Below are 57,671 nucleotides of genomic sequence, written 5' to 3' on the forward strand. Positions count from 1 at the left end.
GAGACACAGTATCTTAAAATCCATCCAACAACTATGGAATATCCAATTGCAATAGCAAGAGAACCCACAACTGGAATCATACCAATAGCAGTTCCCCCTTTTAATCCTCTCTGTTTAAAGGCTTTTTCAAAAGCCCCAAGAGGACCTGTTCCCATAGAACGCCCAAGCGTCATTTCACCGATAACTCCAGTAAATCCTATAACTAGGATAAAGAAAAAATATGGGATAAGAAAGGCTGCCCCTCCAAACTGTCCAACTCGATATGGAAACATCCAAATATTTCCCATGCCCACAGCTGAACCTATACAAGCTAGTATGAAACCAAATTTTGATTTAAATCCATCCCGACTATTCTCATTGATTAGGTCATTTTTTATTTCTATACTATTTTCAATATTCTCCATAAAACCTCCGTTATTGGTTATTTTTCAATAGGTTCAAGGGAAGCTTGGAAGTGACGTAATATAGGTGGTTCCCATGTGATTTGGTAGCCTCGTTGAATCTCGTGAGCTCTCTCTTTAATAGCTATTAGTGCATCGGCCATAATATCCACATGTGCTTGAGTATAAACTCTACGAGGGATAGCAAGCCGTGTAAACTCAAAATCAGCTTTCAATTGTTCATTTGTATCGGGGTCATTTCCTAGCATATATGATCCGATATCACATGTTCTGATACCCGCCTCTTTATAGAGTTCAACAGCTAAAACTTGTCCCGGAAACTCATTGTAAGGAATATTTGGGAATATTTTAGAGGCGTCAACAAACACTCCATGCCCTCCAACAGGAGATTGATAAACTATTCCAGCATCATCTAAACGAGCTGCTAAATACTCCATCTGTCCAATTCTATATCTCAAAAAGTTTTCATCAATTCCTTCTAAAAGTCCAATAGCAAGAGCTTCTAAATCTCTACCTGAAAGACCTCCATAGGTTGTAAACCCTTCAAAACTTATACAGTTAGCTTTTATTTTTAAGATTATTTCAGCATTTTTAGTGGCATCTTTGACACCTATTAAACCACCCATGTTAACGATAGTATCTTTTTTAGCTGACATTGTAAAGAAATCTCCATATGAGAAAATCTCTCTTACAATCTCTTTGATAGACATATTTTCACATCCGGGCTCATCTCTTTTTATGAAGAAAGCATTTTCGGCAAAACGAGCAGCATCGATATCAAGTGGAATATTATATTTTTTACAAAGAGCAGCCACCTCTCTAGTATTTTGTAAAGATACAGGTTGTCCACCCGCAGAGTTATTGGTGATTGTTAAAACAACAAGTCCAATTTTTTCAGGACCATGCTCAAGAATCAATCTCTCCATTTTAGCAACATCCATATTCCCTTTAAATTTAGATCTCTTTGCTGGATCTTTGGCTTCGGGAACAACACAGTCCAGTGGACGAGCACCAGCTAAGATAACATGAGCTCTAGTTGTATCAAAGAACATATTTGAAATAGCAAATTGTCCCGGTTTTAAAAAAGTTGGGAAAAGAACTTTTTCAGCAGCTCTTCCTTGGTGAACTGGTTGAATAAACTCATAACCAAAAACATCTTTGGCAGTATTTATAAGATTGAAGTAACTCGAAGCTCCTGCATAAGCCTCGTCCCCTCTCATAACACCTGCCCACTGATCTTGACTCATAGCATTTGTACCAGAGTCTGTAAGCAGGTCAATATATACATCCTCCCCTTTTAAATTGAAAAGATTGTAGTTTGCTTCTTTGATTCGTTCAACTCTTTCCTCAGGTGTAGTCATTTTGATTGTCTCAACCATTTTAATTCTAAATGGTTCTGGAACATACTTGATAGCCATAACGTTAATACCTCCGTTTTTAGTCTACCCCGGTCATCTGTGTTTCAGATAGGCGGACGGTATTTCCTTTTTTAAATTCTTATTAGAATCTTATTATAGCTATATACTTTATTTTAGATCGATTTGTCAAATTTTTTATTATTAAAAAAGGACCAAGAGTGTAACTTCTCAGTCCTTTTTTAACTTATATTGGAAACGGGAGGTTTATAAGCTCAACATTTTTAATAAAAACTCTCATTTTTTCAAGTGTTATTATCTTATCTTTTTTAGATTCAAAAGAATGATATTTAAGATTGGAGAGAGTTATAGATTTTTTTATCTTAAATGGATATTTTTTTTCTAATTTATTTATAATATTTTCAATCAAGTGATTTGGGATATTGTTATAGACTAAAAAATAGTCAAATTCATTTGGAATAGACTCTTTTTTAGAGAAGTTACACCAAAATATAACACTTTCATAAAAAGAAAATTTAGGTAAAATTTTAGATATCTCTTTTGTCATCTCAATAAAGTTTAAAGTTTTAAACTCATTTAAATCGAAGCTGAATTTTAAAAAATTGAAATCGTCTATCGAAAAGAGTTCTCTATACATACAAAGTTGAACCCAAGGAGCAATAAGTTTAAAATAGTTAGGGTTGTTATAGATATTTTTATCCAAAAATTTGTAGATAATTGGTCTGATTTGAGTACATATAGAGATCACTTCTTTGGGATATCTGTCGGATAGATTCAGCATATTGCTGATTCCGGAGAGTAAAAAAACAATGTTTTCTTTGGGAAGGTTTCCTAGTTCTGATTTTTTTAAATAGAGAAAAATTTTTTTAAAAGTAGATTCGTCGAAGGTAGAGTTGCTGTTATATTTACTGAGTTCTTTCAAAGGAATATCTTTTATCTTAGATTTCGCTGAACTTTGAGATGAAGTTGCCACCAAAGCTAGAAAGAAATATAGACTGTAGATGGAGAGTTTATGATTGAATGTTTCACAGAGTTTACCACAATCTTTTTTGAATTGGTATAAGCTCTCTACTCGAATATGCTTAATTAAAAGGGATCTAAACTTTGTCGGCAGAGTATCTTTTTCAATTAAAAGCTTAAAAAATATTGAGAAAGTCAAGGAATCAATAGTATTTTTAGAGGCGATTAGTTGAACTCCTTTAGTTGAAATTTTTAATTTAATGTTTTGACAATTTTGGCTAGAGTTGAGAAGAATTTTATTAACCTCAGCAAAATAGTAGTTTAATCCTCGTTTAGTAACCTCTAAATCTCGTGAAATACTTGATATAGTCACATGCTTTTTCAATAAAATATTGAAGGCTATGTAATAGATTTTTTCATCTTTGGTAAACTCCTGTTTTTTTCGCAGATGTTGTTTTAAATTTTTTGAGTTATGAATTTTTAAAATAATGGAGTTTAAATTTAAATTTTTTTCATTTGGAGAGATCTCCTGATAGATATCGAAAATATAGTTTTTAACCTGCTGAGAACTTAATTTGAAAAATGGCAGGATATGTTCAAACGTTGTATTGTTGCTATTTTTTATTATATTTAAAATTTTAATATGATTGCTATTTATATACAAGATGACTCCCCCCAAGAAATCTATATTTAAAAAATTATATTTATTTAAATTAAGATACGGAGATTATTATTGTTTCCTTTTTAAAAATATTATGAAAAAAATTTTGAACTAAAAAAAAACTTTTCATAAAGACAAAGATAAAAAGTCAGAATACAATAGAATTGTCGAAAAATACACATAAACTTTTTACTTAAAAATGGGGAATCAAAATAACTTAATTATTTTAGGAGGTATTGTATGAAGAATTTAAATGATACTTATTCTCTACTGAAAAGATTTTTGAAAAGAAAAACAAAAATAACAGAAGCTTTATTAGTTGTATTTTTAATAACTGGGGGAGTGGGGTTTGCATACTCACCGGACACATATTCTCCAGATGAGCATCTAGTATTGGAGGCATTCAATCCACACGGAATACATCTCGTGAATGGAAATGCGGAAACAGGGGAAACAATAGATTCTACTCATGGGAATTGGCTAGAAAATGTAGGTCTGATAAAAGGAACTACAAAAGCGGGAACACTTTCAACTCATGGCGGGAAAGTTATAAATACTGGAACAATAGACAGTTCTAATACTGGTGCGGGAATGGTAGCACTAGGAATAGGAAGAATGGATAATTCTCTAGCTTGGAATAGAGGGATAATAGAAAATACAGGAGACTATGGTATTTTAGCAGTGAATGGTGGAATAGGAATAAATACAGCCGGAGACTGGGAGACTACTCAAACAACGACTGGGAATCCTCCTACAAAAATTCAAACTACTTTTGGTAAGGGGCATGGAATAAAAAATGATGGAAACTATGGAATGGCGGCTTATGCTAACCATACTGCAATAGATTATGATAAATATGAGGATAATGATGAAAGAAGACCACAACCACCAAGTCAAAAGCCGTATTCAGCTCTGTATAACTCTGGATTAGTAGCGAATACTGGTGATTATGGAATGTATGTGGAAGCGGATGGAACAAATGTGGTTGGACCACCACCAACATATACTGGAAATAACAATAATAATGTTACACCGATGGCGTTTGGAGTTAATACAGGTGGGATTTTAAATGAAACTCATGTGTATGCAAAAGATGAGCACGATGGTGGACCAGGAGGAAGAGAAGGAAGACCAGATGAGGTAAAAAAATATAATACAGATACATATAAAACAGATGGTGGAGTAAAAAATGGTGGAGATAATGGAATGGTAGCCAATGCTCAAAACGGTGGAATTGCAGGGCAATTAAACTTTGGATTGGTAGCCAATGGTGGAAATAACGGAATGGTGGCAAACGCTGAGGTAGGAGACAATGGAAATCCAACTGTAGCTTTTGTAGGAAATTTTGGTGGAACTGGAGAGTTCACTTATAGTAAAACTGATTATGAGTTAGAATATGGAAATAATTCCAACAATACAAGACCAGCACCACCACAAGGAAATATAGTTGGAAATTTAAACGAAAGTTATGAGGTTTCAACAGAAAATGGAGTAAAAAATGGTGGAGACTACGGAATGGTAGCTTCAGCAAAAGGAGAGGGAGCAATAGCTTTAGCAGCCAACGCACCATATATACCTCTATTGGGAATGGTAGGTCAAGTTAATAATGGTGGGAATGGAGAAGATGAAGGATGTGACGCTCCAGATGTATTAGAGCCTTTAGGTCTACCAAGTATGGGATTAGTAGCCAATGGTGGAAATGTAGGAATGGGTGCATACGCTGTTGAAGGTGGAGTTGCAATAGCAGTAAACGCAGGATTTGATGCTGATTATAATATAGAATGGAGAGAGGAATATAATAATGGTCATAGAAATAGACCGCATGGACCTCTATACTCTGAATTTGCATCTTCAGGAAGTGCAATAGGTGGAGTTCAAAATAGTGGAAACTATGGAATGGTAGCTCAATCTGATGTGGATAGTGTAGCTGTTGTAGCCAATTTAGGATTGGTAGCCAATGGTGGAGATTATGGAATGGTAGCGGATGGGCAAGAAGCTTGGGCAATAAATGCTGCTGGAGATATGGATTTATCTCTAGCGTATGGAAATCCTGATGGGAATTTGATACACCGTCCAAGAAATGGAGGACCTGAATCGCCATTACCAGACTACGTGGATTTGACATTGTCAACTACAGGTGGAGTTCAAAATGGTGGAAATGTAGGAATGGCAGCATATAATGGTGGAGCAGCAGTGAACCTAGGATTAGTAGCTAATGGTGGAGATATAGGAATGATAGCTGATGGGACAGCTGTTGTAGGAGATGGAACAGAGAGAAGTTACGCTGTAAATACAGGTAGAGATTTAAGTGTAGAGGGATCTATTATAGGAGTACGAGAGGAAGATAGAAATTCACAAAATAACTATGTGCCAGAGGCAAATCTATCACTTTTGGCAGCTGGCGGAGTAAGAAATGATGGAAACATAGGAATGGCAGCAACCAATGGAGGTCTTGCTGTAAATACAGGACTGGTAGCAAATAATGGTGATGTAGGAATGATAGCTACTGGAACGGGATCAGATGTTGTAAACCATCAATCTATTTTGGGTGCAATTCTAGCAGCTCATGCTGATGAGGATGGAATTTTAAGGGTTGAAGGAGAAATACCAGCAGAGTTACTTGAAAATCTAATTCACTTCCCAGATAGAGGATATGATTATACTGGTTCTTTAGCAGTTGGATTAGGAGATTATGGAGTTAGAAATAACGGTAATTTTGGAATGGCAGCTGAAAATGGAGGAATGGCATTAAATGCTGGTTTAGTTAAAAATACAGGAGACGTAGGTATGGTTGCTTACGATAACTCTTTAGCTATAAACTGGGGTAGAGATTTAAGCACTGTGGATTTATTGAATACAATAAATGGTGGAGAGAATATGCCAGGAATTGTAGATGGAATACTAAAAGGAATTGTAAATTTACATGGAGGTTACTTAGCTGACTTTGTGGGATCTGGATCAACAGATTTCTTAGGTTGGATAGAAACTTATGGTGGATTAACTGATGCTGAAAAAGCGGATATCACAACTAAATATTCGAAAGATATATTGAAAGGTGGAATAGTTAACGACGGTAATATAGGTGCTTATGTGGCTGGAAATTCAGCTTTTGTAAATCACGGTATTATTGATCCTCAAGGAACAAATCCAATAACAGATGCTGGAAAAGCAATTCTATCAGCTAATGGGTTAGATCCTAATTCAACTGAAAAGATAGCTATTATAGCAGGAGCAGGAGATAATACAATCTACCTAGGATCAGGATCAGAAATAACAGGTAGAGTAAACGGAGGTGGAGGAGATAATACTCTTTACTTCATAGATTCAGTTGATCCTCACACTGGAAAAGTTCTTCAAGACAAGCAGTATGGAAAAATTGATGACTATAGTTTCAGTCATATCGTATTTGCCAAAAATGGCGTGAGAAATGAAGCTATTGATGGAAGTGGAGAAATCCTTAAAGATGTAGATGGAACCATATATGATAAAGGTGATGGTGTAAGTGAAGCTACATGGAAAGTGGATCAAGGAATAAAATTAAAACCACACTCTCAAAATATAATCAATGATTACAGTGTAAACGGTGATAATGTTATTACAACAGATAAATTTAACAGTATCTATGTAGATGGAGAGCATATAGGTAGAGATAAAGAGTCTTCTAATGATCTGTTCAAAGGAAATGTTGAGTTTACAAAAGATGGTAGTTTATTAAAACATGTAGGTAGAAATGTAACATCAACTCTAGCTGCAAACTCAATATCTTTAGATAAAGGAAGTAAAATCACTCAAAGAGCAATGGATAACACATTCACTACAAATGCTAAGAGAATTGAGATAACAAATATATTTACAAATGGAGCACCTAGTGAAGTGACAAAAGTTGTGGATCAAAGTGGTCTTGTAATAGATGGAACACAGATGGGATCTGGAACACTATCTGAGGAGTATTTTGCAGCTCAGGGTATAACAGGTGGTCAAATTGAGGGATGGACTTCTAGACATGAGTATGATGCTCAAACAGGAGACGTAACACTAATATTTGAAAGAGCTGGTGGAAATGGATTACAAGGTGGATATGCACAGAGTATAGACAGATATACTCAGTCCAATGTAGATATCATAAATGCAAATCATATGAGAAATCAAGGTTATAACTATGCAAGAAAAGCTGCATTCTTAGCACCAGAAAAAACTGTGGTTCAAGAGGAAATTATATTCCCAGTACCACTATTAGATAAGGCTACACCAATGAAAGCAACAAGTAGTAAAGAGATAGTTGCAGTGCCTGAACCAGTGGTTCAATATGCTGAGGTAATAAATGAAACTGTTTATAATAATCTTCAATTTGCTGAAGTATTTGGAGACTTTGGAAAATATGACGGTGGATCTAGTTCTGAATTTGATTATGATACTTGGGGAGTTACAGGGGCAACTTTCCATAGATTTGATTCAAACTGGCTAGCTGGAATTAGTTATGGATATGCTGGTTCAGATGTAGATTATAAAACAGGAGAGGGAGGAAAAGAGGACGTAGATTCTTTAGGAATTGATGGATTTGTAACATATCAAAAAGATAGTTGGTTATTGACAGGAAACTTAGGGTATTCATGGAGTAAACATGATTTAACAAGAAAGGTTTTTGATAGAGATCATGTTGTTTTAGGAACAGCACCTGTTCAATCGTTGACAAGTGATTTTGATTCACATTTAATCTCACTAGGGGCAGAGTTAGGATATCAATATAAATTTGATGATACCTCGTCTCTATATCCATATGTAGGATTAGACTATATGTGGTATACAAGAGATGCTTATAAAGAGGATGGAGACTCAGCTTACGCTTTAGATTTAGACAAAGCTGATTTAAATACTCTTGTAAGTAAATTAGGATTGATGTATGAGAAAACTTGGGATAAATTTGGAATGTTTGGAGATATCGGATGGCAACATTATTTTGATGATCCTAGTTCATTTAATGCAACTTTCTATAAAGGAAGTCCAGCATCATATGAAATTCCAGGTTTAGATATAGGTAAAGATGTAGGATATGTTAAAGTTGGAGCTACATATGACTTCAGTGAGCAATTGACTGGAGGAATAGATTATACAGGAGCATTTAGAGACAGTGAAACAAGCAATAGAGTTGGGGTAAATGTAGTATATAAATGGTAGTATAAAAAAGAACTGCTTGGTTTAAAATCAAGCAGTTTTTTTATTAATAATATATAAATAATGAAAAAAATCAAAAAATATAAAAGGAAAAATTATAAAAAACAGAATAGAGTTGAAGATAAAAAAGATAAATTAAATAAAAAAATTAAAACTATATGAGGGGGAAATATGGCAAATTTGAAAAGCTATTACAAAAAGCTTGTTTTATTGTTATTTTTTGTTTTTAACTCGGTACTAGTTTTTGCGGTTCCTACAGGACCAACAGTAACAGTTACTAAAACAGATCTTGTAGGAAATATCTTAGCAAAAAACTATGACAACGGCGATCAAGTTATCTATAAAATAAGGGTTGACAATCCAGATGTAAATCCATTGAATAGTGTGATGGTATCTGTTCCACTCAGCGGATTGACTTCAAGCTTAGATGCAGGAGGGACTGGAGCTGTATTTTCAAATTTAGCAGGACAATTTAAAGCTAAAAGTTCTGGAGCAAACGAAGGAACTTTTAATCTGAGTGGAGATTTCTTAGCAAGTAATGTTACAATCCCTGCTGGAGGATTTGTAGAGTACTATGTGTTGGGAGTTGTAAATCCTGGAGTGAAGGATAATATTGTGGTGACTGCCCAAGTGAAAGATACAACCGGAAGCACAATTTTAAGTTCAGGAAGCGAGACTCTGACAAGAGTGGCATACAGTTACACTCTAGTTAAGAGTGCAACTACTACAACATCAGGATTTTATGAAAAAGGCGGGGCGGTAACATATAAGGTAACTGTAACTAATACAGGTACAAGTAGTATAAAAGGGATGACAATAACAGATATCCAGCCAGCGGATATAACTGGAGTTACTACAACGGCAACGGCAACAGGAGGAAGCATAATAGGAAGTTTTTCAACCTCTGGAGACCTTATAGCGACAGGAATGACAATAACTGCTGGATCAAAAATAGAGTATTTAATGACTGGAACAGTCTTAGCAAATGCATCAGCGGATATAATAAATAAGGCGACCGCAACTGTGAGAAGTGCAACACTTGATTCCAATACAATCACTTTAAAATTGGCAAATTATCAATATACTTTAGATAAAACTTCAACAAATTCTAAATTTACTCCAAATCAAAATTTCACATACAAAATAATAATAACAAACACAAGTCCAACAACAGCAATAACAAAGTTAAAATTGGAAGATACATTGTCAACACTTACAGCACTAGCTGTTGATGGGACAACTAAAGTTGCTTTTGTACCAGGAACAATTTCGACAACCGCTTCGACAGCAACAGCTGGAAATTCGACTGGAACATTTAACACAACAGGAGATTTAACAGCAACTGATATAACTATTTTACCAAGCAGTTCAGTTGAGTTTCAGATAACTGGAAAAGTTAAACCAGATATAGTTGGAGATATAACAAATATAGCTAAAATAACAGATAGAAATGGAAATGTAGCTACGGATCCATATGTTATTACTTCAGAAACACCGACATTGAATGTGACTAAAACTCAAAATATATCCACATATAAACCAGGAGATCCAATAGTTTATACTATTGGAGTTTCAAATACAGGTCTTGGAATAGCTTCACAGTATGTTGTTGAAGATACTGTACTAAATATATTGGGGAATTTAGCGAATTCAGGAGCGACATCAGCTACAGATATAATCTCTGCATATCCATTTAACTCATTTACTATATCGGCAGCTCTAGATGTGGGATCCACAAATTCTAAATCCTCTTTAATAGATTTTGGTGGAACAGTATCCAATCAAAATTTATCGGATTTGATCTCGCTTTATCCAAATGAGAAAATAATATATACAATAACTGTAAATACCAAAAATACATCAATAAGTAATTTAACAAATAATGTAAATGTAAAAAAAGGTGCTTTAACACCGATAACCAAAACTGTAACAACAGCAGCACAAGCACTAGCTAATAATTCATTAGTTTCAATAACAAAAGTTCCAACAGGAACAGAGTATACACCAGGAGATGTAATCACTTACACTATTACAGTGAATAATCCAACAAATAACTATATGAACAATGTGGCGATAAAAGATTTGATAACTCAAATTCAAGCCACACAGTTATCAGGATCTGATGGTGTAGCTTTTGAAAGTTGGGATCTATCTGTATTGAGCCAAACAGGTCTTGGAACTGCTCCGGGGACGACTGGGCTTATAGGACAAACTGGAGATTTGCTATTAACAGCAGATATTGGACCAAACGGAACAATAGTATATGAATTAAGAGCTAAGACAAAATTGACGACAGTGGGGACAATTTTAGATAAAGTTGTTTCTGCCAATGATAATGTTCCTGAAAATGGAACAGGAGTTAAAATGTCTAACTCGATTTTAGAAATTGCCAAAAATGTGGATTCAACAGAGTATATACCGGGTGGAACTTTAAGCTATACTGTAGATGTGGATAACCCCGGAGACGGTTATGCAATTGATGTGAAAGTAGAGGATAAGCTATCACAAATTATGACAACTTTAATTGATGGAACAACAGGTCCAGCGTACACCTCTTGGGTAGTAACAGCAAAAGTGTATGATATAGCAAGTGGATCACCGGTTCTAGTTACTGATCCAAACGATACAACATACCCTGGGTTTACAGGGTCGTTCAATGGAAATCAAAGTTCTAATCCAACATTTTTAGTGACAAATGCAATACTGGGTCCTGATAGAAGAATCAGATATACAATTGATGTTGTTGTGAGCCCAAAAGCTAAAGGAAAGATTAAAAATGAAGTTAGAGTAGATAATAATCTGTTTTCAGATAAAGGATCGATAACGAGGGTATCCAAAATAAAAATTGAAAAATCAGGGACAAGTAGCTACGTTTCAAAAGATGGGACAATGATTGAGTATAATGTAGTTGTTTCAAATGATGCATCAGCAGGAGTTGCACTAGGTATAAAAGTGGAAGATTTAATCAGTACAATAAAGGCTGAACTTTTAGGAGATGGAAGTCTAATATCCCCATTTTCAAGCTGGACTGTCGACGTGCCAACTCTAGTTGGATCGGAGACGAAATCAACAATAACATCACAGCTTTCAAATTTGGATATAAAAGATACAGTGAACATATCTCCAGGTGGGTCGATTACCTATAAAATAAAAGCGATATTGAAAAATCCAACTCAGAATCAAGTTGTGTATGGAAATATAAAAAATACGGTGACAGCAGATACTTTGGCAGCATCTTGGACAGTGGTACCAAAATATCCAAATCTAAATATTATAAAACAAACTACAAGCACAAGTTTTGGAAATGGAAATGAGGTTGATTTTAAGATAACTGTTCAAAATATAGGGGATGGATATGCAAATAATGCAACGATATCAGATATTTTAAATGCTACATACTTTGAAAATATTAGAATTACAGGGATATCGACTGGGGTAGGAAGCACAACAGGAATTACAGGGACAATAAATACTAATTTAAATAGTACTGTGGATATAGCTCCAGGAGGAACTGTTGTCTATGATATTCTAGCCAATGTAAAAGCTGATTACAATGGAAGTTTTGTTTCTAATACAGCCTTTGTTACAGATATTCAAAACGGTTTGACAGAGAGCTCGTCAACAACGGTAGATAGAGATGGAAATGCGGCTGCCAATGGACTGGATATAATAAAAAGAAGTGATACTCTGACATTTACTCCAGGAGGAACGGTAACTTATTTTATAGATGTAAAAAATAGACAAGGAAAACATGAAGATATAAGAGTGGAGGATTTGATATCTTCAATAAAAGCGACATATGCTAATGATTTGACAGACAATACAATAGATCTTTTAAATCAATCGGCATTTACAAGCTGGACAATATATAAAGGTGTAAATAATCCAAACCCCGCAACAATATTTGCAGCATCGGGAACAACAAATTTAAATGATACTATTACTGTTGGTGCAAACTCAACTGTAACATATAAAATTGTGGGAACTGTGAGTGATAGGGTTGTGAGCAAAACATTGACAAATGTTGTCTCAGTTTATAACTCTACCAATAATATAATAGGGACTAGTTCAATTCAGCACAATATAATACCACCTGGTGGAGGAATTACAAGAGTTGTGGATAAGGGTAGATATATTCCGGGAGTTGACAGCTTGACATATACAATAACTGTTAATTCTACAGGGTCTGGGTATCAAAATAATATAAATATCAACGAGTTGATTAAATCATTGTCAGTTGATTTGATTGATGGAACAACAGGAAACCCATTCCAAGATCCAGTGACAGGAGCATACAATTTTACAGTTACTGCAGTTAATACAGGTTCAACTAATGGAACAGAAGAGGATTTTACAGCAGGACCAGCAAACAATACAAATTTAGTAGGCGTAGTAGATGTTAAGTCTGGAGAAAAACTACAGTATATTATAACAGGACCGGTTAGAAAGGATGCAATAGGAACTATAGACAACAATGGATTGATAACCGAGCCATATAGATATAATCTTCAGTCAACAAAATCTGTAAGCCCGTCAAGATATCAACCTGGGAAAGAGATGATATACACAATAACTATAAATAATAACAGTACTGGAAATGCTAAAGATATAGTTGTAGAGGATGATTTAAGCTCAATATCAGTATTGGATTCAACAGGAGCGACGATAACTCCAGCACTGACAAATATAACTATAGATCTAGTAAATTCAACTGCTACTGGATATAAAGCTAGTTTAGGAAATCCAGTTATAACATCGGGAAAACTATATGCGACACCGGATATACCAATAGGTGGGAAAATCGTATATAAGATTAAGGCTACAGTTAATGAGAAGGCTATCGGATATATGGTAAATACTTCATATATAGATACTGATGCTGTTTCAAATGAGGTAGGACCAGCAGCAGACAATCTGAATTTGACAAAAGAGATAACAAAATACTATGCACTCGATGGTACAACTGTCATAACAGGAGGATATCAACCAGGTGGGTACATTGAATATAAAATTATGGCTAAAAATCCAGGGTTTGGAATATTAAATGATGGAATTTTTAAAGATGATCTATTTAATATTACAACAAACTATTCTGATGGGACTATTGGAAAAGCTTTTGACAGTTGGGTAATTACAAAAACAAGTTCAATAGGTGTGGCAACAAACTCCGATATAAGTAATTCGATAGTGTTAAACACATCTACAACTACGGGGATAGATACAACTGTAGATATAGCACCATTAGGTGAGTTTAGCTATGTAATAAAAGCAAAAATAAATGAAAAAGCTGTAGGAAGCATAAAAAATATTGTGGATGTAAACAGAACTCAAAAAAATGTATCCACATCTATGAAGTCATCTACGATAACTCAAACAAAGCAAGCATACAATCCAGATGGAAGTGTAAAAAATACATTCTTGCCGGGGGAAACAGTAGTTTACAAAATAAAAGTACAAAATACAGGTTCAGGAACAAGCTATTTGCAAACATATCAAGATTTCGTTGCAAATATAACAGCGGAAGTTGCTGAAACTCCAGGATCTGTAGAAACTCCAATAGAAAGTGTATTTGAAAGTTATTCTACCACATACACAACTTCAGGCGGAAATGTGACGACAGTAGGAACATATAACGATACAATAAATTTAGATAAGGTAACGATAGCTTCTGGTGGATGGATAGAGTTTGTTATAACAGGAGTGCTAAAGAAAACTATTATAGGAGACTTTACAAATACTTCAAAATATGCAAGTGATACAAAAACTAAAAAGTTAACAAAGGTACCTACAACCCTTGCGGTATCTAAAAAAATAACTAAATTAGCTGGAAAAACATTTGTAGTTGGAGATACATATAAGCCGGGAGATACCATAGAATATAAAATAACAATAGAGAATACAGGGAATAGTTTCTATGATGATCTTTCAATTGTGGATAATTTAAACAGTATTGTAACAAGCTTGACAGGGGATACAACAGGAAAAGCTTTAGAAAATATAGCTATAACATCGAGTGTAGAAAATACACTGGGGAATCCTGTTCTAACAAATATAAAATCTAATTCAGGAGATGGAACAAGCAGTATTGTTCAAGAGGCTGATTTGGCACCTAAAGATAGAATAACTTATATAATAACTGGGAAAATTGTTTCCACTGCGATAGGAATAGTTCCTGCTAACGTTGCAACAATAGGGGGAACAAATTATCCTTCGGCTCCAGTTAACCCAAAACAACCAAATATTATATCTTCAAAAACATTGATTTCACCAGTAGATAAACTGTATGGTCCAAACGAGGAGATAACATATAAGTTAACTGTAGAAAATACAGGTGAAGGATATGGAGATGATATAAAAATTGTAGATCTATTGAGTCAGATAAAAACTGAGATAATCGGTGGAAATCAAGGTCAAGCTTTTACAAGCTGGACTTTAACATCAAATATTACTCACGGGGATTCTAACTACAATGGTGAAACAATACTTCAAAATACTTTAGTTGACAATCAAGATATAAATACAGAGATAGATATAGCTCCAACTGGGAAAATAGAGATTACAATAAAAGCTAAAACTTCATCTTTAGCAGTAGGGGATATAGTAAATATTGCTAAAGTGAACAATAAAGATGTACCAAGTGAAATTATAAGCTCGAGAAAGGCAAATGTTGAGCTATATAAGTTGCCGTTGATTGATGGGGAGACAACATATTCTCCAAATGGAAATATAGGGTTTAGAGTTGTTGTAAGAAATATAAGTCCAGATAAAATTGCGAATGATATTAAAATTAAAGATATCATAAGCTCTATAAAGGTCGACAGTATTTCAGGTGGGTTAGTGGATGCATTTCAACCAGGCTGGACGCTGTCTGTATTCAATCCGGGAAATACCAATCCAGATCTAATATCTGTATCAGGAGTTGGAGCGACTGGGGATTTAAATAGTGCAAATATAGACTTGGCTCCAAACCAAATTGTTGTTATAAGAATTCAAGGAAAGGCGAATGACCAAGCCATTGGAAATATAACTAATAGTGTAACTGGAACCTATAATGGAGATTTAGGAGAAAAAACAGTAACTTTGACACCGGTTATAGGAATAGCAACTATAGATAAAATAGTTGATACAACCAATTATATTCCCAAAGGAAAAATTCACTATAAACTTGTTGTTAAAAATACAGGAACAGGGTATTTAAATAATATTTCAATAGTTGATGACCTGCTGGCAATTCAAACGGATTTTGTAGGAAATCCTTCGACAGGAGCAGCTTTTACTGGGTTTGTAGTCACAGGAATCACTAAAAATAATACAAACACAGTTGTAGTACAAGACGGCGCTTATACAAGCGGATATAAAGGAACAGCAGACATATATCCTGGGGATACTTTAACAATAAATATAGAAGCAACAGTCAATGAAAATGCTGTTGGGGATATAGAGAACACAGCAAGTGTAAAAGATTCCACAGGGGGTCTTTTAGATGATGATAAAGCACTAGTAAAACCATCTGCTCCAACATTAAAGATTTTAAAAACTATAGACAAACCTGTATATATAACAAAGGATACAATAAAATATGTAATCACTGTTGGAAATGTAGGGCAAGGATGGGCAAATAATGTATTGGTAACAGATAAAATAAGTGGAATTTTGACAGAGTTTGTAGGAGTTGTAAATTTACAACCAGCTTTTGAAAGTTGGACAATTGAATCAAATACAGTGTTAGGAAGTGCATATCCTGTAGTGGTAGATATACCCTATCAAGATTCAAACAATGATTTGAATGCGACAGTGGATATAGGACCTATGTCAGCTGTTGAATTTGTTATCTTGGCAAAAATAAAAGCAAATGCAAAAGGAAAAGTGTTGAATAATGCAGCTTTTAAATACGGCAGTGATTCTTCGGTGGATAGTAATACCGTGAAAACTGTTCCAAAAGATGCATCTGTAACGATTGTTAAAGAGCAAGCGACCGTGAGAGAGAATCAAACACCGACTTCAAATCCAATAAAATATTGGTTACAAGATACAATCATTTATAAAATAACAGTAACTAATGGGGATGGGAATCCAGCAGAAGTTGTAATTGAAGATGCAATTAAAAATATTATGGTTGGTGGAACACAAGGAAGTAGCTTAAAGGCATTTTTGAACTGGACAATTGTAAGTGTCACTGCGAATGATGGGTCAAATGCAACTTTAATATCACCGGCAATAGGGGTAGTATCTACAACTGATAATCCAAGAGTGGAGATTGGATTAAAAAATTCTGAAAAAGTTGAAATTGTTATAAAAGCAAAAGTCAACGAAGGGGATATCGATGGGCTGCCTATTTCAGTAATAAAAAACAGTGCAAAACTAACCCAAAAGCTATTGGATGAATCTGATATAACCGAGGACTCAAATGAGGTTGTGGCAACACCTTATCCACCATTTTTAGAAACAACTAAAAGTATAGTTTCTATTGGTGGAGTTAACTATACTGGACAAGGTTATGAACCTGGGCAATCCATTGTCTACGAAGTCACTGTGCATAACACAGGGCGTGGAGTAGCAAAAGATACTGTGATAAAAGATGAGATAGATGATGTCAGCGTGGAGTTGGCAGGTGGAACAACTGGACCAGCATTTTCTGGATGGACAATATCCGTAGAAAAAGATCATCCTGTAAAACTGGATCCAGATACATTTGCACCAAATACAAATATATCCACCCTGGCAGATATTGGACCGGATCAGAAAGTAACCTTCACAATAACAGCAACAATTGTAGGGGATGCAGTGGGAATAATATCTTCTAACCATGTGTTGGTGGATGGAAATGAAACTCCTTCACCTGAGATTAAGCCAAAATCTCCAACTGCTCCAAATTTGAATAAAGAAATTTCAAAAGGCGAGGTATATATTCAAGACGGAACTATTGAATATAAAATCACTTTAAAAAATCCAAATGAAAAACAATGGTTAAATGATGTGAAAGTCATAGATTTAATAAATAGTATCACAGCGTTAAAAGCGGATGGAACAACTGCAGCAGCCTTTAAATCTGGATGGACAATCACAAAGACAGACCTATCTAAAGGAAGTATATATACATCAAGTTATCCAATTGTAGGAGTAAATTTAAACGATACAATAGATGTAGCTCCACAGGATGTGATAACATTTATAGTAACAGCTCAAGTGAACAGTGATATAGTTGGAGATATTGTAAACACTGTAAAAGGATCGTATTTGGACGGGACAACGACAAAGCCTCTTCCAGATAAAACAGTGACTTCAACATCTGAACCAGGAGATGTAAATATAAGTAAAACAGCTTATCTGCCAACCTATCTACCAGATGGACAGATAGGATATAACATAATAATAAAAAATACATCGGTGACGAGCATAGCAAATGATGTATTTATCACAGATATTATAAGTGGTGTACTGGCTAAGCAGATTGGAAGTAGCGTGCTGACACCAGCCTTTAAACCAGGGTGGACAATATCCACAACAGTGGTAGGGGATACCGTAAATACAGATGTAACAACAATACCGACATCAGGAGATATAAATAATGTAAAAGTGGATATAGGAAAGCAAACAGAGGTGATAATAGAGATTAGAGGGTTTGCAAAATCAACAGTCTATGGAGATATTTTAAATGAGGTTACATTCAATTATCCAGATGCAGATGAGAAAGGAAGAGATGAATCCACAATAAAAAATGTTCTTCCGACAGCAAAACTAGAAAAGCTAGTTGATAAAGTAGAGTATTCATCTGGAGATAAGTTGACATATACAATAACAATTGAAAATACAAGTCAATCAAATTTACCAGGATTTAATATCACAGATGAGATTGGTAAAATTCAAACTGAAATATCTGGAAGTGGTAATCTTCAAGGGCTGGCATTTGTATCTTGGAAAAGAGATAGTTTACAAGTACCAAGTACATCTGCATTGATATCAGAAGGAAATATAGATTCAATAGGTGGCGATACATATTCGGCAGTTGTGGATATAGCCCCAGGAGATAAAATTATTTTAACTCTGTCTGGAATCACTGGTTCAAATGTATTTGGAGATATTTTAAATGAGGTGATTGGAAAGTATAAAATAGTAGGAGAGGATGAGACGGAATTAAAATCTGACGTGACTTCTAAAGGAAGATTAGGAAAACTAGTGATAACTAAATCAGCGGATAAAGATATATATATACCGGGTGATAGTGTTGCCTATACAGTTGTTATACAAAATATTGGAGATGGTTGGGTAAGGGATGCGATTGTTTTGGATCTATTTTCTGAAATTCAAACAATACTTCTTGAAGGAATAACAGGACCAGCTTTTGATTTGACAAATATGACTGTTAGTTACCAGTCAAGTTCTACTGAAAATGAAGTAACTATGATTGAGAGCGCTCCAGATTTTAAAGCGGAGATAGATATAAAAAATGGTTCCACAATAGAGTTTAATATAACAGTTAAAGTGGCAGAAAATGCCGTGGAAAAAATTGATAACACAGCAAAAATTGTACTTCGTCAAGAAGAAAATGTTGAGGTAATAAACTCCAATACAGTTACAATAAATCCTAAAGCACCAGTAATATCACTGATTAAAACTGTTGACACAATAAACTTTGAATCGTTGAAAGATTTAACTTATACAATAACATTATCAAACGACGGGGATGTAAATGTAAATAATATTGCAATCCAAGATATTATTAAAGATATCAGAACTTCAGACAACACCGGAAGTCTAGTTTATCCATTTGAAGATGGAGTGGCAATAACGCAGGAGATAATACCGGCAGGATCGGCAGTAGTAATTCCTAAAACTGTTGGAGAGGGAATTATCGACGATATAGTTTACATGAAACCGGGAGCAAAAATTATTTATACAGTTGTGGCAAAGGTTAAAGATGGAATAGTAGGAAATATAGAAAATACAGCTGTGGCTAATGTTACACCACCTGTAGGACCACCAATAGAGATATCTTCAACGGTAGTTTCAAATCCTATAAATCCAGTTATAACCGTAGAGAAAAGTGCAGTAACAGAATTTGAAAATGATATAAATATCATACCGCAAGAGTTAGTTACGTACACAATTAAAGTGATTGCCGATAGAACGGTATTTAATGTTCATGTGGTGGATGATATTACTGGAATAAGTGTATCGACAGGGGAGGCATTGTTTGATCCAGCGACAATATCAGTACTCTCTGTTCAAGAGAATGGGGTCGATATTCCATATACAGGAACAATAAATTCGTCTTCAAGTACAATAATTATAGGCAGAGTTGACAAGGAGGCTATTATAACTTTAGTGGCTAAAGTGAGTGAAATGACACCTTTAATTTCAGGCGAAGAGATTAAAAATATAGTTACAACAAACTATGACCAAAATAATGATGGAACTCTAGATTTGGATACATCGCTAGAAGCTTTCGCAATAGTGATTCCAAAATCACCAAAACTAGAGATTAAAAAAACATCAAATATGGAGGAGATTTTACTAGGAGAGGATTTAGAATATACCATAGTTATAAAAAATGTAGGGCAATCAAAAGCGACTAATTTTGCAGTCGTGGACAACGTATCAAAAATAACAGGAAAATCAAATACTGGTATAGTTATACCGGCATTTACAGAGTGGGAGATAACAGGTGAAGCTGGACCTAATAGTTATATAGGAACACTTCCACCAGCAAATACAGATTTAAATATAACTGATGCTGAAATTGCGGTAGGAGAGAGTTTAACATATAAAATAAAAGGTAAACTATCCCTGGATTTAAATGTTAAAGAGATAGAGAATGTGGCTATAATAAAGTTGTTTGATGGAAATGAAATCGACTCAAGAGCGATAACTAAAATTAAAAAACCGATGATAACTATAGATAAAGAGGTTGGTCTCAAAGAAACATCTATAGGAAAATTTGTACCATATTCAATCTTGGCAACAAATAATGAAAATCAAACAGTAAAAAATATCTATATAAAAGATACTCCACCATCAGGATTTACTTTTGTGGAGAACTCTTTACAGGTGGTTCAAAATGGAGTGAATATAGGGACAATACCTACAAAATATGTCGGTGACTCGGTATATGTAGGACCATTTGATTTGAAACCTAGAGAGCAGATAGAGGTAGTTTATCTAACAAAGGTATCAATAGGTGTTGTTCATGGAAAATATAAAAACTTAGCGGTGGCAATCAACTCTTTTGGCACTCAAATATCAAATGAAGATTCTGCAGAAATAGATGTAGTTGAGGATCCTTTATTTGAAACTACAACAGTTATAGGTAAAGTTTTCCATGATAGAGATGGTGATGGAACTCAAGATGATTCTAGAGCAACAAAAATAAAAGTGATGCAATATATTCCAGAATCAGATTATATACCAAATAGTACATTCACTGTTATTGATGGAATTAGAGGACCAATTAAAGATCAAAGTGTACCTCTATCTAGAGGAATCGAATTTAAAGATATACTTCATGGAAGAGTAACTGAAAGTGATAGATTAGATAAATCTAAAATAGAGATATATACAGGAGTAAAAAATATTGAAAACCTTGGAGATATAAATGTTACGACAGCAGAGGGGACAAATATTACTCTAACCAAGGATAAAAAGATACTATTAAAACATACAGGATTAAAATCTAAGGGTATGGTTTCACAAAATATAGTTGTGAAAAGAGAGGTTTTAAAGAGAAGTACAAATAAAAATAAGGTCAATGAAGTGGAGTATTACCAAAAGATAACAATAATGAATACAGGGTTGCAGGAAGAGGGATTGGCTGGAGTTAGACTGGCAAATGTTGAGGGTCTAGTTATTATAACCGATCAATACGGTAGATATCATATTCCAGAGGTTTCATCTAAAAAAGGTAAGAATTATATTTTGAAAGTGGATGAAACAACTCTTCCAATAGGAACAATATTTACAACAGAAAATCCAAAAGTTCAAAGATTGGGATCGACAATGCTAAAGTATAACTTTGGAGTAATTCTTCCTAGGATAACTTATGAAACAACAGAAAATGGACTAAAACTGTTGAGAGTTAAGATACATCCAGAAGTTTTATTCGATGAAAATAGTGATTATTTAAAACCTGTAATTTATAAAAAAGTTTATCGTTCGATTAAGGGAAGGTTAAATAAAGGGGATAAATTACTGGTTGAATTAAATACAAGCGAAAATACAGATTTGGATAGGGCAAGAAAAGAGAAGTTATTAGAATCTTTAAAGCGATATTTGGATGAAAAAAATATCGAAGTACAACTTATTCAAACGCAAGGGGAGGGGAGAATATAATGAAGAGATTTATATCAAATAAGGGAATGCTAATATTAATTATGGGATCATTAGCTATAAATATAGCTGTGGGACAAACCTTGGAATCTGCAACAAAAATTCAGCCTCCAAATGCATTTGATGAGTATGATATTATAGATTCATATATAACAGAGGATTTAGGAGAGGGTTGGGAAAATTCTAAAAACAATATGAGAGGAGTTGAGTTCCAGAAATTGGAACTTGACTCAAATCTTCAAGAACTACCAACATTTCCTATGTCTGAAAAAAATATCTATAAAGGTAGAGTGTTTTTAGAAAATAGAAGTGGAGTAATATATAGTGTGGTTGATCCAATCGCTGTAGAACCAAAATTAAATGTAAAAACTTCAGATTATGCGACAATAAACTTTTCTGGAGAGATAGAGGAACCGATATTTTTTTATACATATACAAATTATGAAAAGAATATAAAAAGTTATGAACTCTATGTGTATAAAGAATTGGATAGAGCTAGAATTAATCCAATAGCAGTCGTTACTGGAGAGAATCTAGGAAAAGATAAACCTATAATATGGGATGGGAAGTTAGAAAAAGAGGACAGACTTGAGAGTGAAGAAAATCTTTTCTATATTTTAAGAGTCTATGATGAGAATGGAAGTTTTGATGAAACAAAAGAAAAAGTTATAGACTTGAAGAGATTTAAAACTCTATCTGAAAAAGACAAAGAAGATGTGACAGAAGATATAAAAAATAAAATTTATGGGACGAGTTCTTTACAACTCCAAAATATTCCAGTATCGGGGTCTAAAGTAAGATTTTTCGGAAGAGATTTAAAAGGAAATAGTTTGGTAAAAATAGACAATCAAAAGGTTGATGTAGACTCTAAGGGAGATTTTATCTTTGAAACGATATCCGATGAACCTAAAAAGATATATAAACTCAATGTGGAGTCCGGGGATACAAGTGTAGAATATCCAATTGAAGTTGAAACCCAACCAAATTATGAATATTTAGTGGGGTTAGCTGATTTTTATTATGGAAAAAATAAAATATCGGGGAGCAGTTCCATATTAGAAAATGATCCTAGTTTTGAACCTAGCTATTATAATACTGGAAGATTGGCAGCGTATTATAAAGCGATAAAAGGAAAATATAAGATTACTGCACAAGCGGATACTTGGGGTAAAGAGATAAAAAATATGTTTTCAGATTTTCATGAAAGAGATCCAAATACTATATTCAGAAGGATTGACAATCAATATTTTCCATTTAATTATGGAGATGAATCTGAACTGTATTATGATGTTGAAACACAGGGTAAGGCTTATTTGAGAGTTGATTGGGACAAATCACAAGTTCTGTGGGGAAATTATGAAACTGGATTGGATTCAGGAATTTATAACGAATATAACAGAAGCTTATACGGAGCTAGAGCTGAATATAATAGTTTAGATACAAACACATTTGGAGATAGTTTGTACCATATAGAGGGATTTGCATCCAATCCTGATACAAGCTATAAAAGGGATAAGTTCTTAGGAAGTGGCGGAAGTATATACTATCTTAGTGAAAGAGATATAGTTATAGGAAGTGCTAAATTAATTGTTGAAATCACAGATAAAAAAACTGGAAGAGTAACAAATAGAGTTCCTTTAACAGAGGGTAGTGACTATACAATAAATGAGCTATCAGGAAGAATTATTCTATCCAACCCGCTCTCTCAGACATACTTTAATAAAGGGTCGACAGATATAATAAAGGACAGTCCGTCTGGTTCTGCAAATACCTATCTAGTAGCAGATTATGAATATTATTCTCCAATGGATGACATTTCAAATCTATCAGCGGGAGGAAGAGGACAGGCCTGGCTTACCAATAATGCAGCGATAGGTGGAACATATGTAAAAGAGAATAGAAAGGGTGATACAACTGACTATGAATTGGCAAGTGGAGATATTGTTTTAAAAAAATCTAATGGAACTTATTTGAAAGCTGAATATTCAGAGAGTAAGGGAAATCAGCTGACACAGGACTCAAACTGGTTTTCATATAATGCTGGATATGATTTTATTCAACAGCCAATCATTCTGGATAATGCAAAAGGACGTGCTTACTATATAGAGGGGGCATTGAAACCTGAAGATTATTTTAAAAAATTAAATCCAAATGACACTGTAAAATTTTGGTATTCTAAAAAAGATAAAAACTTTTCAACAGCAAGTGAAAATAGTGGGCTAGAAAAGGAAGAGTATGGAATAAGAGCTGAGCATAAAGCCAATGAGAAAACAAAAGTTTATGCGGAAGCTACAAAATATACAGAGAAAGATTTTGACGACTATGGAGATTCTGAAGGATTACAAGAGGAAAATAGTGTTTTGTTAGGAGTATCCTATGATTATACAGATAGATTAAATTTTGGATTAGAGGGTGAGTATGTAAAAAATAAGGAGGATGAATCACAACTCATCACATACAATGACAACGATTTAGATACAGGAGAAGCTTTTCTTCTGGGGGCAAGAGTAGGATATGAATTCAGTGAAAGATTGGAAGGTTATACAAAGCTTCAAAGTTCCGTATGGAGAGATAAAGGGTATGGAACTAATAATCTGATTACAGTTGGAGCTAATATGGCTGTAACTGAAAAATTAGAACTTGGAGGTGCGGTAAGTACAGGAAATCAGGGCGATGCTGTAGAGGCTAAATTGGGATATAAATATAGTCCAGATTATGAGATTTATACAGGGTATAGCTATGAAAATGAGGATGATCTTACAAGAGACTTCACTCTGGGTCAAAAGCTTGCATATAATGAAAAAGTAGACCTATATCAAGAGGCAAGTTTGATGAAAAATTATTCAGAAAAAGGGCTTTTACAGGGGTATGGAGTTGACTATAAATATCGGGAAAATCTGACGCTTAGTTTTATGTATGAAAAAGGTGATGTAGAAATATACGAAGGAGACGTGAGAAGAAATACTCTTAGCTCTGGAGTGAGATATGAGTCTGAAAAGTTCTATTCTAGAAATAGAATTGAATACGGAAAAGATTCAGGGGCAAGGGATACAAAAAGTTTAGGGTTTATAAATAATATGAAATGGAATCCAGCACCAGAGTATACTTTATTTGCAGAAGCTAACTATGTAAGTGTAAAAGGGGATTCGTTTACCTTAAAAAGATCTAATACCAATGAGTATTTGAATAGAAGCTTTGACACAAACGATAAATATTATGAATTGGGATTAGGTTTAGGTTATAGACCAATATATAATGATAGATTGAATTTAATCTCAAGATGGAACTATATCTATGACACGTCTGGAACAGGATTGGTAGATTCTTCTGCAGCGATGCAGTTTAAAGCACATATATTCTCTCTCGAGGCTATCTATGATTTGACACAAAAATTGAGTGTAGCGGGTAAATATGCGATAAGAAAAGATGAGGTGAGATTAGTTTCTGGTGGAAGTTGGTTTGATAACACTATTAACTTATATGCACTGAGAGCAACGTATGAAGTTATTTATCGTTGGGATCTATTTGCAGAGTATCATATATTAGAAAATAGAGGAGATGATGAGGTTAAACAGGGAGTGATAGCAGGAATATACAGAGATATCAATGAAAATTTACAACTGGGAGTAGGATATAACTTCAGTAAATTTACAGATGATCTGAGTGATTTAAGATATAAAAGTGGGGGTGAGGAGTTAGACTATAAATCTGAGGGTTGGTTTATAAACTTAATCGGTAAATTCTGATTGTGAAAATAATAATTATTCCCATTTAATTTAAATGGGAATAATTTTTTTGTTTAAACAAGGAAACAATAATTTTTATCAGTAAAAGATATTAAGCAGAATATAATGGAGGGGGTATATGAATAAGAAGATATTGCCATTGTTATTAGTTTTAATTTTAGGATGTGAGAAAGGAAGTTATAAAAATCAAAACTCACCGCCAATTGATGGCAGGCAGACAAAAGTGGAAAAGAATATGAGTTATCAAATCACAAATTTATCTCAACGATTGAATCAAATCTATGCGAATGGAGAGAGGTTTAATTATCAATTCATGGGGTCAAATGAGGCCACAACAAAAACATTTATTACAGGTAAAGAGTTAGTAATTCCCATTTTATACGAGACAATAGAAAACAATTTAGTTTTGAGTATCGCAATTTTAATCAACTTACAGACAAACGAAAAACAAATCTTAGTGGACAATCTTATAATCGATTACAATCAATTTAAAAAAATAATAGAAAAATCAGCACTTTGGATAGGTAAAACAGAAAGTTTTGACAGTAAATTTATTTTGGAAAAACCTTTAGAAGAGACAGTTGAAGTTTCATTTCCACAAAATAAAACGAGTAAAAAATTTGCTGCATTTATGATTTTTGACGGGGAGAGAAAAGGCAAAGACCTTGTTTTGAGAGAGGAAGGGAACAGTGAATTTCAAACAGTAGTATCGTTTAAAAGAAATAAAATAATATATTTAAACGACAAACTAAACGAGGAGTTTATATTGGGAGCAATTTCAGAAAACTCTAAGAGTATGATTGACGAGATAGATTCTTTAAATAAAGCGTATGAAGATTTAGATTTATTATTAAAAAAAAATTAGGAGGAGTAGATTATGAAGAAAATATTACTGATGTTTATATTGATTGGTTCTGTAGTTCTAGGAGAGGTTAAAACCCAGTTGAAGAGCATGAAAATTTCAAAATCTGGAGATGGAAAAATAGAGAGAGTTGAAGCCAAAAATGTTTCGCCTGGGGATATTTTAGAATATACCTTTATGATAGATAATGAAGAGCAGGAGGTTATAAAAAATCTTAATCCAACAATACCAGTGCCTAGTGGAACATCATTGATTCCAGATACAGGCAAACCAAGTAATTATTTAGTGAGTGTAAACGGAAGAGATTTTTATAAGTACCCCATAGAAGTTGATGGAAAACCTGTGCCATTATCTGATTATAAAAGTGTGGGTTGGAATGTAGAGGAACTTAAACCGGGGGAAAAATTAGAGTTTAAAGTAGAGGTTAAATTAAATGGAGGTGAGGGGGCAAATTAGATTTTAGAGTAAAGGATTGAATAAAAATCTGGAGGTGAGTTTTTAATAGAGAATAATACTTAAAAGGAGATGAAATATGGAGAAGAAAAAAATTAAAAGTAAGATAAAATCCCTTTTGTTCACTTCAGCAGTTTTAGGAGCGTTTACATTCAATACAGCTGCTGGAGCGAGTAGCATACCATTTGCTAATACCGATATTGGAAACCAAGCTACTTTGACCTATCAAACTCTTGGTGGTCAAGCAAAGATGTTGCAGTCAAATATTGTTATAACAACAATTAACCAAGCTTATGCAGTACAGTTAGAGCCAAATAGAGAGGTTCAAGCCGTAGCAGGAAAAGATGTATATTTTAACCATACATTGACAAACTATGGTAATGGAGTAGATTCTTTCACGATAAAACATGACTACGGACCTACTAGAGATGTAGTTATGTATTTGGATGTCAATAACAATGCGGTTCTAGATCCGGGAGAAAATCCTTTAGAAATCAACGCACAAGGTGAGGCAAATATACCAGAGGTAGACCCGTGGAAAGGTGTAGGAATTATAGTTAAGGTTAACACAAAATCTGGTGATACAGGAATAATATCAGGAAAGTTAACAGCAACGAGTAAAGGTGACAGTAGCAAAACAGATGAAGCAAGTGAAAAAATTACAATCATAACAACAGCAAATTTAAATGTATATAAAGCACTGAGTTCTTCTCAAGGGGCATCTGATATAGCTAGAGAAGTTACAATTTATTTAAAAATGTACAATGAATCTCCAACTGAAGCAAAAGTTGCTGAAGTAACAGACAGTTTAAACACTAAGTTTAACTATATAGATAACAGTGCTAAATGGCAAGATTTTGGATCGAACACTTCAGTGGCAATTGCAGATGATAATGGAGCTGTAAATGGAGTTGAATATAATGTGGTTAAAAGAGCTTCTGAAAGTGGAAGCGATAAAATAACATTAAAATTACCAAATGTATCTGGAAATACGACGATAGCATCAACAGGTGGAGTTCTATCATTTAAAGTGATGGTAAAAGAGGGAGAAGCTGTGGCAACTCTTCCTAATGAAGCGACATATAAATTTAAAACGTTTGATGCTACGGGAGAGTATATAGAAGGAACTTCAAACAAAGTAAATTACTCTATTTTAAAGTATGTTAGAGCACAGTTTTCTGGAGATACAATACTGTCTGGTCAAGCTGGAGAAGAGTTAAGATTTGTGAATGTATTTAAAAACATAGCAAATGCAGCGGAAGTATATAACTTATCAATATCAGATAAGTTTTTCCCAGTGGGAACTACTTTTAGATTAGCTTTACAGACACCAGGAGGACAAGAGAGACCAGTTTTAGATAATAATGGAGATTTAATATATGATACAGGAGTGGTGGGTATAAACGAAACTGTAAATGTTGTACTATATGCTCAACTACCAACAAATATAACCAATATTCAATCAAACTATACAGTTAAAAAAATAGCTACAAGTGTGCATACACCAACTTATAATGTAAATGCTTTAGATACTTTAAATACACTTAGAGCAGCAACTGTAGATTTGACAAATAATCAGTCTTTGAGTGAAAATAAAAATGCACCGGGACAAGGAGTAGGACCTGAGCAATCACCAGTTACTCAAATTGCTTTGAGACCAGGTGAAAGTGGAAACTTTATACTTCATGTAAATAATACAAGTTCATATATAACTGATACATACAGATTGGATGTAAGCACAAGAGCAGATTTTTCGGATCAAACAATACCAGCAGGAGTAAGTGTTAAATTTATATCTGGTGGAGGAGCTGAAGTTACATCAACATCTCCTATCCTACCAAATAATAGTGAGAGAATAAATGTAAAGGTTGATATAGCCCTTAATACGACAGCGAAAACAGTACCGCTGTATTTTAGAGTGACATCTGTAATAACAGGATCAAAAGATATTAAGTATGATTCAATTACAGTAAGTGCTGTAAGAGATATATCTATAACACCTAACAATACAGGTTCAACTTATGCAGGAGGACAAGTTATATACACGCATACAGTTAGAAATAATGGAAATGTATTGGAAGGGGATGGAAGAGCCAGTGAGGTAAATATTGTAGCAAGAGAAGCTTACTCTCAATGGGCAACAGAAATATTTATGGACACAAATGGAAATGGAATATTTGATATAGGTATTGATACTCCATTTAGAGATTTCGCAACAATAGGTGGATTAGTTCCAGGGCAAGAGGTAAAAATATTCGCTAGAGTTTCATCTGAAGTTGGAACACCGGCAGGACAAGTAAACACTACAACAATTAGCCCAGAAGTGACAATAGGAACATATCCGCTTGAGGCAAGTGTAACAGTTGCCACAGACAAAACAACAATTTTGGCTGAGGATTTAACTATAACTAAAAAACAAAAATTAGAACTAACAGGTAAATATACATCTGAACCACAAAAAACTGATCCAGGTAAAAATATATTCTATCGAATAGATGTTAAAAATGATGGACAAGTGGATGCTAAAAATGTGGTTATAAGAGATACGGTTCCATACTATACAACACAAATATCAGGAGATACGTTAGGAGAGGGAATAGTAAATAAAGCATCCTATGTAATAACAAGTGCACAGGGAACACAGGGAGCGTTTAAAGCGGCAGAAGTACAACCAGGAAATGGAAATAGAGGTGACATAGTAGCACAGGTTGGAGTTTTAAGACCGGGCGAAACAGCAACATTATATTTCCAAGTTAAAGTAGATAGTATTCCAACTGTACCAGCACAATAAAAGAGAGAGGGGTTTAAACCCTCTCTTTATAGAATTTTAAAAATTAGTAAAAGTTAAGAATAAGAGGAGGGGCAATATGAAAAAAGTAAAATTTTTTATTTTTATATTGCTTCTTTTTTTATTTCATAAAAATATATACTGTGAAGTAGTTAGGAATATAGCTTATTTAAAATCAGAAAATATAGAAAAATCAAGTAATGAAGTTATTACATATAGATTGAATAGTAAAATAAAATTTGTAGAACATGGTGAGAACAAAAAAGAACAATATTTAGATGAAAAAAACAAAATATATGTGATAGGAGAGCTTGATTTAACTCAAACAGGAAAAGAGATAATATATTTTAAAAAAAATATGTATTCATCGTTTTATCCAGAAAATATACGGTTTTTTATACAGGAGGGAGAATCGGAATATGTAGAGCTAGAAAAAGAGTCTATAAAATCAAATAGAACAAAAGATATAGAGTTGGATGGTGGTAAAAAATATAAGGTCATTTCGGTAGGAGAAAATATAAAAAATACACCAAATATAGAGAGTGGGAATTTTTCTTTAGAGGCTTTTAATAAAGAGAAAAGTATTGGAGAGATAATAAATAAACTTATTATAGAAAATAAGTTGACATTTATAGCTGACAAAGACAATGAAGAAACTCAGTATTTGGATTTTAAAAATCAAATAAAGACAACAGCAGACATAAGTTTTATAAATTTATTAAAAGAAAAAGCGATATTTAAAATGATTTTAGGAAAAGATATGATGGTAGAAACATTTGTTGGAACAATGGGGGAAGAAAAATTTTTATTTCATTGGAACAATATTGACAAGTGTTTTTATTCTGATGAGGTTGAGATATACGGGGATACTATTCTAGATGTTTTAGGAACAGGGATTAAAAAAAATGAGAACATTGAATCGGAAGATTTTACTTTATCGATGTTAGTGGGAGATATGAGTTACGGAAGTATAAAAAATAAAATTGTTATGGAGTCTCAAAATAAAATATTATTAGAGAAAAAATCAGTACAAAAGATTGCTCGCGTTGGGGATATAGTAAAATACGAGCTCACTGTAAAAACAACAAGAGATGAGATGTTTAGAAAAATAATATTGAAAGATACTCTCCCTAAAGGCTTTGAGTTGTTAGAAAAAAGTATAAAAGTTTCAAAAGGAGATATAGGGGAGATAAAATATTTTGAAAAGAATATGTTTTCTTTAGATATAGATTTTTTATCTGAAAAATTTACTGAGAAAGAGTTATCAATTGAGTATATGATAAGAGTAAATGTGAATACAAAATTGGGTAAAAATATAAATAGAGCTATAGCATACGCAGACAATGAAATAAATAGAGTGATAGAATCGAATTTAGCTTCAGCAGAGATAGAAATAGATGGAGAGAATTTTTCAGAAAAAGGAATTATTATAGGTAGAGTTTTTATAGATATTGATGAAGATAAAAGATATGATTCTAAAAAAGATATTTCAATTCCAGGGGTTAAAGTATTTTTAGAAAATGGAGATTTTGCAATCACAGATTCTGATGGAAAATATAGTATATATGGAGAAGACGCAACAACACACATAGCAAAAGTTGATAGGGGAAGTGTACCTTTAAAGTTAAGAGGTGTAAAATTAACAAATAGACATTCGGAAAATGGAGAGTCTCAATTTATTGATTTAAAAAAATCACAACTTAACAAAGGTAATTTTGCATACATAATTTTAGGAGATAAGGATAAAACAATTTCTATAATTCAAGAAAGAAAAAAAATTCTAGAGGAGAGAGTAAATGAAATTTTTTATCAAGTGGATAGCAAGGAGTTAAATTTTAAGCAAATATCTAAACCGGAAAGAAAAGAGCTCGGTGAAAATGGTATTATAGATAATCATGAAATAGTAGATTTCGTAAAAGGTAGTGTAAATATAGAAAATAAAGAAAAATTAGAAAAGAATAAAGAAAATGTAGAAATAGATTTAAGAAAAAAAATGAAAATTTTGAATACAGATGAATTGTCAGAGAAGATTGAGAACTTAAATAATGAGTTGGATATTATAAATATACAGAATGGAGACGTTGTTTTAAATCACATGACATTTCAAATAAAGAGTCCATCTGGTGGAAGAATTGAACTTTTTATAAATGATAAAATGGTTGGAGTCGAGCACATAGGAATAAGAGCGACATCAGCTATAAATTCTCTATTTTTTTTAGAGTATGCTGCAGTGATGTTAGAGACAGGAAAAAATAAGGTAAGAGCAAGTTATTATGATCAATTTGGAGTAGAAAGAAATAGGATAGAAAAAGTGGTATTAGTTCGTGGGGAGTTAGAAAGAATTGTATTTGAAATAAAAAAAAGTGAAAGTACAAATGAAGTTGTGAAATTTATATTGAAGGGAACAGATAGTAATGGAATAGAGATAGAACACGACTTGAATGCAAGGGTAGTGTTAATGGATAAAGATAAAGGGGAATGGATAAATGGTGAAAATGGAAAAAATGCGGAAGAAATAAGAGTGAAAATACCTAAAGATAGTTATAAAGAGGTGCTGTTTAGACCAAAACCGGGGAAAAAAAAGGTGGCATTTAAAGTAGCAGTTGAAGGTTTAGAAGAGGAGTTTGTATTTGAAATAAAAGGAGAAGCAATCCCAACATTTGTAAATGGAATAATAGAAGGAAGAGTTAATTTTAAAGGTAAAAATGAAGAGAATTTCTTTTTTGAAAAAGATATAAGTAATATTTTCAACGATAAACTTTATTACAGAGGAGCAGTATTTGCAACAGGAAATTTAATGGAAGATTATTTTTTAACTTTGACTTATGATAGCGCCAAAGAAAAAGAAAAATTTTTCTCATATAAAGACCCAGAGGATTATTATCCGATATATGGAGATAATTCAATTAAAGGACATACTGGTGAATCTAGAGAGGATTTATATATAAAAATAGAAAAGGACAAGTCATACGTTATGTATGGGGATTTAAAAACTTCGGAACTATTTGATAACAGGACTAGGCTAAATCAGTATTCAAGAGCTTTAACAGGGTTTTCTTCAGAACTTTCAAAAGAAAAAATAAATATAAATACGTTCTATGCTAAGGCCAATAGTACAAAAGTAGTTGATGAGCTTCAAGGAAGGGGAGTATCAGGACCATACACACTTTCAAATAGAGATATTATAGATGGAAGTGAAGAGATAAAATTAGTCACTTACAACCGAGGTACAAAAATTGTAATCTCAGAATTGAGCATGGTCAATGGTCAAGATTATACGATTGACTATGACTTGGGGAGAATATATTTCACAGAACCCATAATGGGGATGGATTTGGAGTTTAATCCAGTATTTATAAGAGTTAACTACGAAGTGGAAGAACAAAGTGGAGATGCAAAACCAGTCTATGGAGTTGTTGGTAGATATAATATAAATAAAAATGTCTATTTAGGTGGAAGTTATGTGAAGGATGACGATAAACTAGAAAAATATGAGATGCAGGGAGTGGCACTTCTATACGAAAATGAAGACCATTTAGCTATATTGGAGGTATCTAAAACAGATGATTTTGAAGAGGGAATCGGTGAAGCTAAATCTTTTTATTACAAATATGAAAAAGATAAAAGTAAAATAAAAGTTATCTATGAAAAATCAGACGACAGCTATTACAATCCTGATGCAGATGTTCAAAGTGGCATAGATGGGCTTGAGATAGAGGGGGAATACAGATTAAAAAATAACAATCTATTAAAATTCAAAAGTGAATTTTTGAAAGAAAATTTGGAAGCTGGAAGCTATGAAAAAAAGGATGTGTATTTAGGAGTTGAGTTTGAAAAAAAATCTAATTTTGTGTATGAGGTCGGAGCAAAACATTATTTTAAAAGTGATACCTTAGACCAAGGAGAGATAAATACCATAGGAGCAAAAATTGCATGGGAGCCTGTAGAATATCCTGGGTTTACTACGTTTTTAGAGTATGAACAAGATGTGTTATTGAGCGATAAAAAAAGAGTTGCGGCGGGGATAGATTATGAGGTGAATGATGGAACAACTCTTTATTTCAGGCAGGAGTTGATATCGGAACTTTCGGACGAATACTACCTAGACCCAGAGGATGACAGCAACAGAACATTGGTAGGAGTTAAAACTAAAAAATATTTAGGAAGTGAGGTTTTTACGGAATATAGAGAAGTAAATGAGGATGAAGGGGTAAAACCGGAGGTTGGAACAGGTTTGAAAAGAGAGTTTGAAATAACTGAAAATCTTAGTCTATATGGAACTTTTGAAAGGACAGACCCAGTGTCATACACCAAAACTGAGGGAGATGAAAAAAGAAAGGCAGAAAACTCGGTAACTTTTGGATATGATTATTTAATAGATGATACAAGTAAAACTAGAGGAGATTTTGAATTTGAATTTGGAGAGACCAGTTCATTTTTAAATAAAATGGGATATGGAAAAAAAATAAACGAAAGTCTCTCTTTTATAGGTAAAAATAGATATTATACAGAGGGAGATTTGGAGCAAGAGGACAGATTAATTTTAGGACTGGCATATAGAGATGCAGAAAATGACAGGTATAACTCTTTGAATAAATATGAGTTGAACTACTCTAAAAATATAATAGATGACAACTATAAACAGCTTACAAATTTAGTTAGAAGCTCCCATAACTATCAATTCAATAGATGTGTAGACGGAACACTCACATTGGCTATAAAAAATGTTGAAACAACATACGAAGAGATAAGTAGCGACTATACAGCTTATCTGATTGCGGGGACGTTGAGTTATGATGTATATAAAAATTGGACCACGGGAATAAGTTTAGCGAGTACATTTGATAATAAGCAAAACATTGATTACGGGGTTGGAGTTGAAGTGGGCTATGTTTTTGAATCAAATTTGTGGCTATCGTTAGGATATAATTTTGTTGGGTTTAAAGATAAGGATTTTGATCCATCTGGAGAACTGAATCAAGGAGTTTTTGTCAGATTTAGAATGAATGTTGGAGATGTGTTTGACAATATGAAAATGAAAAAAGTTAACTGATAAAATTATGTCAGTTAACTTTTTTCATTTTATTCTTTAAATTTTACTCTTTAATAAGAAGTGAAAGTAAAATACCTTTCCCATCCCCTTCGATATGGAAGTTATTTCCACAAGCTATAAGAGTATCGCCAGGTTCTAAAGTGTATTCATTTTTATTGACAGTTAAGTGTTTAATTTTATTTAAATTATAATAGATGTTGATTGCTTTATTAGAGAGTGGCTCACCATAAAAAGTTCGGTAGTCAATAATTTGAAAATCTAGGAGATCAATATTTTCTTTGTAGATCAAATTGAAATCGATACATGCTGTATCGCATGTGCTTTTTGTATAGCTATCACCAGAAAAAAAGATGTGTGAGAATGGGTCTAGAAAATAATCTCGACCATCGATATCGAGTTTTACATTTCCAGAAAGTAGAACGAGTAATCTTTTGTAACCTTTAAAATCAGAAAACTTATACTCTCCGGGATTGATTGTGGCTGTTGAAACCCTGAAATTAAAAGGACTGTCAACAGTAGAGCCATCTGGATATATATATAGCTCTTTCGAGATTCCACCAGACCAATAACGTTCTTTTTGATTTGATTTTTTTATTATCTTATAATCCATTATTTTCCTCCGTATTTGAAGTTATCATAATAATTATATAGCCCATAAAAGCAAAATAATCAAGAGTAAATTGGAAGAAAATAAAAAAACTCTTGAATAACAAGAGTTTTTACGCAGTTTCTGTAAGTTCGTTTTTATGTTTAAATGATTCAATAATAGTTTTGTTGTTCATGTCTTCTGAGTTTAATCCCAAAATTATTAAATCCAATAGTTCATCAATACTTTTACCTTTGAGTAGATTTTTTATTGCTTTTTCTGGCATAGTTACACCTCTCTAAAAAATTGATAATAAGTTACATTGAGTATTATACAAAAATTGTTTAGAATAGTCAAATAAAAAAAGATTTTTTTTGAAAAAAATGATATAATTTATGAGGTTAATGATTATAAATAGAACAAGAGGTTGAAGAATGAAGAGGATAATATTACCAATAATAGTAGTTTTGTCGATTGTATTGATGGCTATATACTCGCCTAAATTGACAAAAAATTTGAAAGGTGGACAAGTTTTTTCACAAGAATTTGTTAAAGGGATTGTAAAAGAGGTCATTTCTGAAGATTTAATGCATGATCCTATTATGGAAGGTAAATATAGAGGAAATCAAACTTTGAATGTAGAGATACTCGAAGGGAAGAGAAAAGGAGAGATTTTTAAAGTTCAAAACTCTTTGAGTGCCCTTCACAATGTATATGCAAACAAGGGCTTAAAAGCGATATTTACAGTTCGGGAAACCCAAGGAAAAACAACAGTGTGGTTATATAATCTTAAAAGAGATGGAGCTATCTATTTTTTAGCGGCTATCTTTATAACTGCTGTACTTGTACTGGGTAAAATGAAGGGATTAAAATCTCTTTTAGCACTTGTATTTACAGGATCAGTCATAATCTATATATTGATACCGCTGCTTTTTAAAGGGGTAGATCCAATATCTACATCGGTATTTCTCTCATCTTTGATAATTGTTGTGAGTTTTCTTTTGATCGGAGGATTTGATAGAAAAACATATTCAGCAATTATAGGTACGATTTGTGGGATAACAATCGCAGGATTGATATCGTATGGATTTGGGCATGTCATGAGTTTGAGTGGATTAAATCTTTCAGAGGGACAGCAACTTCTCTACATAACAAAAGATTTTAAACTTAAAATAGAGGGGCTATTATTTGTTTCAATTTTAATAGCATCTTTAGGAGCCGTAATGGATGTGGCGATGTCAATATCTTCATCGGTGAACGAGATACACCAGCACAAACCAAATCTTTCTTCAAAAGAGCTGTTTCATTCAGCTATGGTTATAGGAAGGGATATTGTGGGAACGATGATAAACACGTTGATACTTGCTTTTGCAGGGGGATCACTCCCTTTAATGATGATGATTTGGGGATATGGTATGGTCTATCAACAGTTTATAAATATACCGGCTATAGCTATTGAGATTGTGAATGCTTTGGCTGGAAGTATAGGTATAATAGCAACTGTTCCAGTAACGGCAGTTGTTTCAATATTATTAATAAAAAAAGAGTGGGAGGAAACAAATGAGAACAACTAAATTTTTTGTTTTAGGAACTCTTCTGTCTATGGCTTTGATAGGTTGTGGAAAGAAAGAGGAAACACCTAAAACAGCAACAAATACCGAGGTTAAAGAGTTTAAAGAAAATAAACTTAATATGGAGAAAAAAGTTATTAAAAAGGGAGAAGCGGGTGCCGATGAGGTAACGGTATCGTTTGCTGCGACATCAGATGTACATGGAAGAATATACCCATATGAGTATGGAATAGACTCTGAGGATAAAAGTGCAGGATATGCTAAAACTTATACTATTGTAAAAGCGTTGAAAGAAAAAAATCCAAATCTAATTTTAGTTGATGTTGGAGATACTGTTCAAGATAACAGTGCTGAGCTATTCAACAATTTAGAGACTCATCCAATGGTTGAAGCTATGAATACAATGGGATATGATGCATGGGTTTTAGGAAATCATGAGTTTAACTTTGAAAAGGAGTTTTTATTAAGAAATGTAAAAAACTTTAACGGGTCGGTTATCTCTGTGAATATTGAAAATGAAGATGATGGTTCAAAGTTTGTATTACCATATCAAATATATGATGTAGAGGGTGTTAAAGTGGCTCTAGTGGGAGGAATACCACCTCATGTACCTATGTGGGAAGCGTCTGCTCCTGAGCACTTTAAAGGGCTTACATTCGAAGATCCTATGACTGCTGTAAAAGAAACTTTAGATGAATTAGAGGGAAAATATGATGTTTTAGTTGGAGCTTTCCATTTGGCAAGAAAAGATGAGTATGGGAAAACTGGTGTGTTTGATTTAGCACAAGCTTATCCTCAGTTTGACTTAATCTTTGCTGGACATGAGCATGCAAGATATGTTACTGATGTGAATGGAGCGACAGTTCTTGAGGCGGGAGCTTATGGTTGGGGAGTTTCAAATGGTGAAATCAAAATGGCTAAAAAAGATGGAAAATGGGAAGTTAAAGAGGTTGTAGCTAAAAACTTAGAGACTAAAGATGTTCAAGCCGATACTACAATTTTAGAGAAATTTAAAAATGTTCATGAGGAATCAAGAGCGGATGCCAATAAAATAGTTGGAAAAGTAAATGGAAAATTTATAGAAAAAGCTGACTACATAACTGGTCAAGACAAAGTTACAACAATGCCTACATCTCAATTACAAGATAACGCTATCATAGAGCTTATAAATGAGGTTCAAAACCACTATGCAAAATCAGATGTGTCAGCGGCTGCGGTATTCAACTTTGATTCAAACCTAAATGCAGGAGATTTTAAAAAGAAAGATGTTGCATTTATATATAAATATACAAATACTCTTATGGGTGTTAACCTGACTGGAGAGAACCTTCTTAAATATATGGAGTGGTCTATGAACTATTACAACCAAGCTCAGCCTGGAGATGTAACAGTATCATTCAATCCAAAGGTTAGAGGATATAACTATGATATGTTCGACGGTGTAAACTACAAGGTGGATATATCTAAACCTGCTGGAGAGAGAATTGTTGATGCAACGATAAATGGTCAACCCATCGATCCGAAAAAAACATATAAAGTGGCTGTGAATAACTATAGATTTGGAAGTCTACTGAATTTAGGGCTTGCAAATTCTGAGGATAAATACTATGATTCTTACGAGGAGCTACAAGACGGTGGAAGAATAAGAGATTTAATTGTAAGATATGTTCAAGAGGAACTGAAGGGAGAGTTAAATCCTAAAGTTGATAACAACTGGGAAATCATAGGTTTTGAAAACAATGTACCTGGAAAAGATAAGATTATTGAAAAAATAAAAGCGGGAGAGATTGTAATTCCAATGTCTGAGGACGGAAGAACGCTGAATATAAAATCAATAAACATAAATAACAAATAATATATTTTAAATTTTAAAAGAGGAGATTTTTTTCTCTGTAATCTACAGGAGGAGTAATGTATTTATTAAAATTCAAAAAAAATTTAGTTGAGAAAATATGGGGTGGAAGAGGCTTTGAAACCACTTTAGGATTTGATCTTCCAAAAGATAAATTATATGGTGAATCTTGGGAAGTGAGCTGTCATCCATCGGGTATGTCCTACGTTGAAAATGGTGAATGGGCAGGGAAATCTTTGGAAGAGCTATTTAATAAGTTCAACGAGGAACTTGTAGGAGAAGAGATAGTAAAAAAATATGGAGAAAAATTTCCTCTTTTAATAAAATATTTAGATATAAATGATAAGTTATCAGTTCAAGTTCATCCGAGTGATGAGTATGCCTTGAGAGTGGAAAAGGAGTTTGGGAAAAGTGAGGTTTGGTATGTAATGGAAGCCAGCCAAGATGCCAAACTTATACTGGGACTAAAAAAAGAGATAACTGCAAAGATGTATGAGCAAAAGGTTAAAAACAAAGATTTTTTTAACTTATTCAATGAGGTGAGTGTTAAAAAAGGAGATTTTATAGATGTTAAGCCAGGTGTTGTTCATGGAACTTTAGAGGGATCAATATTGATATGTGAAATTCAACAGAATTCAGACACAACATATAGAATATATGATTTTGATAGAGAAGTGGATGGAGTGAAAAGAGAGCTCCATTTAGAAAAGGCAATGGATGTCATTGAGTTTGGAAAAGATGTATGTGTGAGTTCCGAAGAAAATAGAGAGAAAAAAAGTGTTGAAGGTGCAACAATTGAAGAGTTAATTAGGGGAGATTATTTTTCGATAGATAGAATACTTGTGAATGGAGAGTATTTAGATGGAAGTTATAAAAATTTCAGAATCTATTCAATCTTGGATGGAGAAGGGGTTATAACTTCAAAAGGAAGAGAGTATAGAGTGCTTAAAGGGGACACATATTTTGTTCCGGCAAATTTAGATACGACGATTTCAGGAAAAGTTGAGATAATGAAAAGCTATATTTAAAAAAAGGGGGGAGTTTATGTCACATACACTTATAACTTTACTAAAAATAGTGCTACATGGAGATATTCATTTGGATGAGATAGCTAAATATATAGATTTAGATGTCAATTCGATAGATAGAAATATACAGATACTAAATGGATATTTAAAAGAAAAAGGCATAGGAGAGATTGAGAGAAGCAACAACATCTATAGTGTAAAAAAGTTAAATGGGGATGTTTCTGATTTTTTTTCTAAGCTGGATATTTTATCTTCTAAAGAGAGACAAGACATTTATTGTATAAGACTTTTATTGAATGGATATATAAATTTAGAAAAAGAGAGACAACAGATGGGGGTATCAAGGACAACAGCCATAAAAGATTTTAAAAAAGTTAGGGAGTATTTACAGGAACAAGAGATTTTTTTAGAATCTAAAAACTCAAAGGGGATATTTTTAAAAGAGGAAGACAATTTAAAAATAAGATATATTCTGTGTGAAAGAATGATGAAGCTTTTTGTGGACAGAGATTTTTTATCCAGACAAAGAAAAGAGTTATTGCTTGAAATTAACGTATTGGACGAGATTTTATATCTGAATACCTACACAAAACTTATAGAAAAATTAGGGATAAGAAAATCTATATTCTCTTTCTATGCAATATATTCTATGGCGATAATAGATAGTTTTAAAAAAAATAGGATTGAGTATAACATTGAGAGTTTAGATCAAGAAGAGGATTTTAAAAATATTTTAGAGACCGTAAAACTGGAGATAGGTGAAAATCCAGGAAAAGAGATACAGGAATTCTTAGCTATAGTTTTTTTACAGGTGAAATATTTGATGAAGTTTGATAGAGAGATTTCAGACTCATATGAAAAATTTCATGAGAAAGTTTCAATTAGATTGCATATCGAAGGCAAAAATAAAGAGATATTGAGAGAGTATTTAAAATCTTGTTACACAATATCATTTTTAAATAACAGGTATGGGGTTTTATGGGTTAGAAAAAGACCTCTATCTGAAAAATGCTTACAGATGATAGAGACGATTGAAAAAATTTTAAAAGAGTTAGGTATAAATATGATATACTCTGATATTATGAGACTGGCAGGATGTGTTACCAATTTCTTTTTGACAGAGGAGTTCAAAAGTGGATTTAAAGTTTTAGGTGTGTCTAAGAATGCAAATGATGAGTACTCAAATAGAGTTATAAGGTGTATAAAGGAGTTTTATCCAGAGATAGAGTTTCAAATGGAGTCTTTTTTATATTTTAGATTTAAAAATAGAAAAGAACTTGAATCTTACGATATGATTATCTCGGATACAGAGACATTTAGTGGTGGAAACTTGAGAAGAGTGAATACATTTAGCATAAGAGAGGTTCAAAAATGTTTTATAAATTATGCTTTGGGTAAAAGACTAATTAAAGACGAAAAACTTTAATGTGTTTTTTATAAAGGTAAAAGAATCGAAAAAAGTATATATACACGCTATACAAAAAATGATATTCTATATGTACAAATCCTTTTCTCTAATATATTCCCCCTAAATATATATTACGAGAAATAATAAATTCCAAAAGAACTCCACCCCCCCGGAGTTCTTTTAATTTTTTGTATAAAAAAGGAGTTATCGTTTACTGATAACTCCTTTTATTTTAAACTATATTCTAGTTATTAATGTGGTAGTCTTAATTCTAGATATTAGTTGTTAGATATAGATTCAACACCTGGTAATTTTTTTCCTTCTAAATACTCAAGAGAAGCTCCTCCACCAGTAGAGATATGAGAGAATTTGTCAGCAAATCCTAAAGAGATAGCAGCAGCAGCAGAATCTCCTCCACCGATAATAGTTGTAGCATTCTCTAAGTTAGCGATAGCTTCACAAACTCCGATAGTTCCTTTAGCATAGTTAGACATTTCAAATACACCCATAGGTCCATTCCATACAACAGTCTTAGCTCCAACCAATTGCTCAGTAAATAACTTTACAGTAGCAGGTCCAACATCTAATCCCATCTCATCATTAGGGATTTCATCTACAGATACAACTGAATGAGGTGCATCGTTTGAGAACTCTTTACAGATAACTGTATCGATAGGTAAAATGATTTTTCCTTCAGCTTTTTCAAGAAGAGATTTCGCAAGCTCAACCTTATCCTCTTCAACAAGAGAAGTTCCAGTATTTTTTCCTAAAGCTTTAAAGAATGTGAACATCATAGCTCCACCAATTAAAATTTTATCAGCCTTAACAAGTAGGTTTTCAATAACTCCAATTTTATCAGAAACTTTAGCTCCACCTAGGATAGCAACAAGAGGTCTTTCAGGTGCATCCACAGCTCCACCGATAAATTTAATCTCTTTTTCCATTAAAAATCCTGCAGCAGTATTTCCTTCTCCAATATTAGCAGCGATTCCAACATTTGAAGCATGAGCTCTATGTGCAGTTCCGAATGCATCATTAACAAAAAGGTCTCCTAAAGAAGCCCAGTATTTTCCTAATTCAGGATCATTTTTAGACTCTTTCTTTCCATCTAAATCCTCAAATCTAGTGTTTTGGAACATTAGAATCTCTCCATCTTTTAGATTGGCAACAGCCTTTTCTAACTCCTCTCCTCTTGTAGCGTTAACAAAAGTTACAGGTTGTCCTAAAAGTTCTGACAATCTTGCAGCAACTGGAGCGATATTTCTCTTCTCTAAATCTGCAGCTTCTTTAACTTTTCCCAAGTGAGAGAAAGCGATTACTTTTCCACCATTTTCTAAAACATATTTTATAGTTGGTAAAGCAGCTACGATTCTATTTTCATCAGTTATTTTTCCATCCTTCATAGGAACGTTGAAATCAACTCTCATTAAAACTTTTTTACCAGCTACATCTAAATCTGTTACTATTTTCTTTGCCATTTTATAAACCTCCAAAAAGAATAAAATATATAGTTAAGTTATATTTTTTTAAAAAAATAGCGGAACCATTGAGTTCCGCTATTCTGTTTATTCTGTTTTATTCGAGAATTACTTAGATAACTCTACGAAATACTTTAATGTTCTTATTAATTGAGCTGTATAAGACATCTCGTTGTCATACCAAGATACAGTTTTAACTAATTGCTTGTCTCCAACTGTCATTACTCTTGTTTGAGTAGCATCAAATAATGATCCGAACTCTATTCCGATGATATCAGAAGAAACTAATTCCTCTTCAGTGTATCCGAATGATTCGTTAGCAGCAGCTTTCATTGCAGCATTGATCTCTTGAACTGTAACTTTTTTATCTAAAACAGTTACTAATTCAGTTAATGATCCAGTTATTACTGGTACTCTTTGAGCAGATCCATCTAATTTTCCAGCTAATGCAGGGATTACAAGTCCGATTGCTTTTGCAGCTCCAGTTGTGTTAGGAACGATATTAGCAGCAGCAGCTCTAGCTCTTCTTAAATCTCCTTTAGCATGAGGTCCATCAAGTGTGTTTTGGTCATTTGTATAAGCATGAATTGTAGTCATTAATCCTTCTACAATTGTAAAGTTATCATTTAAAACTTTAGCCATAGGTGCTAAACAGTTTGTTGTACAAGAAGCTCCTGAGATAACAGTTTCAGAACCATCTAAGATGTTTTGGTTAACGTTGAATACAACAGTTTTGATATCTCCAGTTGCAGGTGCAGAGATAACTACTTTTTTAGCTCCAGCTTCTAAGTGAAGTCCAGCTTTCTCTTGTGATGTGAAGAATCCAGTACACTCAAGAACGATATCCACTTTTAAAGCAGCCCAAGGTAAATTCTTAGGATCTCTATCAGCTAAAACTTTAATCTCTTTTCCATTAACATAGAAACCATCTTCTGTAACCTCTATAGTTCCATCAAATCTTCCTTGTGCTGAGTCATATTTGAAAAGGTGTGCAAGAGTTTTTGCATCTGTTAAGTCGTTTATTGCTACTACTTCAAACTCTGGGTTGTTGATCATTAATCTTAATGCTAATCTTCCAATTCTTCCGAATCCATTAATCGCTACTTTAACTGCCATTTGGAAACCTCCTAAAAATTTATGTTTTTTTTAAAAATTAAGTTCGTTTATTTTTGTACATCTTACAAATCATACGGAAACAAATTCTATTTTCTTTTTTCTTTGTGAAAAATAATATTGTTTCTATGCCTTTATAATATATTATCTTTTGGAATTTGTCAATTTAATGCGTGGAACTAAAATTAATCTTTTTATGATTACTTTTTCATTAAAATTATAGTATAATGAAAAAAACTTACATTAGGGAGAAAAAAACAGATGAAAAAGGTACTATTGTACTTATTGGTTACAATAAGTTTGTTTGCTAGTGAAAATGTAGTATTACTTGAAAATGAAAATAGTTTCTTCTTCTACAAAAAGGATGGAGTATCAAAGGGGTTGTATCCAAAAATATTTCAAGACATCAATAAAAATCAGGGATTGGACTTAATAGTAAAAGAGCTGGATACAAATTTGATACTGGATATGGAGCAAGGGAAAGATATTCTTATAATGGATTTGGTAGAGAATGAGCAAAGAAGAAAAAAATATTATTTTATTCCGACTTTTTTTTATTTGAAAGCGGATATGTACTTTATAAATAGAGAGTATGAGGATATAACTAATTTTTATCAGAAAAGAGTAGGGGTTATAAAAGGAACATACTTAGATGGGCAGTTTAAAGAGAGATATGGATTTTTAAAAACTGTGATAATAGATATAAAGACCAGAGAAGATGGTTTGAATATGCTCAAAAAAGGTGAGATAGATGGTTTTGTATCAGATAACCAGTATGGATTTTCAGAAAGATTAAATACAATTGCATTGAATAGAATAGATCAGATGGTGACAACGCTCGCTGTACCCAAAAGCAACGAGAAGCTATACAATATATTAAAAAAGAGTTTTGAAAGAATCTCATCGCAGAGATTGAAAGAGATGATAAGTCTATCAAGAGTTGAATACTATAGAGACAAATTCGGTGAGAAGTACTCAGACTTATACAATAAAGAAGTGAACGTATTGTTTCCGTCTGAAAAAAGTATGTATCCTCTCTACTATAAAGAGAATGGAAAAGAAAAGGGCGTAATAACAGATTATTTAAAAGACATAGAGGATATATTGGGGATAAAGACCCAGAAAATATTTGATACTAATTTTGAAAATTATGAGGATACAGAGATTGTTGTAGCCACAATCTTGGGCTTAAAAGAGAGTAGGTTGAATAGCAATCCATATTATACACTGAATCCTGTTGTTTTTAATAGAAAAAAAGATGGGTTTATAACAAATATTTTGGAGGTTAAAAAACAAAAATTTGCTGTTGTAAAAGGAAGCTTTTATTTGGAGTGTCTAAAAAAGTTTTTAACAGAAGAGAATTTTATATATGTAAAAACTTTGGATGAGGCTATGCAAAAGGTTGCGAATGGAGAGGTTGACTACGGTATTTCAGATCATAAAATTCTATCCAATAAACTCTATAACGGGAACTATAGCAACGATTTAAAAATAGCGGGGATACTTGATGAAAAACATAGTCTGTCAATGTCAGTAAATCCAAAATATCAAGGGTTATATGAAGCTATAAACGATATATCAGTGAGCTTTTTAAATGAAAATATGAGTAAAAATATATACTGGCTTCAAAATAACTATGAGGTGAACGATTATCGAAAACTGGTTATTGCTTCTTTAGGGATGCTTTTTTTTAGTTTGTTTATGATGAATAGAGCAAAAAAAGGATTGAAAGAGAAAAAAAGATATGAGCAACTCATGATGTCTCTTGTGGGGGCTTTAGAAGCTGTCAATCAATATAACGATACGGAAACAGGAAACCATATAAAGAGGTTGAATCTTTATTCTGAGTTATTGGCCAATAAGCTAGGATGTAGTAAAAAATTTTGTGAGGAGATTGGAAAGGTCGCATCTTTACATGATGTTGGGAAGATAGGTATAGATAGGAATATCTTGAAAAAACCTGGGAAACTGACAGAAGAGGAGTTTGAAGCGATAAAGGTTCATTCTGAAATAGGTTATGAAATTATAAAAAAATCAGAGATAAGTGTTATGGCTGAAAATATAGCGAGATATCATCATGAAAAGTGGAATGGAAAAGGTTATCCCAAGGGGTTAAAAGGTGAGAAGATACCTTTGGAGGCTAGAATTGTTTCTGTTGTGGATGTCTACGACGCTTTGAGGCAAAAGAGAATCTATAAGGATGGATTTTCTCATGAAAAAGCGATAGCTCTTATTAAGGCTGAAAGAGGGGTAAGTTTTGACCCTAAGGTTGTGGATATTTTTATAGAAAGTGACTTTAAATTTGAAAGGCTATTTAATATAAACAGTAAAAAGGAGTGAGGGATAGCCCTCACTCCTTTTTAAGTTGTTTTTTAGCATAAAAAATATAAAATAGATATCCAACAAAAAGTCCAACAAGAATAAATATTATTTTTTCTAAAGATGACTGATAGAGTAACCATATAGATAAAACAATCGCTGTCACAGGAATTATTGGTCCCAGTGGGATTCTATACAGTGCTCTCATCTTTCTTTTTCTAAAAACTAGAACTGAACCAGCTGTTGATATAAACTCGATAAGACGAGCTATAACTGTAAGACCTGCAAGAAATATAAAGTTTCCATAAAGAGCAAGAGAAACAGCGATAGAAGTTGTTATGAGGATAGCAAAACCAGCTGTTCCAAATCGTCCTTTTTTATTGAATATTGCTGGGAGGTAGTTGCTGTCAGCAAGAGCTTGAACAGACCTAGGAGCAATAAAAGAAAGAGCGATAGTGATTCCACCAATAGAGATCAGTGTGGCAATAGTTATGAATAAAAAACCAGCATTTCCAAAAACAGAAGCTGTGGCGGCTGCAATAGGAAGAGAACTGGTCGCCAGCTTATCTCCCAGAAGACCAATACATAGAACCATAATTAAAAGATAGAAGATGGAACAAAATATCATGACAGCTATGATAGCTTTTGGTAGATTCTTAGTTGGATTATCCATATCTTCAGCCGCTACGGCCAAAAGATCAAATCCTGTGAAGGCATAGAATATAACTAAAGTGGCAACCCCTAAGTTTCCAGTTGCAAGTCCTTGATCTATCTTGGGAATTAAAGGGGTAAAATCTGAAAAATTAATAAAAAATATTCCAATTAGGATAAAAAGAAAAAGAGGAACAAGTTTACTTACTGTAATCACATTGTTTAATATTTTAGAAAATTTCACTCCCAAATAATTAAGGAGCCCTAAAACTATTCCAATTCCAACAACCGCTAATTTGTTGTAATAAGGGTCTGAAAATTTAGGATATAAACCTCCTAAAGCTGTTAAAAATCCTTGGATTTCAGCCGCCCAACTAACAATTCCTATAAACCAAGCAAACATACCTATTTCAAATCCAATAAAACTTCCAAATGCCTCCTTAGCATAGACAAAAGAGGAACCGTTTTTATCGAAAATACTGGAGGTTTCAGCAAAGCAAAGAGCTAGAAAAAGAGCTAAAAGAGCGTTGATTAAAACAACAACAATACTAGCAACCCCAACATCAGCATAAGCTTTATTGGGTAAAAGAAAAATTCCAGAACCTATAATTGAATTTATTCCAAGAAAAAAAATACTCCAAAAACCTAACTTGTTATTGGATAAATCATTCATATAACCACCTCGTAAAAGTTATCTTAAATATCATCTTGATTTTACAATATCAATTAAAAATCTCCTTTTTTTAGAAAAAATATAAAAGATTCTATAGAATGTTACTTTTTTTTAGTTCGATGAGAGTTTTAATATTTTCAATTATTTGGAAAAGTGAAGCATCATTTTCAAAATCAGATGTTTGATTAGAAAATTCATTTTTAAATTTTACTTCAAGTCTTTTAATCCTTTTTAGTAACATATTATATGTATACTCCGTGGAGGAGAGGGTTGCAAGATCTCGAAGAATAGATGAAAGCTCAAGAGAACTGGAACTGTTGTTGCTGAACTTGTCAAAGTTTTCTCGAATTTTTAAAAGGGTTAGATATTCAGAGTGTTTAATGGAGTAGTTTTCAGCAATAGCCAATTTTTTATAAAAAATTTTATTATCTTTTTCCATTTCAACTAAAAGTTTGCAGTCATGAAGTTTTGATTTGAGAGATTCAAATAGTTCATCTTGTGCAAGAGATACAGATTTGTACTTAAGAGTTTTTGAAAAATCTAAAATAATATCTTTCATAATGGTATCTACCTCATCTAAAGTTGAAAGTATTTCATTGTTTTGGCTAGGCATATATAGGTTGGAGATAATAGCGCAAAGAACTCCAACAAGAAGTAGATAAAATTGATCGAGCACAAATATAAGGCTTATATTTTCATCAAGTAAAAAATGTGTAGCTAAAACTATATTGGTAAAAAAGCCTTGCATGAGGTTGAATCTGATGCAAAGGGGCATAAAAATAGCTGTAAAAATAGCTAAAGATATAGGATTGAAACCCGAGAGTTTGATTATAAGTGAAGAAAGAAAAAGACCAAATGATGCGGCTAAAACTCGTTCTAAAGAGCTCCTAAAAGACGCTTTACGGGTACTTTCTAAACTTAGAATACAGATAGTGGCAGCTGAATATGGGTATTCCAAATTGAGATGCTGAGCTATGAGTATCGCAACATAGGGGCCAATCATATTTTTAAAAACCCTGTGTCTATCATAGGTCGTTAATTTTTGAAAAAACATATCTCCCTCCAAATCTAATAATTCGATTGATACTTCTGTCATTGTTATTCAAAAAAAAAGTAAAAATCTTTGAAAAAATAAAAAAAGTCTAAATTTTACTTAGACTTTTTTTGTTTGAATATTTAAATTTTGAAATATATTGAGATTTTAGTTCCATGATTCAATTGACTATCTATTGTTATATCTGCCTCTATAAGATTTAATATCCTTCTTACAATAGTCATTCCTAAACCATGTCCAGAGACTTCTTTACTTCTGGATTTATTGGCTCTATAAAATCGATCATAAATATGGATTAACTCTTCAGAAGACATTCCAACTCCGTGGTCTTCGATTGTCAAAATGACCCTATTTTGAGAGTTAGTTGAATTTAAAGATATATCTATAGGTTTGTTATCACCATATTTGATGGCGTTTTCTAATATATTTTTAATTAAAAGCTTAACTAGCCCTTCATCGGATTCAATAATAGTATAGTTGGGTTCAAAATTAACAATAGATTTAGGATAGATCATTTTTAGAGAAGAGGTTGCCGAAACGATGATTTCAGAAAGTTCTATCTCACTTTTACCGGATTTAATATCTCCCTCTTTAGCTATGAAAAGAAGTTTCTCGATAAGATTTCCCATATCTTTAGTTTCTTCCTCTATTGATGTCAAAGCCTCGTTTAGAATGTCAGTATCCTTTTGCCCCCAACGTTTTATCATATCGATATAACCCCCGATTATAAAAATAGGTGTTTTTAGTTCGTGGGAAGCGTTGTGAACAAATTCAATCTGTTTTTTATTTTGTTCGTCTAATCGTTTTAGCATCCTTTCATATGACCCCCAGATATTGTCAAATTCTTTGAATTGATTCACTGGCTTTAGAATCTCTAAATTTTCAAGAGTGATATTGGAATTGAGGTTCTCCAAGGTTATAAGCTGTTTATTTATTTTTTTTAGTAGCTGTTCTATTATAATTGCAGAGATAACAATGAAAAATATTAGTCCACCCATAAAAATTTTAACAATATTAAAAAAGAATTTTTTTTCAGGTTTTAAATCTTTAACCAGCATGACATTATAGATATCACCATCCTTATTTTTCACGTTGTTGGAAAGGATGAGATATTCATAAAAATTAAAATTCTCTACTTTATTATCTTGAGCAACTTCCAATATTTTTTTGTTATGATTTTCAGAATAAATATTATCTCCAAATTTAATAATCACTTTTAAGTCGTTTAAAGTAGGGTTTTCAGCTTTGAACTCCTCATTTACCAAATTATCAGTAAAAATTTTCATAGTGACAGAACCGGGTTCATCTCCAATTTCATAGTCTAAAAAGCCCATTGCATTCCTCAGGTGAAGTTTGGAAGTGTTTATTAAATACTTTCCAGTTACCGCTAAAGAGAGCACAAAAAGGAGTGTAAAAAGAACGATGAGTTGAACATAACTTTTTTTTAATGTACCGGATAGAGTTCTCAACTATTTTCCTCCTTCTTTAGAGTGTAACCAAATCCCCGAACAGTTTTTATATATCTGTTTTCAGGGTCCAATTTTTTCCTAAGAGCTTTGATATACATATCTACAATTTTTCCATCTCCGAAATAATCATGACCCCAAACATTTTCTAGGATATGTTCTCTTGAAAGAACAAGCCCTTTGTTTATCAGAAGGTGGTGTAAAAGGTTGTATTCTGTTTTTGTTAACTGTACTGGGCTATCATTTAGAAAAACCTCTTTTGAATTGAGATTGAGGGCTAACTCTTCAAATTTAATTATTTTCTTGTCGTAAAAAACAGTTTTATTTCTAAAAATAACTCTCATTCGAGCTAAAAGTTCGCCAATAACAAAGGGTTTTGTAATATAGTCATCGGCTCCTAAATCTAAAAGTTCAATCTTACTAAAGGTTTCATCTTTAGCAGTTAAAATTAAAATGGGGATATTGGATTCGCTTCTTATTGTTTTACAAACTTCCTCTCCGCTGATTTCAGGCATCATTAAATCTAAAAGTATCAAAGAATAAGAGTTTTCTCTGAATTTATTCAACCCTATCTTTCCGTTGGAAGCTAGCTCTACATGGTATCCTTCATGGATTAATTCCAGCTCTAAATATCGTCTAATTTTTGGATCATCCTCTATGATAAGAATAGATTTTTTATCTGTGCTCACTTCAATCACTCCTTAAGCTGAAATAGTATAGATACATTCTAACATCTCTTCTACGGTTTTATTTAAATCTTTTTCATAAAAATTTTGCTCAATAGCAAGGGAGCTCTTAGGAAAAACATTGGGGTTACTTTTGTGAACAATAATAGGGATATCAAATGCTGAAGCGATATGCGTAATCCCTGTATCTACAGTGATTACTAAATCAGCCTTTTTAATAAGCCCACAGAGATTAAGGACAGAACTCTCATGTTCTATTTTTCTAACTTCTATCCAAGGGATTTGAGAAAGCTTATTCAAAATTTCACTCTCTCTATTTGGATCGATACTTCTTGATTTTGTGGAAGCCAGTCCATTGTATAGAACAAGAGTTTTCTTTTTAATTAAATTTTTATATATATTTGTTTGGTTTAAATGGATGTCATAGATACATTTAGGTTCAGAGATTTTAAAATATTTTAGTATCTCTATTCCATTTTCTCTAAGGTGTTCCTGCTTTTTGATGACAATATCTATAAGGTTTAAAACTTGTCCATTTTTTCTTTCTATTCCAATAATTTTCTTAGGTCTTAGAAGTCTCATCAAAAGAGTTTCTCTAAGATATATACTCCCTACGGATTCGATATAATAATCAAAAAAATCTCTATATTTTAAAGCAGTTTTAATATTTCTAAAGATATCCGAAGATTTTTTTCTATAGCAGTTATCTATGATGACCTCTTTGATATAGGGGTTTGCATTGCCCATCTCCACAGTGGATTTGCTTCCTAAGATGTAAACCTCGAATCCTTTTAGAGCTAATCCTTTTATCATTGGAGTTTTAAATAGGTAGTTTCCAATCTTTTGACAATCATTTATAAGAATTTTATTTCCAATAATTTTAAAATCTCTTTTTTTATCCACTAATAGTTTTGAAATAGTAAAGCTCAGTTTTTTTATAAATTTCATAAATTCACACTCCTTGAAATTTATTGTAAAGGAAGAAGATAAAAATTTGGTAAAAACTTTAAAGATAATAACATTAATTTTTAGGAGGATGAATTTGGAGGAGATAATTCATAGATTGGCAGAGTTTTTTTTAAGTTTAGGGTATGTTGGGATTTTTATAATGATGTTTTTAGAGGCATCCTTTATACCTTTTCCATCTGAAGTAGCTCTTTTACCGGCAGGGTATTTGGTTGCGGCAGGGAAGATGGATCCTTTTTTGGTTTTATTTGCTGGAACTGTTGGAAGTATGGGTGGAGCAAGTTTAAACTATCTTTTAGGAATTACTTTGGGAAGAGATCTGCTTATAAAATATGGGAAATATATGTTTTTAGATGAGAAAAGATTTCATCAGATGGAGGAGTTGTTTAAAAAGAAAGGAGATATGATTGTATTTTTTGGAAGATTTGTACCGGTGATAAGACAGTACATTTCATTCCCACCGGGTGTAGTGAAAATGGATTTTTGGAAATTTTTAACATTTACAGGGGTGGCTTCAGCCATTTATGTAGCTTCTTTAGAAGGCATAGGTTATTTTTATGAAAGCAATGAAAAGTTGATAAATTACTATGTAATGAGATTTAAATATTCAATAATAGCTATTTTAGTGGTGTATCTAATCTATAAAATAAGAAAATATTATAAGGGTAAATCTTAATTTTTACGGAATTAAATTTTCAAAAATATTATTTTTGAAAAAATATTTTACTTTTTTCTTGATTTTTTTTTATTTTGGAGATATAATTATCTCGTAAAATAAAAACTAAAAAGGAGTGAGATTTTTATGAAAAAGGTAAATTTAACGAGTAAAATTTTTCTAGCATTGATCCTAGGAGTGGTAAGTGGATTGGCATTACATCCATTTAGGGAGGCCTTTTTTGTAAAAAATTATGTGATAGATTTTCTGTTTAATTTTTTAGGAACAGGTTTTATAAGAGCGATTAGAATGATCGTTGTACCTCTTGTATTCTGTTCCCTAACAGTTGGAGCAGCAGGAATAGAGGATATTAAAAAGTTAGGAAGAGTTGGAATAAAGACAGTGGCATTTTATCTAGGAACTACAGCAGTTGCAATAACATTGGCACTAGGTGTGGGGTCTTTGTTGAATCCGGGAAAAGGAGTAAATCTATCTGAAATAGCTGTTGGAGAGGTTACAGTAAATCAAAGTAAACCATTTGTAGATATATTGTTGGGAATGATTCCTATAAATCCTATAGAAGCTTTGGCAAAAGGGGATATGTTGCAGATAATTGTCTTTGCAATTTTATGTGGAGTGGCGATGGCTATTTTAGGTGATAAAGTATCCACTGTCAGAAAAGGAATGGAGGAATTAAATAACATAATATTAAAAGTTGTTGAAATCATTATGAAACTTGCTCCTCTAGGTGTATTTGGACTTATTGGAAAAACATTTGCAACACTGGGATATGTAGCTATGCTTCCACTACTGAAATATTTTGTGGCTGTGGTTGTAGTTCTATTGCTACATTATTTAATAACTTATCAAAGTTTATTGATTCTTGTAGCAAAATATAGTCCTATCAAGTTCTTGAAAAAATTCTCGGGACCAATGATGGTCGCATTTTCAACATCATCAAGTAGTGCTACACTTCCAGCTTCAATGGAAACTCTTCAAAAGGATTTTGGCGTATCAAAGACAGTGTCATCTTTTACTCTTCCTTTAGGAAGTACGATAAACATGGATGGAACGGCTATAATGCAGGGTGTAGCTACAATATTTATAGCTCAAATATATGGTGTAAATCTAAGTATGGGAGATTTTGCAACAGTTATTTTAACAGCAACCTTAGCTTCTATTGGAACAGCAGGTGTTCCGGGAGTAGGAGTTATAATGTTGGGGATGGTTTTACAACAAGTTGGATTGCCTCTAGAGGGAATGGCTTTAGTTATGGGAATAGATAGATTTGTAGATATGTTTAGAACTGTTGTAAATATAACAGGGGATGCTATTTGTACTCTGATTGTAGCTAGAACTGAAGGAGAACCAATAGATGGGGAAGTAACAACGGAAACAAAAAGTGAAGGGCAGAATGAAATGAACAAATTAGCATAACTTTTACTGAAAAAGGATTAGAAATTTCTAATCCTTTTTTTTATTTGAAAGAAGGAAAGATATAATAATAAAGAATAGTAATAAATGATAATGGTAGAGGAAAATATTATTATCATTCTTTTGAAACAGAATAAGGAGGCAGACATGTTTGAGATTAAAAGTGGTAATCCTAGAGAGTATGGCTATAGAATGCCAGGTGAATGGGAAAAAAGACGACGAACTTTTATGCAGTGGCCAACTAGAGATGGAAAGGGTAGCAGAACTTCAATTTGGCCTGATGGAATTGATGAGGCAAAAAAAGGGTATGCACAAGTAGCTAAAGTGATAGCGGAGTATGAGGATGTTGTTATGATTGCTCCTGCAGAACTGTTATCAGAGGTTAGGCAGATGTGTACAGAAAAGGTTGAAGTTTTATGTTTACCAACAGATGATTCGTGGGTTAGAGATAATGGACCTACATTTTTATTGGATGACAATCAAGAGTTAGCGGCTGTGAAATGGAGATTTACATCTTATGGAGAGAAATATCAGACTCACTATAACGACAACAAGATTCCATATCATTTAGGAGTTATATATGATATTCCTGTATTCAAATCACCTATAGCATTAGAGGGCGGTGGGATTCATTCGGATGGTCAAGGGACAATTCTTACCACAGAATCAGCTATACTTACGGCGAGTAGAAATTCAAAATTTACAAAGGAAGAGGTAACCGAGCTATTGAAAGAGTATCTTGGCGGAGAGCAGGTTATTTGGCTTAAATCTGGTTTGTATGGAGATTTGACCGACGGGCATGTTGACAATACAGCTTGTTTTGTAGAGCCTGGAGTTATTATTATTCAAGCTTGCTACGATAAAAATGATCCAGATTATGAGATATTTCAAGAAAATCTAAAAATATTAAAAGAGTTTAAAGATAGATCAAGTGGTTTACCTTTTGAGATAATAGAGATAGAAAAGCCACCGATAAGGGAGTACAATGGTCAACTTCTAACATTGAGCTATATAAACTATTTGCCTGTTACAGGAGCGGTAATAGTCCCTACTTTTGGTGGAGATGCACAAGAAACAGATAGAAAAGCTTTAGAAACAATCCAAAGAGCATATCCAGATAGAAAGGTGGTTGCTATTGATGGAATGCCAATAATAGTTGGTGGAGGATGTGTCCATTGCATAACCCAACAGATGCCATATGGAAAAAGTTTTTAATTAAAATTAATCGGAGGAAAGATTATGAAAGTTAAAGTAGCAGCAGTACAGATGAGTATGGGTTGGAACGTGGATGAAAATATACAGAAGGCAGAAAAACATATTAGGGCAGCGGCAGCGGATGGAGCAAAGATTATACTTGTATCGGAGCTGTTTGAAAGAGTATATTTTTGTGCTAAGGAAAAAGCTGAATATATGCAATTTGCGACTGAGTTGGAGCTGGATAGAAGTGTCAACTATTTCAAAGGAGTAGCTAAAGAGTTAGAGGTTGTTTTACCAATAAGTTTTTATGAAAGAAAACATGGGGCAAGATATAACTCTATTGCAATTATAGATGCAGACGGAGAGGTTTTGGGCGTTTATAGAAAAAGTCATATCCCACATGATGTGAGTGGATATCAAGAAAAATTTTATTTTAATATAGGGGACACAGGTTTTAAAGTTTGGAACACTAAATATGCTAAAATTGGTGTTGCTATATGCTGGGATCAGTGGTTTCCTGAATCAGCAAGATGTATGGCATTAATGGGTGCTGAGATATTGTTCTATCCAACAGCTATTGGATCGGAACCAAGTGATCCTACAATGGATACAAAAGACCACTGGCAAAGAGTTATGCAAGGACATGCGGGAGCGAATTTAACTCCGTTAGTTTGTGCCAATAGAACTGGTCAAGAGCATGTGGATGAAGTGGGAGTTAAATTTTATGGTTCATCTTTTATAGCTGATCATACAGGGGCTAAAATATCGGAGATGGATAGGGATTCAGAAGGGTATATATTATCTGAATTAGATTTGAAGGCGATTGATGACTACAGAGCTTTCTGGGGATTGTTTAGAGATAGAAGACCAGATTTATATGGTGCTATTTGTACTTTAGATGGAGAGACAAAATTTAAATAAAATACTAATTAAAAATAATAATTTAAAGGAACAGAGAAATTTATTGTGTAAAATAATTCAAGAAAATATTTAATATTATTTTACGAGGAGGGTTTATTATGGAAGGTAATACTAGCAAACAGTTGACGCTATTTGGATTTTTTACAATAACTGCTTCAATGGTTATGGCTGTTTATGAGTATCCGAGTTTTGCAACATCAGGTTTTTCATTACTATTTTTCTTACTATTTGGTGGTTTCTTTTGGTTTATTCCGGTTGCGCTTTGTGCTGCAGAGATGGCTACAATTCCGGGATGGGAAACTGGAGGAGTTTTTACATGGGTTTCTGAATCATTGGGAGAGCGTTGGGGATTTGCTGCCATATTTTATCAGTTTTTTGAAATTACAGTAGGTTATATTCCTATGCTTTATTTTATAAACGGATCTTTGTCATATCTTTTTGATTGGCCGGGATTGAATGTGAATCCACATCTAAAATTGGTATCGATATTATTGGTATTTTGGGTGTTGACATTCTCTCAACTTGGTGGAACTAAGTATACAGCAAAAATTGCAAGAGTAGGATTTATATTCGGAATAGTAATACCTGCCATAATACTTATAGTTCTAGCGATAGCTTATGTTGTTGCAGGGAATAAGGTTCATATGGAAGTAAGTTGGAATTCATTTTTTCCAGACTTCACGAATATAAACTCCTTGGTTATATTAGTATCGTTTATCTTGAGTTATATGGGGGTTGAAGCCTCGGCTTCCCATGCCAATGAGATGGCAAACCCTAAAAAACAATATCCTATCGCTATACTTATGTTAGTTATAATAGCTATCGTTATAAGTTCTGCTGGAGGATTGTCAATAGCTACAGTAATCCCAGCAAGTGAGATAAATCTAAGTGCAGGAGTTAATCAAACTTTTGCAACACTTATAAATCACTATGGTTCAGGACTTGATTGGATAGTTAGAATAATAGCTGCATTTATAGGATTAGGAGTTCTAGCAGAGGTAAGTGCGTGGATAGTAGGACCATCAAGAGCTATGTACGTAGCAGCTCAAAGGGGAATCTTACCACCTGTATTTAAAAAAGTTAATAAGCATGATGTTCCAGTTCCATTAGTAATGTTCCAAGGTATAATTGTAACAATTTGGGCAATTATTTTAACTTTGGGTGGTGGAGGAAACAATATGTCCTTCATGACAGCGATGTCTTTGACTGTTGTAATATATTTGATGACATATTTCTTAATGTTTATAGGTTATTTAGTATTAGTTTTAAAAAGAAAATCTACTGATAGTCAAGCTGGGTATCAAATTCCAGGTGGAGTAGTTGTAAAATGTGTGGTTGGAGCAATTGGATTTTTAGTTTCAGTCTTTGCATTTGTTATTTCATTTTTCCCACCAAGTAATATCCCTGGTGGAAGTACAGGAGAGTATGAAACAATATTGACAGTAGGATTTATAGTGGTTTTAATACTACCATTTATAATTTATGAATTCAGAGATAAGAAAAATGCCTCTGGAATTGCACCCACTAGAATAACAACCGAGAATGCCCCTGAGCATCACTTCTTTATACATCCAAAAGCTAGAGGAGAGTTCCATATAAATCCTCATCCAAATGATGTTATGGATCAAGATGAAACTCCAAAACAAAAGGACGAATCTATTGTTGAGGATAAAAAAGAGGACTCTGAAAGTAAATAAAAGCAGTTATAAAAGTAGTATTTAGGAGGCTAAAATGAAACAAGATTTTCTAGATGATGCGGTAAAAAGAAATAGAGGATTGATATCCCAAGGAGTAGTAGCAACTTATATACCTGAATTA

The 57,671-nt window shown here is 33.2% G+C and carries 29 protein-coding genes and 1 pseudogene (1 of these 30 running past the window's edge); 18 read left to right on the forward strand and 12 right to left on the reverse strand.

The window, feature by feature from the left end:
* The 3 genes and pseudogenes from Q0V67_RS05040 to Q0V67_RS05050 form a co-directional block, all read right to left on the reverse strand.
* A pseudogene (locus Q0V67_RS05040) lies at positions 1–404 on the reverse strand (hypothetical protein); the annotation flags it as partial.
* A gap of 17 nt (positions 405–421) precedes the next feature.
* Positions 422–1,819 carry a tryptophanase gene (locus Q0V67_RS05045; RefSeq protein ID WP_297597659.1) on the reverse strand — a complete coding sequence of 466 codons (1,398 nt, stop codon included), beginning with the start codon at positions 1,817–1,819 and terminating at the stop codon, positions 422–424.
* 184 nt (positions 1,820–2,003) lie between these two features.
* On the reverse strand, positions 2,004–3,401 hold the full coding sequence (locus Q0V67_RS05050; protein WP_297597661.1) for a hypothetical protein: 1,398 nt from the start codon (positions 3,399–3,401) through the stop codon (positions 2,004–2,006).
* A 237-nt stretch (positions 3,402–3,638) separates the two neighbouring features.
* Between Q0V67_RS05050 and Q0V67_RS05055 the strand changes: the two genes are divergently transcribed.
* The 7 genes from Q0V67_RS05055 (at position 3,639) to Q0V67_RS05085 (ending at position 34,795) form a co-directional block, all read left to right on the forward strand.
* Positions 3,639–8,573 carry an autotransporter outer membrane beta-barrel domain-containing protein gene (locus tag Q0V67_RS05055; RefSeq protein WP_297597663.1) on the forward strand — a complete coding sequence of 1,645 codons (4,935 nt, stop codon included), beginning with the start codon at positions 3,639–3,641 and terminating at the stop codon, positions 8,571–8,573.
* A 168-nt stretch (positions 8,574–8,741) separates the two neighbouring features.
* Positions 8,742–21,896, forward strand: coding sequence for a hypothetical protein (locus tag Q0V67_RS05060; protein ID WP_297597665.1), 13,155 nt, complete (start codon positions 8,742–8,744; stop codon positions 21,894–21,896).
* Positions 21,896–25,639, forward strand: coding sequence for a hypothetical protein (locus tag Q0V67_RS05065; protein ID WP_297597666.1), 3,744 nt, complete (start codon positions 21,896–21,898; stop codon positions 25,637–25,639). The genes Q0V67_RS05060 and Q0V67_RS05065 overlap by 1 nt, the downstream gene beginning before the upstream one ends.
* Positions 25,640–25,757: 118 nt before the next feature.
* A complete protein-coding gene (locus tag Q0V67_RS05070; protein ID WP_297597667.1) occupies positions 25,758–26,504 on the forward strand; it encodes a hypothetical protein in 747 nt (248 codons plus the stop codon).
* 12 nt (positions 26,505–26,516) lie between these two features.
* Positions 26,517–26,957 carry a hypothetical protein gene (locus tag Q0V67_RS05075; protein WP_297597668.1) on the forward strand — a complete coding sequence of 147 codons (441 nt, stop codon included), beginning with the start codon at positions 26,517–26,519 and terminating at the stop codon, positions 26,955–26,957.
* A gap of 76 nt (positions 26,958–27,033) precedes the next feature.
* On the forward strand, positions 27,034–29,745 hold the full coding sequence (locus tag Q0V67_RS05080; protein WP_297597669.1) for a hypothetical protein: 2,712 nt from the start codon (positions 27,034–27,036) through the stop codon (positions 29,743–29,745).
* 76 nt (positions 29,746–29,821) lie between these two features.
* Entirely contained in the window at positions 29,822–34,795 is a 4,974-nt protein-coding gene (locus Q0V67_RS05085; RefSeq protein WP_297597670.1) for a hypothetical protein, read from the forward strand.
* Positions 34,796–34,838: 43 nt separating this feature from the next.
* On the opposite strand, the gene Q0V67_RS05090 is transcribed toward Q0V67_RS05085, so the two are convergent.
* The gene (locus Q0V67_RS05090; protein WP_297597672.1) at positions 34,839–35,405 is read right to left on the reverse strand and encodes a HutD family protein; all 567 of its coding nucleotides are present in this window, start codon (positions 35,403–35,405) and stop codon (positions 34,839–34,841) included.
* 109 nt (positions 35,406–35,514) lie between these two features.
* On the reverse strand, positions 35,515–35,667 hold the full coding sequence (locus Q0V67_RS05095) for a hypothetical protein (RefSeq protein ID WP_297597674.1): 153 nt from the start codon (positions 35,665–35,667) through the stop codon (positions 35,515–35,517).
* A gap of 148 nt (positions 35,668–35,815) precedes the next feature.
* Between Q0V67_RS05095 and Q0V67_RS05100 the strand changes: the two genes are divergently transcribed.
* From Q0V67_RS05100 to Q0V67_RS05115, 4 genes are read left to right on the forward strand one after another with little or no spacing between them, the layout of a single operon-like run.
* Positions 35,816–36,955: a YibE/F family protein gene (locus Q0V67_RS05100; RefSeq protein ID WP_297597676.1), complete on the forward strand. Its 1,140-nt coding sequence runs from the start codon at positions 35,816–35,818 to the stop codon at positions 36,953–36,955.
* Complete coding sequence (locus Q0V67_RS05105; RefSeq protein WP_297597678.1) at positions 36,942–38,807, forward strand: 5'-nucleotidase C-terminal domain-containing protein; 1,866 nt, start codon at positions 36,942–36,944, stop codon at positions 38,805–38,807. Before Q0V67_RS05100 ends, Q0V67_RS05105 begins: the two co-directional genes overlap by 14 nt.
* Positions 38,808–38,863: 56 nt before the next feature.
* Positions 38,864–39,832 carry a type I phosphomannose isomerase catalytic subunit gene (locus Q0V67_RS05110; RefSeq protein ID WP_297597680.1) on the forward strand — a complete coding sequence of 323 codons (969 nt, stop codon included), beginning with the start codon at positions 38,864–38,866 and terminating at the stop codon, positions 39,830–39,832.
* Positions 39,833–39,848: 16 nt separating this feature from the next.
* Positions 39,849–41,258: a hypothetical protein gene (locus tag Q0V67_RS05115; protein ID WP_297597682.1), complete on the forward strand. Its 1,410-nt coding sequence runs from the start codon at positions 39,849–39,851 to the stop codon at positions 41,256–41,258.
* A 260-nt stretch (positions 41,259–41,518) separates the two neighbouring features.
* On the opposite strand, the gene Q0V67_RS05120 is transcribed toward Q0V67_RS05115, so the two are convergent.
* The gene (locus Q0V67_RS05120) at positions 41,519–42,718 is read right to left on the reverse strand and encodes a phosphoglycerate kinase (protein WP_297597683.1); all 1,200 of its coding nucleotides are present in this window, start codon (positions 42,716–42,718) and stop codon (positions 41,519–41,521) included.
* Between the two features lie 108 nt (positions 42,719–42,826).
* On the reverse strand, positions 42,827–43,834 hold the full coding sequence (gene gap / locus Q0V67_RS05125; protein WP_297597685.1) for a type I glyceraldehyde-3-phosphate dehydrogenase: 1,008 nt from the start codon (positions 43,832–43,834) through the stop codon (positions 42,827–42,829).
* Between the two features lie 258 nt (positions 43,835–44,092).
* Here gap and Q0V67_RS05130 point away from each other — a divergent pair, with 258 nt between their 5' ends.
* Positions 44,093–46,171, forward strand: coding sequence for an HD domain-containing phosphohydrolase (locus Q0V67_RS05130; protein WP_297597687.1), 2,079 nt, complete (start codon positions 44,093–44,095; stop codon positions 46,169–46,171).
* A 10-nt stretch (positions 46,172–46,181) separates the two neighbouring features.
* Here the strand turns inward: Q0V67_RS05130 and Q0V67_RS05135 are convergent, their stop codons facing one another.
* The 5 genes from Q0V67_RS05135 to Q0V67_RS05155 form a co-directional block, all read right to left on the reverse strand.
* Complete coding sequence (locus Q0V67_RS05135) at positions 46,182–47,474, reverse strand: APC family permease (protein ID WP_297597689.1); 1,293 nt, start codon at positions 47,472–47,474, stop codon at positions 46,182–46,184.
* Between the two features lie 91 nt (positions 47,475–47,565).
* Positions 47,566–48,528 carry an aromatic acid exporter family protein gene (locus Q0V67_RS05140; RefSeq protein ID WP_297597691.1) on the reverse strand — a complete coding sequence of 321 codons (963 nt, stop codon included), beginning with the start codon at positions 48,526–48,528 and terminating at the stop codon, positions 47,566–47,568.
* A gap of 122 nt (positions 48,529–48,650) precedes the next feature.
* Positions 48,651–49,997, reverse strand: a complete 1,347-nt coding sequence (locus tag Q0V67_RS05145) for a HAMP domain-containing sensor histidine kinase (RefSeq protein ID WP_297597693.1) — start codon at positions 49,995–49,997, stop codon at positions 48,651–48,653.
* Positions 49,994–50,683: a response regulator transcription factor gene (locus Q0V67_RS05150; protein ID WP_297597694.1), complete on the reverse strand. Its 690-nt coding sequence runs from the start codon at positions 50,681–50,683 to the stop codon at positions 49,994–49,996. The genes Q0V67_RS05145 and Q0V67_RS05150 overlap by 4 nt, the downstream gene beginning before the upstream one ends.
* Positions 50,684–50,695: 12 nt before the next feature.
* The gene (locus Q0V67_RS05155) at positions 50,696–51,628 is read right to left on the reverse strand and encodes a glycosyltransferase family 9 protein (RefSeq protein WP_297597696.1); all 933 of its coding nucleotides are present in this window, start codon (positions 51,626–51,628) and stop codon (positions 50,696–50,698) included.
* A gap of 94 nt (positions 51,629–51,722) precedes the next feature.
* Between Q0V67_RS05155 and Q0V67_RS05160 the strand changes: the two genes are divergently transcribed.
* From Q0V67_RS05160 to glsA, 6 genes are all read left to right on the forward strand, one after another.
* Entirely contained in the window at positions 51,723–52,322 is a 600-nt protein-coding gene (locus Q0V67_RS05160) for a DedA family protein (protein ID WP_297597698.1), read from the forward strand.
* A 126-nt stretch (positions 52,323–52,448) separates the two neighbouring features.
* The gene (locus Q0V67_RS05165; RefSeq protein WP_297597700.1) at positions 52,449–53,738 is read left to right on the forward strand and encodes a dicarboxylate/amino acid:cation symporter; all 1,290 of its coding nucleotides are present in this window, start codon (positions 52,449–52,451) and stop codon (positions 53,736–53,738) included.
* A gap of 144 nt (positions 53,739–53,882) precedes the next feature.
* Positions 53,883–54,950 carry an agmatine/peptidylarginine deiminase gene (locus Q0V67_RS05170; protein WP_297597702.1) on the forward strand — a complete coding sequence of 356 codons (1,068 nt, stop codon included), beginning with the start codon at positions 53,883–53,885 and terminating at the stop codon, positions 54,948–54,950.
* Between the two features lie 24 nt (positions 54,951–54,974).
* A complete protein-coding gene (gene aguB / locus Q0V67_RS05175) occupies positions 54,975–55,853 on the forward strand; it encodes an N-carbamoylputrescine amidase (RefSeq protein ID WP_297597704.1) in 879 nt (292 codons plus the stop codon).
* A gap of 98 nt (positions 55,854–55,951) precedes the next feature.
* Positions 55,952–57,550, forward strand: a complete 1,599-nt coding sequence (gene gadC / locus Q0V67_RS05180) for a glutamate:gamma-aminobutyrate antiporter (RefSeq protein ID WP_297597706.1) — start codon at positions 55,952–55,954, stop codon at positions 57,548–57,550.
* A 34-nt stretch (positions 57,551–57,584) separates the two neighbouring features.
* A protein-coding gene (gene glsA, locus Q0V67_RS05185) for a glutaminase A (RefSeq protein ID WP_297597708.1) crosses the window boundary here: on the forward strand, positions 57,585–57,671 show its beginning. It continues 834 nt past the right edge of the window; only the first 87 of its 921 coding nucleotides appear in the window; the start codon lies at positions 57,585–57,587; the stop codon falls past the right edge of the window.

It is taken from the genome of uncultured Cetobacterium sp., from assembly GCF_947072685.1.
Lineage (GTDB): Bacteria > Fusobacteriota > Fusobacteriia > Fusobacteriales > Fusobacteriaceae > Cetobacterium_A.

Bases quoted from the DNA above. Each gene is read 5' to 3' on its own strand.
- Q0V67_RS05165 (WP_297597700.1), top strand. From the start codon at position 52,449: ATGAAAAAGGTAAATTTAACGAGTAAAATTTTTCTAGCATTGATCCTA.
- Q0V67_RS05090 (WP_297597672.1), bottom strand. From the start codon at position 35,405: ATGGATTATAAGATAATAAAAAAATCAAATCAAAAAGAACGTTATTGG.
- Q0V67_RS05085 (WP_297597670.1), top strand. From the start codon at position 29,822: ATGAAAAAAGTAAAATTTTTTATTTTTATATTGCTTCTTTTTTTATTT.
- Q0V67_RS05140 (WP_297597691.1), bottom strand. From the start codon at position 48,528: ATGTTTTTTCAAAAATTAACGACCTATGATAGACACAGGGTTTTTAAA.
- Q0V67_RS05100 (WP_297597676.1), top strand. From the start codon at position 35,816: ATGAAGAGGATAATATTACCAATAATAGTAGTTTTGTCGATTGTATTG.
- Q0V67_RS05135 (WP_297597689.1), bottom strand. From the start codon at position 47,474: ATGAATGATTTATCCAATAACAAGTTAGGTTTTTGGAGTATTTTTTTT.
- Q0V67_RS05075 (WP_297597668.1), top strand. From the start codon at position 26,517: ATGAAGAAAATATTACTGATGTTTATATTGATTGGTTCTGTAGTTCTA.
- Q0V67_RS05095 (WP_297597674.1), bottom strand. From the start codon at position 35,667: ATGCCAGAAAAAGCAATAAAAAATCTACTCAAAGGTAAAAGTATTGAT.
- Q0V67_RS05080 (WP_297597669.1), top strand. From the start codon at position 27,034: ATGGAGAAGAAAAAAATTAAAAGTAAGATAAAATCCCTTTTGTTCACT.
- Q0V67_RS05110 (WP_297597680.1), top strand. From the start codon at position 38,864: ATGTATTTATTAAAATTCAAAAAAAATTTAGTTGAGAAAATATGGGGT.
- Q0V67_RS05120 (WP_297597683.1), bottom strand. From the start codon at position 42,718: ATGGCAAAGAAAATAGTAACAGATTTAGATGTAGCTGGTAAAAAAGTT.
- aguB (WP_297597704.1), top strand. From the start codon at position 54,975: ATGAAAGTTAAAGTAGCAGCAGTACAGATGAGTATGGGTTGGAACGTG.
- gap (WP_297597685.1), bottom strand. From the start codon at position 43,834: ATGGCAGTTAAAGTAGCGATTAATGGATTCGGAAGAATTGGAAGATTA.
- Q0V67_RS05055 (WP_297597663.1), top strand. From the start codon at position 3,639: ATGAAGAATTTAAATGATACTTATTCTCTACTGAAAAGATTTTTGAAA.
- Q0V67_RS05130 (WP_297597687.1), top strand. From the start codon at position 44,093: ATGAAAAAGGTACTATTGTACTTATTGGTTACAATAAGTTTGTTTGCT.
- Q0V67_RS05045 (WP_297597659.1), bottom strand. From the start codon at position 1,819: ATGGCTATCAAGTATGTTCCAGAACCATTTAGAATTAAAATGGTTGAG.
- Q0V67_RS05105 (WP_297597678.1), top strand. From the start codon at position 36,942: ATGAGAACAACTAAATTTTTTGTTTTAGGAACTCTTCTGTCTATGGCT.
- Q0V67_RS05155 (WP_297597696.1), bottom strand. From the start codon at position 51,628: ATGAAATTTATAAAAAAACTGAGCTTTACTATTTCAAAACTATTAGTG.
- Q0V67_RS05065 (WP_297597666.1), top strand. From the start codon at position 21,896: ATGAAGAGATTTATATCAAATAAGGGAATGCTAATATTAATTATGGGA.
- Q0V67_RS05060 (WP_297597665.1), top strand. From the start codon at position 8,742: ATGGCAAATTTGAAAAGCTATTACAAAAAGCTTGTTTTATTGTTATTT.
- Q0V67_RS05115 (WP_297597682.1), top strand. From the start codon at position 39,849: ATGTCACATACACTTATAACTTTACTAAAAATAGTGCTACATGGAGAT.
- gadC (WP_297597706.1), top strand. From the start codon at position 55,952: ATGGAAGGTAATACTAGCAAACAGTTGACGCTATTTGGATTTTTTACA.
- Q0V67_RS05170 (WP_297597702.1), top strand. From the start codon at position 53,883: ATGTTTGAGATTAAAAGTGGTAATCCTAGAGAGTATGGCTATAGAATG.
- Q0V67_RS05070 (WP_297597667.1), top strand. From the start codon at position 25,758: ATGAATAAGAAGATATTGCCATTGTTATTAGTTTTAATTTTAGGATGT.